This is a genomic window from Arthrobacter sp. NPDC057259 (assembly GCF_042668995.1).
Classification (GTDB): domain Bacteria; phylum Actinomycetota; class Actinomycetes; order Actinomycetales; family Micrococcaceae; genus Arthrobacter.
Genome location: NZ_JBHUYA010000004.1, coordinates 281,214 through 338,884, shown reverse-complemented (window position 1 = coordinate 338,884; position 57,671 = coordinate 281,214). Strand labels below are relative to the sequence as shown.

Annotated in this window: 42 protein-coding genes and 2 pseudogenes; 15 read left to right on the top strand and 29 right to left on the bottom strand. The window is 65.6% G+C overall.

What is annotated here, in order from left to right; all coding sequences use genetic code 11:
• Positions 1 to 386 precede the first annotated feature (386 nt).
• The 4 genes from rfbB to ACFUCU_RS09270 are packed head-to-tail and all read left to right on the top strand — an operon-like array spanning position 387 to position 3,950.
• Positions 387 to 1,385, top strand: a complete 999-nt coding sequence (gene rfbB / locus ACFUCU_RS09285; RefSeq protein WP_377972158.1) for a dTDP-glucose 4,6-dehydratase — start codon at positions 387 to 389, stop codon at positions 1,383 to 1,385.
• A 3-nt stretch (positions 1,386 to 1,388) separates the two neighbouring features.
• Positions 1,389 to 2,816: a sugar nucleotide-binding protein gene (locus ACFUCU_RS09280; RefSeq protein ID WP_377972156.1), complete on the top strand. Its 1,428-nt coding sequence runs from the start codon at positions 1,389 to 1,391 to the stop codon at positions 2,814 to 2,816.
• 45 nt (positions 2,817 to 2,861) lie between these two features.
• The gene (locus ACFUCU_RS09275) at positions 2,862 to 3,527 is read left to right on the top strand and encodes a glycosyltransferase family 2 protein (RefSeq protein ID WP_377972154.1); all 666 of its coding nucleotides are present in this window, start codon (positions 2,862 to 2,864) and stop codon (positions 3,525 to 3,527) included.
• Positions 3,528 to 3,539: 12 nt separating this feature from the next.
• The gene (locus ACFUCU_RS09270) at positions 3,540 to 3,950 is read left to right on the top strand and encodes a DUF2304 domain-containing protein (protein WP_377972153.1); all 411 of its coding nucleotides are present in this window, start codon (positions 3,540 to 3,542) and stop codon (positions 3,948 to 3,950) included.
• Positions 3,951 to 4,233: 283 nt separating this feature from the next.
• Here the strand turns inward: ACFUCU_RS09270 and galE are convergent, their stop codons facing one another.
• Complete coding sequence (gene galE, locus ACFUCU_RS09265) at positions 4,234 to 5,265, bottom strand: UDP-glucose 4-epimerase GalE (protein WP_377972151.1); 1,032 nt, start codon at positions 5,263 to 5,265, stop codon at positions 4,234 to 4,236.
• A 109-nt stretch (positions 5,266 to 5,374) separates the two neighbouring features.
• Here galE and ACFUCU_RS09260 point away from each other — a divergent pair, with 109 nt between their 5' ends.
• Positions 5,375 to 6,118, top strand: a complete 744-nt coding sequence (locus ACFUCU_RS09260) for a glycosyltransferase family 2 protein (RefSeq protein ID WP_377972150.1) — start codon at positions 5,375 to 5,377, stop codon at positions 6,116 to 6,118.
• A 170-nt stretch (positions 6,119 to 6,288) separates the two neighbouring features.
• Here ACFUCU_RS09260 and ACFUCU_RS09255 read toward each other — a convergent pair whose 3' ends face one another.
• Positions 6,289 to 7,173 carry a glycosyltransferase family 2 protein gene (locus ACFUCU_RS09255; protein ID WP_377972148.1) on the bottom strand — a complete coding sequence of 295 codons (885 nt, stop codon included), beginning with the start codon at positions 7,171 to 7,173 and terminating at the stop codon, positions 6,289 to 6,291.
• 128 nt (positions 7,174 to 7,301) lie between these two features.
• Between ACFUCU_RS09255 and ACFUCU_RS09250 the strand changes: the two genes are divergently transcribed.
• Entirely contained in the window at positions 7,302 to 8,222 is a 921-nt protein-coding gene (locus ACFUCU_RS09250) for a glycosyltransferase (RefSeq protein WP_377972147.1), read from the top strand.
• Between the two features lie 128 nt (positions 8,223 to 8,350).
• Here ACFUCU_RS09250 and ACFUCU_RS09245 read toward each other — a convergent pair whose 3' ends face one another.
• Positions 8,351 to 9,277, bottom strand: a complete 927-nt coding sequence (locus ACFUCU_RS09245; protein WP_377972146.1) for a glycosyltransferase family 2 protein — start codon at positions 9,275 to 9,277, stop codon at positions 8,351 to 8,353.
• A gap of 98 nt (positions 9,278 to 9,375) precedes the next feature.
• Here ACFUCU_RS09245 and ACFUCU_RS09240 point away from each other — a divergent pair, with 98 nt between their 5' ends.
• A complete protein-coding gene (locus ACFUCU_RS09240) occupies positions 9,376 to 10,626 on the top strand; it encodes a hypothetical protein (protein WP_377972144.1) in 1,251 nt (416 codons plus the stop codon).
• Positions 10,627 to 11,693: 1,067 nt separating this feature from the next.
• Positions 11,694 to 13,670, top strand: coding sequence for a DUF6541 family protein (locus ACFUCU_RS09235; RefSeq protein ID WP_377972143.1), 1,977 nt, complete (start codon positions 11,694 to 11,696; stop codon positions 13,668 to 13,670).
• Between the two features lie 654 nt (positions 13,671 to 14,324).
• On the opposite strand, the gene ACFUCU_RS09230 is transcribed toward ACFUCU_RS09235, so the two are convergent.
• The 6 genes and pseudogenes from ACFUCU_RS09230 to glf form a co-directional block, all read right to left on the bottom strand.
• On the bottom strand, positions 14,325 to 14,840 hold the full coding sequence (locus ACFUCU_RS09230; RefSeq protein ID WP_377972142.1) for a hypothetical protein: 516 nt from the start codon (positions 14,838 to 14,840) through the stop codon (positions 14,325 to 14,327).
• A gap of 616 nt (positions 14,841 to 15,456) precedes the next feature.
• Positions 15,457 to 16,152, bottom strand: a pseudogene (locus ACFUCU_RS09225) (IS21 family transposase); the annotation flags it as partial.
• Positions 16,153 to 16,400: 248 nt separating this feature from the next.
• The gene (locus ACFUCU_RS09220; protein ID WP_377972141.1) at positions 16,401 to 17,138 is read right to left on the bottom strand and encodes an ABC transporter ATP-binding protein; all 738 of its coding nucleotides are present in this window, start codon (positions 17,136 to 17,138) and stop codon (positions 16,401 to 16,403) included.
• Between the two features lies 1 nt (position 17,139).
• A complete protein-coding gene (locus ACFUCU_RS09215) occupies positions 17,140 to 18,033 on the bottom strand; it encodes an ABC transporter permease (RefSeq protein WP_377972139.1) in 894 nt (297 codons plus the stop codon).
• Entirely contained in the window at positions 18,030 to 20,015 is a 1,986-nt protein-coding gene (locus ACFUCU_RS09210) for a glycosyltransferase (protein ID WP_377972138.1), read from the bottom strand. Before ACFUCU_RS09210 ends, ACFUCU_RS09215 begins: the two co-directional genes overlap by 4 nt.
• Positions 20,016 to 20,056: 41 nt before the next feature.
• Positions 20,057 to 21,244, bottom strand: coding sequence for a UDP-galactopyranose mutase (glf, locus tag ACFUCU_RS09205; RefSeq protein ID WP_377972137.1), 1,188 nt, complete (start codon positions 21,242 to 21,244; stop codon positions 20,057 to 20,059).
• Here glf and ACFUCU_RS09200 point away from each other — a divergent pair.
• Both ACFUCU_RS09200 and ACFUCU_RS09195 read left to right on the top strand, forming a co-directional pair.
• Positions 21,132 to 21,980, top strand: a pseudogene (locus tag ACFUCU_RS09200) (FHA domain-containing protein); the annotation flags it as partial. The gene glf and the pseudogene ACFUCU_RS09200 overlap by 113 nt on opposite strands.
• A gap of 1,158 nt (positions 21,981 to 23,138) precedes the next feature.
• Complete coding sequence (locus ACFUCU_RS09195) at positions 23,139 to 25,727, top strand: FtsK/SpoIIIE domain-containing protein (protein ID WP_377972179.1); 2,589 nt, start codon at positions 23,139 to 23,141, stop codon at positions 25,725 to 25,727.
• 55 nt (positions 25,728 to 25,782) lie between these two features.
• On the opposite strand, the gene ACFUCU_RS09190 is transcribed toward ACFUCU_RS09195, so the two are convergent.
• The gene (locus ACFUCU_RS09190) at positions 25,783 to 26,163 is read right to left on the bottom strand and encodes a hypothetical protein (RefSeq protein WP_377972178.1); all 381 of its coding nucleotides are present in this window, start codon (positions 26,161 to 26,163) and stop codon (positions 25,783 to 25,785) included.
• Positions 26,164 to 26,504: 341 nt separating this feature from the next.
• On the opposite strand from ACFUCU_RS09190, the gene ACFUCU_RS09185 reads away from it, so the two are divergent.
• Positions 26,505 to 26,753 carry a WhiB family transcriptional regulator gene (locus ACFUCU_RS09185; protein ID WP_377972135.1) on the top strand — a complete coding sequence of 83 codons (249 nt, stop codon included), beginning with the start codon at positions 26,505 to 26,507 and terminating at the stop codon, positions 26,751 to 26,753.
• Positions 26,754 to 26,838: 85 nt separating this feature from the next.
• Here the strand turns inward: ACFUCU_RS09185 and ACFUCU_RS09180 are convergent, their stop codons facing one another.
• The 4 genes from ACFUCU_RS09180 to ACFUCU_RS09165 are packed head-to-tail and all read right to left on the bottom strand — an operon-like array spanning position 26,839 to position 35,224.
• A complete protein-coding gene (locus ACFUCU_RS09180; protein WP_290255677.1) occupies positions 26,839 to 28,308 on the bottom strand; it encodes a sensor histidine kinase in 1,470 nt (489 codons plus the stop codon).
• Between the two features lie 36 nt (positions 28,309 to 28,344).
• Positions 28,345 to 33,210, bottom strand: coding sequence for an NAD-glutamate dehydrogenase (locus tag ACFUCU_RS09175; RefSeq protein WP_377972133.1), 4,866 nt, complete (start codon positions 33,208 to 33,210; stop codon positions 28,345 to 28,347).
• A gap of 59 nt (positions 33,211 to 33,269) precedes the next feature.
• Complete coding sequence (locus ACFUCU_RS09170; RefSeq protein WP_377972131.1) at positions 33,270 to 34,586, bottom strand: CpaE family protein; 1,317 nt, start codon at positions 34,584 to 34,586, stop codon at positions 33,270 to 33,272.
• Positions 34,583 to 35,224 carry a hypothetical protein gene (locus ACFUCU_RS09165; RefSeq protein WP_377972130.1) on the bottom strand — a complete coding sequence of 214 codons (642 nt, stop codon included), beginning with the start codon at positions 35,222 to 35,224 and terminating at the stop codon, positions 34,583 to 34,585. Before ACFUCU_RS09165 ends, ACFUCU_RS09170 begins: the two co-directional genes overlap by 4 nt.
• Before the next feature lie 148 nt (positions 35,225 to 35,372).
• Here ACFUCU_RS09165 and ACFUCU_RS09160 point away from each other — a divergent pair, with 148 nt between their 5' ends.
• A complete protein-coding gene (locus ACFUCU_RS09160) occupies positions 35,373 to 35,588 on the top strand; it encodes a helix-turn-helix domain-containing protein (protein WP_290255681.1) in 216 nt (71 codons plus the stop codon).
• Between the two features lie 11 nt (positions 35,589 to 35,599).
• Here ACFUCU_RS09160 and ACFUCU_RS09155 read toward each other — a convergent pair whose 3' ends face one another.
• On the bottom strand, positions 35,600 to 36,163 hold the full coding sequence (locus ACFUCU_RS09155) for a hypothetical protein (RefSeq protein ID WP_377972129.1): 564 nt from the start codon (positions 36,161 to 36,163) through the stop codon (positions 35,600 to 35,602).
• Between the two features lie 212 nt (positions 36,164 to 36,375).
• Here ACFUCU_RS09155 and ACFUCU_RS09150 point away from each other — a divergent pair, with 212 nt between their 5' ends.
• Positions 36,376 to 37,188, top strand: a complete 813-nt coding sequence (locus tag ACFUCU_RS09150; protein WP_377972127.1) for a LysM peptidoglycan-binding domain-containing protein — start codon at positions 36,376 to 36,378, stop codon at positions 37,186 to 37,188.
• The gene (locus ACFUCU_RS09145) at positions 37,185 to 37,604 is read left to right on the top strand and encodes an Rv3235 family protein (protein ID WP_377972126.1); all 420 of its coding nucleotides are present in this window, start codon (positions 37,185 to 37,187) and stop codon (positions 37,602 to 37,604) included. Before ACFUCU_RS09150 ends, ACFUCU_RS09145 begins: the two co-directional genes overlap by 4 nt.
• Positions 37,605 to 37,693: 89 nt before the next feature.
• On the opposite strand, the gene secA is transcribed toward ACFUCU_RS09145, so the two are convergent.
• The 7 genes from secA to mtrA all read right to left on the bottom strand — a co-directional run bounded on the left by secA (position 37,694) and on the right by mtrA (position 48,244).
• Positions 37,694 to 40,432 (bottom strand): preprotein translocase subunit SecA, encoded by a 2,739-nt coding sequence (gene secA, locus ACFUCU_RS09140; RefSeq protein WP_377972124.1) that lies wholly within the window; start codon positions 40,430 to 40,432, stop codon positions 37,694 to 37,696.
• A gap of 84 nt (positions 40,433 to 40,516) precedes the next feature.
• Complete coding sequence (locus ACFUCU_RS09135; protein ID WP_377972122.1) at positions 40,517 to 41,836, bottom strand: winged helix-turn-helix domain-containing protein; 1,320 nt, start codon at positions 41,834 to 41,836, stop codon at positions 40,517 to 40,519.
• Between the two features lie 27 nt (positions 41,837 to 41,863).
• Positions 41,864 to 42,583, bottom strand: coding sequence for a ribosome hibernation-promoting factor, HPF/YfiA family (hpf, locus tag ACFUCU_RS09130; RefSeq protein WP_290255687.1), 720 nt, complete (start codon positions 42,581 to 42,583; stop codon positions 41,864 to 41,866).
• A 124-nt stretch (positions 42,584 to 42,707) separates the two neighbouring features.
• On the bottom strand, positions 42,708 to 43,721 hold the full coding sequence (locus ACFUCU_RS09125) for a ComF family protein (protein ID WP_377972120.1): 1,014 nt from the start codon (positions 43,719 to 43,721) through the stop codon (positions 42,708 to 42,710).
• An 83-nt stretch (positions 43,722 to 43,804) separates the two neighbouring features.
• Positions 43,805 to 45,547 (bottom strand): LpqB family beta-propeller domain-containing protein, encoded by a 1,743-nt coding sequence (locus ACFUCU_RS09120; RefSeq protein WP_377972118.1) that lies wholly within the window; start codon positions 45,545 to 45,547, stop codon positions 43,805 to 43,807.
• Positions 45,544 to 47,388 (bottom strand): MtrAB system histidine kinase MtrB, encoded by a 1,845-nt coding sequence (gene mtrB, locus ACFUCU_RS09115; protein ID WP_377972176.1) that lies wholly within the window; start codon positions 47,386 to 47,388, stop codon positions 45,544 to 45,546. The genes ACFUCU_RS09120 and mtrB overlap by 4 nt, the downstream gene beginning before the upstream one ends.
• A gap of 181 nt (positions 47,389 to 47,569) precedes the next feature.
• Positions 47,570 to 48,244 (bottom strand): MtrAB system response regulator MtrA, encoded by a 675-nt coding sequence (gene mtrA / locus ACFUCU_RS09110; protein ID WP_290255690.1) that lies wholly within the window; start codon positions 48,242 to 48,244, stop codon positions 47,570 to 47,572.
• 130 nt (positions 48,245 to 48,374) lie between these two features.
• Here mtrA and ACFUCU_RS09105 point away from each other — a divergent pair, with 130 nt between their 5' ends.
• Positions 48,375 to 49,085, top strand: a complete 711-nt coding sequence (locus ACFUCU_RS09105; protein ID WP_377972115.1) for a DUF4166 domain-containing protein — start codon at positions 48,375 to 48,377, stop codon at positions 49,083 to 49,085.
• An 18-nt stretch (positions 49,086 to 49,103) separates the two neighbouring features.
• Here the strand turns inward: ACFUCU_RS09105 and ACFUCU_RS09100 are convergent, their stop codons facing one another.
• The 7 genes from ACFUCU_RS09100 to mnmA all read right to left on the bottom strand — a co-directional run bounded on the left by ACFUCU_RS09100 (position 49,104) and on the right by mnmA (position 57,622).
• On the bottom strand, positions 49,104 to 50,144 hold the full coding sequence (locus tag ACFUCU_RS09100) for a hypothetical protein (protein ID WP_377972113.1): 1,041 nt from the start codon (positions 50,142 to 50,144) through the stop codon (positions 49,104 to 49,106).
• Complete coding sequence (locus tag ACFUCU_RS09095) at positions 50,141 to 50,563, bottom strand: chorismate mutase (protein ID WP_377972111.1); 423 nt, start codon at positions 50,561 to 50,563, stop codon at positions 50,141 to 50,143. Before ACFUCU_RS09095 ends, ACFUCU_RS09100 begins: the two co-directional genes overlap by 4 nt.
• A 110-nt stretch (positions 50,564 to 50,673) precedes the next feature.
• On the bottom strand, positions 50,674 to 52,386 hold the full coding sequence (locus ACFUCU_RS09090) for an ABC transporter ATP-binding protein (RefSeq protein WP_377972109.1): 1,713 nt from the start codon (positions 52,384 to 52,386) through the stop codon (positions 50,674 to 50,676).
• Entirely contained in the window at positions 52,383 to 53,423 is a 1,041-nt protein-coding gene (locus tag ACFUCU_RS09085; protein WP_377972108.1) for an ABC transporter permease, read from the bottom strand. The genes ACFUCU_RS09090 and ACFUCU_RS09085 overlap by 4 nt, the downstream gene beginning before the upstream one ends.
• 1 nt (position 53,424) lies before the next feature.
• On the bottom strand, positions 53,425 to 54,516 hold the full coding sequence (locus ACFUCU_RS09080) for an ABC transporter permease (RefSeq protein ID WP_290255696.1): 1,092 nt from the start codon (positions 54,514 to 54,516) through the stop codon (positions 53,425 to 53,427).
• 131 nt (positions 54,517 to 54,647) lie between these two features.
• Positions 54,648 to 56,282, bottom strand: coding sequence for an ABC transporter substrate-binding protein (locus ACFUCU_RS09075; RefSeq protein ID WP_290255697.1), 1,635 nt, complete (start codon positions 56,280 to 56,282; stop codon positions 54,648 to 54,650).
• A 215-nt stretch (positions 56,283 to 56,497) separates the two neighbouring features.
• A complete protein-coding gene (mnmA, locus tag ACFUCU_RS09070; protein ID WP_377972107.1) occupies positions 56,498 to 57,622 on the bottom strand; it encodes a tRNA 2-thiouridine(34) synthase MnmA in 1,125 nt (374 codons plus the stop codon).
• Between the last annotated feature and the right edge of the window lie 49 nt (positions 57,623 to 57,671).

Genomic DNA, 57,671 nt, shown 5'->3' with positions numbered 1-57,671 from the left:
AACCGATGCTACCGCGATCCCCAGGTATGCCCCCGCTAAACGGAGCGCGAAACCCTCTCGAAGTTAGTGAACTGTAGGGCAAGAACCACGATGAATAAGCCACGGTCCATCTGGTAGCGAAGGAAGAAGCCGTCCTCGGCCCTGGTCAAGCCGGGAAGTCTGATCCAAGCCACGAGTGTGAGGACTGAAGCACCAAGAACAGCCACAGCGAAGGCCGAAAACCTGTTCTTCCGAGTATGGAGAGTCCCGCGAAGCTTCCACAGCAGACGGGGCGGTCCGGGGTCAACGACAACTCGCGGTGGACGCAGTTGGCCAGCCGGCAAGTTCAAGTCGTGCATCCCTTCGTTCAAACAATGTTCACAGCCTTTCGGCTACGATCTTGAATCATGCAACGACTCCTCGTTACCGGCGGCGCCGGCTTCATTGGTTCCAATTTCGTCCACTACGTTCTGGAGAACACCGACCTGCAGGTCACTGTTCTAGACAAGTTGACTTACGCCGGCAACCTGGAATCGCTCAGAGGGCTGCCCGAGCAACGCTTCACTTTCGTTCAGGGCGATATCGGCGATGCTGCTCTGGTGGATCAGTTGGTGGCCGCGGCCGACGTCGTGGTGCACTACGCGGCCGAATCGCATAACGACAACTCCCTGCATGACCCGCGGCCATTCCTTGACACAAACATTATCGGGACCTACACGCTGATCGAGGCTGCCAGGAAGCACAACAAGCGGTTTCACCACATCTCCACGGACGAAGTCTACGGCGACCTCGAATTGGACGACCCAGAACGCTTCACCGAGAGCACGCCATATAACCCGTCCAGCCCGTACTCGTCCACCAAAGCGGGTTCGGACCTGCTGGTCCGCGCTTGGGTGCGCTCCTTTGGCCTGCAGGCAACCATCAGCAACTGTTCCAACAACTACGGCCCGTACCAGCACGTCGAGAAGTTCATTCCGCGTCAGATCACAAACGTGATCGACGGCATCCGGCCCAAGCTCTACGGGAAGGGCGAGAACGTCCGTGACTGGATCCACGCCAACGACCACTCTTCAGCTGTCCTGGCGATCATCGCCAAGGGTCGGATTGGCGAGACCTACCTGATCGGCGCCGACGGCGAGAAGAACAACAAGGACGTCGTCGAGCTCATTCTCAAGCACATGGGCCAGGCGCCGGATGCCTACGACCACGTCGTGGACCGGCCCGGCCACGACATGCGTTACGCGATCGACTCCACGAAGCTGCGCGAGGAACTCGGCTGGGAGCCGCAGTTCTCCAACTTCGAGGCCGGCCTCGAAGACACCATCGCCTGGTACCGGGACAACGAGGACTGGTGGCGCCCGCAGAAGGCCGCCACCGAAGCCAAGTACAAGGAACAGGGCCAGTAACCCATGTCGATCGAGTTCTCGAAAAAGCTCACCGCGCACGAAACTCCGATTCCCGGCGTCGTCCTCTACGACCTCCCGGTCCACGGAGACAATCGTGGCTGGTTCAAGGAGAACTGGCAGCGGGAAAAGATGGTGGCGCTCGGGCTGCCGGACTTCCGCCCCGTGCAGAACAACATCTCGTTCAACGAATCGGCCGGCACTACCCGCGGCATCCACGCCGAGCCATGGGACAAGTTCATCTCCGTGGCCACCGGCCGGATCTTCGGTGCCTGGGTGGATTTGCGTGAGGGGCCGACGTTCGGGGCCGTCTTCACTGCTGAAATGGATCCCAGCCAAGCCATCTTCATTCCCCGGGGGGTAGGCAACGCCTTCCAGACGCTGGAGGACAACACCGCCTACACCTACTTGGTCAACGACCACTGGTCCGCCGACGCTCAAGGCCAGTACACCTTCCTGAACCTCGCTGACGAAACCGTGTCCATTGCGTGGCCGGTGCCCCTCGGGCAGGCCGAACTCTCCGACAAAGATAAGGCGCATCCCCGGCTTCATGACGTTGCGCCGATGCAAGCCAAGAAGACCCTCGTGCTGGGCGCCAACGGTCAACTAGGCAGGGCACTCCGGGACGCCTACGACGGTGACCGGTCGGTAGATTTCGCAAGCCGAAACGAATTTGATCTGGCCTCGCCGGACGCCGGGAAGGGCCTGAATTGGAAAAATTACTCCACAATTATCAACGCTGCTGCTTTTACCGCGGTGGATATCGCGGAAACTGCCGAAGGCCGGGAAGCCGCCTGGAATGTGAACGTTAAGGGTGTGGCCAACCTGGCCCGCATCGCCATCGAAAACAACCTGACCCTGGTCCATGTCTCCTCGGACTACGTCTTCGACGGCACAAAGTCATCCGCGTACGTGGAGGATGACCCAGCCTGCCCCCTCGGGGTGTATGGCCAAACGAAGGCAGCCGGCGACGCTGCCGTGAGCCTGGTGCCCCGGCACTACATAATTCGCACCAGCTGGGTAATTGGAGACGGAAATAATTTCGTTCGGACAATGGCCGCACTTGCCGGAAAGGGCATCAAGCCGTCCGTCGTAAAGGATCAAATCGGCCGTCTGAGCTTCACCGCGGACATTGCTGCAGGCATTAAGCACCTTCTGGGCACCAGCGCGGAGTACGGCACCTATAACCTTTCCAACGACGGAGAGCCATTGTCCTGGGCGGCCGTCGCCGCTCAGGTGTACGAATCGTGCGGCGCTTCGCCGGATGCCATAACCGGAGTGAGCACCGAGGAGTACTTCGCGGGCAAAGCTGCGGCGCCGCGTCCGCTCAACAGCGTCCTCGACCTGGCAAAGATCAAGTCAACAGGATTCTCTCCCGTGGATCAGCTCCAGCGCCTCCGCGAGCTGCCGCTCAATTCATCGAGTATTCAGTGAGTGCTGCGCGTCGGGGTGTTTGTGGTTGTGTGAGAGGATAGTGCGGTGAGTAAGACGTGGGTTGTCATTCCGATGTACAACGAGGCAACCGTTGTTGGCAAGGTCATCGAAGGCCTGTTGGGGACCTTTCCAAACGTAGTGTGTGTTGACGACGGCAGCCGTGATGGTTCAGTAGTTGTAGCCCGCAATGCGGGCGCCGTGGTGGTCGAGCATCCTGTGAACCTTGGCCAGGGTGCGTCGTTGCAGACAGGGATCGAGTACGCGCTGCAGGACCCCGAGACCGACTCCATTGTTACCTTTGACGCCGATGGGCAGCACCGCGTGGAAGACGCCGTGGCCATGGTGGAGCGCTTGCGAACGGAATCGTTGGATGTGGTGCTCGGTTCGAGGTTCCTGGACTCCCGGACGAAACTGACGGCCATGAAGCGGCTAGTACTCAAGGTCGCTGCCCTGCAGATGAAATTGTCCACGGGACTGGACCTGACCGATGCCCACAACGGGCTGCGTGTTCTGGGCAGGGATATTGCCAGCCGCATTCAGCTTAGACAGAACCGCATGGCGCATGCGTCGGAACTGGTCCACCAGTTGGCAGCCTTCAAGGTGAGGTATGTGGAACACCCGGTGCACATCATCTATACGGACTATTCGAAGGCCAAAGGACAGTCCCTGCTCAATTCGGTGAACATCGTTGCCGACCTGTTCTTTAAATAGGAGGGCTAACCCTTGATCTTCATAGTCCAGCTTGTTCTGGTCATCGCGGTAATATTTGTGTCGCTGGCTCTGATGCGCGGTGGGTCAAATACGCGGCACTTGGCGATCCGGCGGTTGCTGCTGATGGTATTTGCCTTCGCCGCCGCAATCTCTATCTTCGTCCCCGACCTGCTGACTCGCGTGGCGCAGTTCCTGGGCATCGGGCGTGGCACAGACTTGGTCCTTTATGCCCTGATCTTCTGTTTCTTTGTCTTCATGTCAACGACGTATCAGCGTTTCCGGCAGTCAGAGTTCGCGCTGACGCTCCTGGCGAGGCGCATGGCCCTTGATGAGGCCCCCCGCCCGTGGCTGGAAGACGACCGCCCTCGCCTGCAGGCTCCAGTCAAACGGCAGCCCACCGCGGCATCCGGGTCTGAACGCTGACAGGAATTGCACCGGCCAGGGTGCGGCCACTGGCCCGTCCCGCCGTCGGAACATTCTTGCTAGGCTGACACGCGCCAACTGCAAGGCTAGGCGCCAAGGCCCTGGGTACGGTCTAGACCGTGCCCAGGGCCTTCGTCGTAATTGCGGTTCTTTTCGTCTTCCACCAATGGTGCGGCTCCAAGCACGGGTTTGGCGGCAGCCGCTAGGCCGGAGCATCCCGCAAATGTCGGCCGACCCGCAGGTCCTCGATATGGTTGACTTGGGGCCGAAGAGCTTACGCCCGTCAGATTGGCTGGGACGGCAGCGCCGTGTAGCCGGACGGATTGGATTCCTGCCACCTCCAATGGTCCGCGCACATGGTGTCGAACGATCGTTCAGCCTTCCACCCCAACTCCCGCAAGGCTTTGGACGGGTCGGCGAGGCTAACAGCGACATCACCGGGCCGGCGGTCCACGATTTCATACGGCACCGGGCGGCCCGTGACCTTGGCAAAAGCATCAATGACTTCCAGCACGGACGTCCCCCGCCCCGTGCCCAGATTCCATGTGAACAGGCCAAAATTGCTTTCTAGGTAATGCAGCGCGGCCAGGTGCCCGGCGGCAAGATCCACTACATGGATATAGTCCCTGACCCCAGTTCCATCCGGGGTGTCGTAGTCGTCGCCGAACACACGCACCACAGACCGCATACCTACCGCAACCTGCGCCACGAAAGGCAGCAAATTGTTCGGTGTGCCCACCGGATCTTCACCGATACGACCTGAATTGTGTGCGCCTGCAGGATTAAAGTAGCGCAGGACCGCGATCCGCAACGTGGGGTCCGCCGCCGCCACGTCCTCCAGAATCTCTTCGATCTGCTGCTTGGTGCGGCCATACGGGTTGGTGGCGTTGCGCCGCATCCCCTCGAGCAAGGGAAGCGGATTTTGGGGGTCGTAGACGGTGGCCGAAGAACTGAACACGAGGCGGGTGACGCCATGCTTTTTCAGGGCCGCAAGCAGGTTCAGTGTGCCCACTACATTGTTCATGTAGTACTCGTACGGGATTTGGGCCGACTCCCCCACGGCCTTCAGGCCAGCGAAATGGATCACCGCGTCCGGCTGGAATTCCTCCACTGCTGCTTCCAGCGCGTTTGTGTCCAGCAGGTCGGCCCAGCAAGCCTTCATGGGTGTGGCGGCCAGCTCTCCCACCCGTTCAAGCGACACCGGGCTGGCGTTGCGCAGGTTGTCGTACACCATGACCTCGTGGCCGTGCTCAAGTAGCTGCAAGACAGTATGGGAGCCAATAAAGCCAGCCCCGCCGGTAACCATAATCTTCATGCCTTCAGGCTATCGGCACACAGCCGCCCACGTTCAATCGGGCACGAACACGTAACTGCCCATTGATATGATGGGGGACGCCCTACACCCAACCCGCCGGAGAATATGCATGCCCACACGACCGGTCGTATCCGTCTGCATGGCGGCTTATAACGGCGCCCAGCACATCCACGAGCAGCTCGACTCCATCCTCGCGCAACTAACCGAGCCCGACGAAGTAATCATTGTCGACGATGGTTCCACAGACGGCACCCGCGAATGGCTCACAAACATGCGCGACCCAAGGGTGAAAGTCCACTTCAACCAATCCAATCTCGGATATGTTCGCAACTTCGAGAAGGCTCTCGGGCTCAGTACCGGAGAGATTGTCATGCTCTCGGACCAAGACGACCTCTGGCTGCCCGGTCGGGTGGACGCCCTGGTACGGGCACTTGATAACGCAGAAGCCGTCGCCTCAAATTTCAGCTACTTCGAAGGCACACCGCGGAAGCTCGAACAACTGCGCCTCAAACAGGGCACCGGTGGTCACAGAGTCCGGAACCTAACCCGGCTCTGGATCGGCATCATTCCCTATTACGGTTGCGCCATGGCCTTCCGCCGGAGCTTCATCCAAAGCAGCCTGCCCTTTCCCCCGTTTCTCTACGAAACTCACGACCAGTGGTTGGCTATGCTCGCAAACGTTCGAGGAACCATGGTCCACCTCGAAATTGAAACCCTAAGCCGACGGCTTCATGCTAACAACACAACGCCCAAAACCTTCAGAGGCATTCCAACCATTCTGAAATCACGCTGGATGCTCAGCAAGGCCTTCGTTGAGGCAGTGAAACGACGCAAAGGACAGATAAGCGCTTAGCTTCTGGCGCTGCTTGACGGATTCCCCGCGATCATCAGGATGGACGGACCGCGTCCGGATAACGCTCCAGCTGGAGTCCAGCGACCACCTGGCTGTGAGGTAGGAGCAAAGAACGTAGAGGGGCGGCGCCTCGTGGCGCTGCCCCTCTAAATTGCTGAGTTGCTGGAAGCTTAGGCCACTACGTGCTTGAGAAGCTTCTGCACCGCAGCCCTGTTGCCGGCCGCGAGGCCCTTGCCCACGAGGGAGGCAGCGTTCAGCCTGCTCATAAGGTGGGTGGTTGCGGCGCGTGCGGCCTTCGTCCAACCGCGGGCTCGGAACCGTTCCGCCTGGTCCTGGAAGAATCGTCGCTCCTCTTCAAATCTACGACCGTCAAGGGCGCGGACCGAGGAGTCGGATGCAGAATGTCGACGGTACAGGAAAGCGAGCTCGGGATCCACGACCAGAGCACCGCCTCGGTCCGCGACGTCGAGAAGCATGGCCAAGTCCTGCACGACATCCAGCCCCTCTGTGAACCCGATCCCCTGCACTACCTCCGCACGCCACGCAAGCGACGGAAAGTAAGTCCAGTTGGCACGCAGGAGACTAGCGGCCAGGTCCTCGTTGGCGAGCACCAGCGGCGCTGATGTCTGCGGTGCGCAAGCCTTCTTGACCCGATCCACGAGCGGATTGACCGCGATGCCGTTCTCGTCAATTACCTGGACTCCCGGCTGCACGATTGCAGCTTCCGGGTGGGCCTCAAAGGAGCGAACAACGACGTCGAGATAGTTGGGCAGCATTATGTCGTCGGCACCCATGATGACCACAATAGGAGCATCCGCCTGCGAGAGGGCTTTACGGTAGTTTCCGTTGGCCCCCAAATTCTCGGCATTCTTTTGGTAGGAAACCCGCGGATCATCAATGCCGGCAAAAAACTCTTCAGGCTCTTTGCTCGGGTAGCCATCATCGAAGACCCGCAGCCGCCAGTCATGGAAATGTTGAGCCATGACGCTGTTGGCAGCCTTCTTCATAAGTCCCACGTCCCCGTAATAGGGCAGCATGACGTCGACTACGGCCATAGAGAGATCCTCCCACCATCGTTGTTGCGCCAGACGGCGCCTGACCATGCTACCGGACCGAGCGCGTTCGCATCCGCCGATAGACTGTAACGAACAGCCCGAGATCCCGGCTCCTGGAAGGACCCCCATTGCCGCAGCAGGACTCCATCGTCGCCGTACTGTCACTTTTCAACCCTCCTGCTGAAGTCGTTGACCGGGTCCGGAGGCTACGGCGCCAAGTGGACAACGTGGTGGTTGTCGACGACGGCTCACCCTCACCCGATTCGTGCACCTTGGAGCAACTGGCGGATATTGCCCAGGTCATAAGGCTCGGCGAGAACAAGGGAATCGGGGCCGCGCTTAACGCTGGCATACAGCAGGCGCGGACCGCCTGGGATCCGGCATGGATTCTAACGCTCGATCAGGACTCCGAGATTGGCACGCATTTCGTCGAGCGCGCGCTCGAGACTGCGCAACGCGCCGCGCGTGCTGGGATCAGGGTGGGTGCGGTCACCCCGGAGACACACAACGGAACGCGTATCGATATGCTTCCAGGGAAGGATGAATTCGGTGAAGGCTTCGACCCAATGCAGTCTGGCACGCTTATTTCTGCCACCGCACTGGACCACGTGGGCCTCCTCGATGAGTCGCTCTTTATCGATGCTGTTGATTCGGAATACACCGCGCGGCTGCGACAGCACGGCTACCGCCTCATCACAGGCGATGGTTGCGACCTCTCCCACGCCCTGGGGCAAGCACGTCCGATGAAGTTCCTGGGTCTTCGCGTGAAGATCGCCGGACGCGGGCTGAACGTTTACTACCATGCCCCATTCCGCGTCTACTACATGGCGCGGAACAGCACCCAATTGACCCGCAAATACCTTCTTGGCCAACCTGCTTGGATTCTCAAGCGCGTGACCCTTGAAACCATCTTCCACCTGATACGCGTGACCTACGGACCAAACCGGATGGCGCTGCTCAAGGCTATCGTCCTCGGGACACGCGATGGGCTTCGGGGCCGTCAAGGACGAATCCCCCAGGCGGTCCAGGACAGGCTAACGACTCTCTAAGGCTGCGCACCGGAGGCGAAAACGTGTGGGCCTGCTGGCCCGGACGTGCGAAGCCGTTCGCATTGTGCGACACAGTCCGGGCTCAGCTGTCACTGATGCGCCACCGCTGGCAGCACCAGGGACGACAGCTACTTGAGAGCGTTAATTCCCAGAGCCTGGCGGTCCTCACGGGGAAGGGTCGAGACCAGGCCTCCGGGCGCAATACGCCGCGGCCGACGGGACACTCCGTGGAACCATCCGCGGGCGGCAGCTGAAACCCACCCCATCTTGTTCTCGGCCTTGACAGCCTGCTCCAGGGTCTGGATGGCCAGGCCGCCCAGGTTGATGATCTTTGAGTTCCGACCGGTGTCCTTTTCCCGCACGTACCACAGGGTGTTTCGAATGTGGTAGTAAAGGCGCGGCCCCATGTCGGCGGTCGTCCCCTTGGCAACGGGATGGTTGACCATGCTCGCCGGAACGGTCATTGCCAGCCCCCTACGGGACAGCCTATGCGTGTATTCAGAGTCGTCGATCCAGATAAAGAAGTCGACGAACGGTAGATGGGTCTCCCGCGCGAAGCCCAGGTTGACCAGCACGCCAACAAAGGTAGCGGTATCGATCGCCACACCGCCGGCGGCATTCGCATCCATGTGCCGCTTGGCATCTGTCGTAATGACCGGAGGATTGCGAGTGTTGAAAACGTCGCGCCCGTGGGTAACCAAGGAAGCGAGAACGGAGGGGCGGGGCTCCGTTGCTTGGAACGCTTCTTTCAGCGGGGCGAAGGCATCAAACTCCGGTTCGGCGTCGTCATCCATCAGCCAGGCAGCCTCATGGCCTTTAGCCATGGCAATGTCCAGTCCCCACGCGAAACCGCCGGCGCCGCCAAGGTTCTTGCCCGTCTCGAACAAGGTCACATTTGGATGGTTCTTTCGCACGTAGTCCGCGCTGCCGTCCGTCGAACCGTTCTCGACCACGATGATCTCGTCCAATGGTTCGGTCTGGGACTCCAGCGCGACAAGGCACTTTTCTAAAAGCTTTATTCGGTTGTACGAAACGACAACGGCCGCAAACGTCAATGCATCTCCTAAGTGCGGGACCAGTCCAAGCAGTCTATAGGACGGACTCCTTCGGCCCGTCGCCTAGAATCGTATGGTCCCCCCCGAACAGGAGTCCCGTGTCCATCAGAGCAGGATCTGCCCACATTCGCCGCCTGATTAGCTTCGCCGCTACGGTTGGGGCGTCGACGGTCGTGAGTCTGGTCACAGTTCCCCTGATCATCGGCCGGACAAGCGCTGCAGCTTGGGGCAGTCTGGCTGTAATCCAGACAGGAGCCATTCTCTTCGGCGTTCTCGTTGCCTTCGGGTGGGGAACGACCGGTGCGGCCACTGTGGCCAGCATCCCACGGGAGGCGCGGCCCGCACTGTACTTGGAGTCACTCGTGTCACGGGCCTATCTCTTCATCTTCACGCTTCCGATAATGATCGTGGTGATGCTTTTGATCTCTCCCGCAAGCGTCGGCGTGGTGATTGCTGGATCGGTTGCGTATCTGCTGCCTTTCCTTGGAGCGACATGGTATTTCATAGGGGAGGCCCGACCACTCCGGCTCTTCCTGCTCGATGCCCTCCCCCAGATGGTGGGGGTCGTGGTTGGCTTCCTTATCCTCAGCGTGACCGGGGAACTTACCCTTTTCCTTATCGCGCTGGCCGTTCTCACGGCTGTGGGGGTGTTCCTGTCCAGCGCGGTAATCCTCCGGGGCCTTCCTGCCAATACGAGAGTCGATATGGGGCTGAGGCCGGCGATTGCCCGCCTTGCTCCGCAACGCCATGGCGTAATTACGGCCGGGACCACGAGTCTGTACGTGACCTTGCCCCTCCTCGCGGTCTCCGCGCTTGCCCCGGCAGCCACCCCTCTATACGCCATGGGCGACAAACTCTTCAGGTTCGGCCTAGTGGCCTTCTCACCGGTACTGCAGGTCATTCAGGGCTGGGTGCCGGAGGGAGGACCCGTAACCGTCGCCCATCGTGCCCGGCGGGCAGCCATAATTGGCCCGTTGTTCGGCCTGCTGGGCGGGGCAGTCATAACATTCGCCACCCCCACCGTCGCGAGCATGCTCTCCCACGGCGAACTCAGGCTCACAATGGCCCAAGCGCTCCCTTTTGGCCTCATGTTCACCGTCGTTGCCTGCACGCAGATTATCGGCCTGGCCTGCCTGGTTGCGATGAATCAGTCAAAGGCCCTGGCCAGTTCGACAGTGCTGGGTGCAATAGCAGGAGTTCCCCTCATTCTCGGCGCCGCCTACTTCCTCGACGCTTGGATCGTGGCTTGGGCAGTCGTCGTATCTGAACTCGTTGTCCTCGCCTACCAGGCGTATGCGCTCCGCCGGCAGCTGAGCCGGCAGAAGGTCACGGCGCTACGCGTGGTGTGACCAGGGCGTGAATCCGACAGCGGGTCCAGAGTGGCTCTGCGTCGGAGACCGGCAGACCCCGAGACGCACGCAACACCGTCGGCCTGCCCCCGGGAACTCGGGATATCGAGCCAGCTTCCGTCAAAAAATATTTCTCCTCGCATATCGGTGACGAACCCACCTGAACTCCCTGTCTGCTTGAGTTCGGATATGGCACGCCGCCTCATAATAGCTGGCGCTTCTAGCTCTAGCGGCTGGCATCGACAGCAACGCATCTGCGATTTCCACCTGGGTCACTTCCACGGGCCACATCTTGGCAAGTAGTCCCTTATTCAGGTGATGGCGATCACGTGCTCCGGGTACATTGGGGTTACGGGTTTGCAAGCCGTCAACCTCGGGGCCAAAGGCGTTTGCGAAGTTCGCTGAAGAATCGATAGCGGTGACCAAGCTGCAGCTCTAGGAGATCAAATCCAGTATCCAAAACTAACGGCTCGCCCGCAAGAGTGGCCTCTCGCTGGCATGCTGACCCAAAAGCTTGAGGCGTTATCGCGCAGACCGCAACTTGAGGACACCGTGGAGTTTGATGAACAGCTGTTTACGCCAGGGGGCTCATAGCCAGAGTGACATTGCCATCCCGCCGGGATTCATCGACGACATTCTCAAGGCCCGCCTACCTTGCCCCGACACCCGCTACTTCCTGGCCAGCAATGCCGAGCTTATCGGAGTCGCAAGGGCTCTGTGGAACCCGCAAAACCTGGTCCAATAGTGCTCCCGGGCGATGCAGACGCCCCGGACCGTGGAGCCGCAATCTCTTAGGAGTGCGACTGGACCCACGGGACTTGTTCGCAGCAGCCTTCTTCCGGGCAGTAGCCTCCCGTTAGTCACCCGTCCCCGAAGCCTCCGCAAAGACCGAACGTTTACGCCGCAAAGCGATCGACGCCATGACAGTTCATCACTTGGGAAACATATACGACGGTTCGCTGCGACGGTGAGCATCCAGTTGCAAGTCTGGTGACGCCTGCACCTCCAGCTACTATGGTAGCTGGCTAATTTGATTGGCCGAGTATCCGCTTAAATTTGGAGGACCTGTGAGTTGGACCGCGGCGACCCTGCCCATTTTAGTCGCAATCGGACTCTTGGTTGCCCCGGGCCTAGCTATCGCTTGGTGTCTAGGAATGCGCAACTTTTCCGGGCTCGCACTGGCGCCGGTCTTCTCCACTTCCGTTGTCGGGGTGTTCGGTATCCTGGGTGGCTGGGCTGATATACCCTGGAGCGTCGGCCTTTACTTGGCCGGAACCTTATCCGTCGCCTTCGTCGCATTGGTAGTTGTCAGGTTCTTCCACATCTCCAGGCCTGCTCCAAAATCTGTCATAAAGGACAGAAGGTCTTGGGTCCCGCTCATTTTGGCCGTGTCCGCAGGAGCAATTATCATTGCCTGGCGGCTTATGCAGCTATTCCAAACTCCCGAGAACGTTTCCCAGCGTTTCGATAATGTCTTCCATTTGAATGCTATTCGCTTCATTCTAGATTCAGGAAATGCTTCGACTCTAAACCTGGGATCGATGAGCGGGGCCACCGGGCTCGCGGCACTATACCCGGCAGCCTGGCACAGCTTCGTGGCCCTGGTCAGCCAGCTCACGAACACTTCCATACCCGTTGCAGTGAACGCTTTTAACATCGCATTCTCCGCGATAGCATGGCCCTTGGGTTGCATAATGCTGGTCCGTCAGGTAGCTGGCACTCGCCCGGTTGCGGTGCTCGCCGCAGGGATACTCTCCGCTGCGCAATTGTCATTCCCAGCATTGCTGCTGGTCTGGGGCCCTCTATACCCCAACGCTCTATCCGTGGCCCTGTTACCAGCCGTAATCGCGGCCGTGGCGTCATTAGCAAGCGTAGACACGGTCGGCCGACACTCGGCGGCAACCTGGTGTATTGCAATCGCCCTAGCGCTGCCTGGGCTTGCCACTGCACACACAAGCAGCCTGAACGCGCTGATAGCGTTCACGCTTCCCATTCTTGTTTTATCTTTGATAGCCAAGTTCCGACGACTTCATCGCATCAGGTCTGATTGGCAGCCGTTTGCGCGCTTGGGTGTATTAGCGGCAGCCGTCACGACTCTTCTGGGACTAATCTGGATCAAAGTACGTCCGGATTTTTACGATAATTGGGGACCCCACCAAACTGAAGGAGGTGCCGTCGGTGAGGCCCTGACAAGTGCACCAATGGGTACATCCGTAGCATGGACAGTCACAGTCCTCATGGGCGTAGGATTCGTCTCTGCCTGGTCACGGCCTAAATGGCGGTGGGTACCACTGTCCTATTTGATCACCGTGACCCTATACGTCGTTGATGCTTCTATGCCCAGAGGCGCGGCTCGCGCCTTCCTGACGGGGGTGTGGTACCAGGACACATACCGCCTCGCCGCATTTTTGCCGCTATTTACAACGTTACTCGCGGCGTTTGGGGCAATTGTCATAGAACAGAGAATCCGTTCTTGGGCCTTAGCGGGACACGCAAACCCGACGTTCTACTGGCGAGTTCACTCTCCAATGGCAAGAATTGCACTTTACGTTGTCTTCATAGTGGCCCTCGCCGCAGCGACCCAGTACGGTGCGCTCCGCCAGTACGTGTCAGACAACAAGGTCTACTACAGTCTTGATGCCAGTTCGCCAATGCTGACAACGGATGAGAATAAGCTACTTAGGAGAATATCGACAAGTGTCCCTCCGGACGCAGTCATTGCAGATAACCCTTGGAACGGGAGTTCGTTGGCCTACGCCATCGCCGACCGTAAAGTCCTCATTCATCATCTGTTCTCAGCGCTTTCACCAGGCCAAGAGGTGATTGCTCGCGAACTCGGGACCAACGCTTCCGACGATGTGGTGTGTCCTGCGGTCAAAGCCAACAACGTGAAATTCGTTTTGGACTTCGGAGATAATTACTTGGCTGTGAATGGTTCGAGCAATAACTTCCCGGGGGTGACAAACGTCAAAGAATCGACTCGACTCCAACTCGTTGACTCCGAGGGTGCCGCCAAGCTATACCGGGTGGTTGGTTGCAACTAGCCATACAGACCAGTCATAGTTTCAAGACACGGCACGCTGATCGATTAGGAAACGCTGCTAGCACCGTCCCAACGTCGGCAAGGGGTTTGCTATCGGCTCGCTTCGTCTAGCAGCTGCCAAGTGCCTTACGGATCACGCTGCTCCTAGGTGAGGCTTTTTAGGCTGGCCAACAGGCGCCTTGCCCTTAGTGATGACGGAGATGGTCCACGGTTCCATACGGCTACATCTAGAGGTCGCGGACGACCAAGGAGGCGTAATAAAGTCTTTACGCGTCGAAGCCGGCACCGATAGGCCATACCAAGGATCAGTGCTGTTCCTTTCTTTCTCCCTCGGACTCTAATGCCAACCAGATACAGCTCACTCACCGAGCGCCTTACCCTTCTGGTCCCAGTGGCGACCCGCGTGATTGTGTCAAGTATTTTGGCCTCGGAAGGGTAACTGAAACTGGCCCCACCCGGCGTTGTTAGTCAAAGTGACCGAGGGCGCCTATCTGTAACTAGAGCCGGGGCTGCTGGACTACGGCGCCGCAATGGGCCCCAGCGTTTCCGGTACAACTGGTGCATGGCCGTCGAGTTCCCCCGGGAAGTTAGTCCGTGATCGGATCGGAGAGACCAAGACGAATATGGCGAATGCGGCGGCAACAAGCGCCTATATTCAAAGCACGGGACTGACGTCTGTTGCGAATGACATGACGCCCCCGCCGATACTGGCCGCGGGCATCACCCCCAGGGTGAAGAGCCGGTAGGTAGACATGACTCGTCCCACTAGGTGGCGGAACGAACCGGGGAATGATGCCAGCCCCGCCAGTCCAGACTGGATAACGAAGAAGGGCCTGCCAAATCCCGAGACGCCAGTCCACACCACCGGACCCAACCCCAGGAAAGGCGCCACCGGGAGCAGGATGACGAATCCGGCGCTGGCCAGGCTCGCGGCGATCTTCGATCTGCCGAGGCTGAGACGTCGTGTGATGCGAGTGGCCGTCGTGGAAGCGACCAGACCCCCTGCTGCTGATAGTGCGCCCAGCAATCGAATTAATCCAAAGGGATTCAGGATTTGCCGGGCGAAAATGACTTTGGCAGCGGCGCCGAACATACTCGCGGCATTGACCAGCGCAATGGAGACCATCGAGGAAAGAGGTGATCTTTTGCGGATCCAGTCCGCGGCGGCCAAGGTGTGGATGGTGGCCGGGTTGATGTTCGGATTCGCACCGAAGTCGAAATCCCCCAGCCACTCGTCCAGCGGGAAGCCTGCGGCTTTGATGCGACGGATAGAGGAGCGCCGGCTCTGGTCACGGCACTAGGCCAGCAACACCTCGGCCAAGAATGCCTAATAAGAAAGTTATTCCTTCCCGGCGACGGTGAGGGCTTCATCAAGCACCGCCCGCATAGGACGCAGGAGCAGCCGGCGGAAGGCCTGGTCTACGGCCGCGACCGCGGCCTGTTCGGTCAGGCCGCGCCGCCGGCGCAGGGTTGGGACTAATGGTCGTCGAGGGTACTGCAGGGCTCATGAGATGTTGTCCTTTGAAGCGGATGCTTGTGCGGGTTGCGTGCGCATGGTCAGCAGCTCGTCACAAAGCCCGATCAAAGGAAGCGGGCGCGTGTCCGCCGGGATCCATGAGCCGGCGCTGGGTGAGACTAACAACCCGTTGCACTTTCATTTCGTCGTGAGCACCGGGATGACGGTCCGGCCAGGACCCACCCGCGGGGATGGTTGAGGCGCGTCTGCGGGCTTCGACCGGGACGACGGACGACGTCGGCACTGACAGCGCCCAAGGCCGAGACGAGGGGTCGAGGCCGTAGTGGGAGCGGAAGAGCGCCCATCGGTCGTTCTCCTGCCACTGCCGTCCTTGACCGAAGACCACCGCGGTGACCGCGCTGGTGAGGTTGTCATACCTGATGTGCTTGGACGGGACACCGCCCGGGATCTGGAAGGCTTGGATGTGTACCACCAGGAAGGCACTCTGGGCCTACGTGGGATAGGTCCGGTGGATGACCTTGCCCTGGTGAGAGGGCCGGAGGATGAACGTGTGGCACTTGGTTTCCCCGCCGTTCAGTACGCTCCAGACTTCGCTGAAATCCACCTCGGCCTCCGCACCCGGGGCGTGTTCCTGCGGGACGAAAACCTCCACCCGGCGGCCGGCCTCCACGTCGATCTGGGCCCGACGGACACGCACGTAAGCACCACCGTGGAGTACGACTGTCCCTCCGCCCCGCGCTCCTCGATGAGACGGGCCATTATCCTGCGCGCGGCAGTGGCCCTGCTTCCGCGGCGCCGTCGTATGCACCGTCAGCATCCGCATCGATCGGCGCTTTGAACTGCTCCAAGCGCCACACGAGGCCGTGTCTTGGTTTGCGTGGCGGAGGGTGGCTGGTTCCAGAACCTGCCGCACCGTCCTCCGGTGGACTTTGTGTTTGGCCGCCAGCGCGCGGACCAATACGCCCTCGACCCGTTCATCCCTTCGAATCGGCGCGAACAACTCCATCAAGACAAGCCCTCCAACGTACCCGTCTAGTGATGAATCCAACGATGGAGGGGGCCACACATAACCGTCACAAGTTGCCCGGCGAGTCGCGAAGTGGGGCCAGAAATAACCGTCCTACCGGGGCCATCCAAACCTGTCATAGTCAGCCGCGAAAGGCAGGGGTATGGCTTTGGCGTTACTCAGACTCAAGCTGCCAGAATTGGCCACGATTCGCGCGAGGGATGGCGTCCTCGCTTACCTCGAAGCAATCAACGCGAGCTTTCCGTCCGAAGGCGGGCGACAGCCTCGTGAATCGGCCCGTCGAACACCACGTTGCCGTGCTGCAGCACCACTCCCCTGTCACAGATCCGGGAAACCAGTTCGAGGTCGTGGCTTACCACCACGAGGGTCTTCCCGGCAGCGGACAGTTCCTTGATTTTGTCCAGGCACTTGCGCTGGAAAGGCTCGTCGCCGACTGCGAGGATCTCGTCGACGAGGAACACCTCCGGGTCGGTGTGGACTGCCACCGAGAACGCCAGACGCAGGTACATACCGGATGAGTAGAACCGCACCTCGGTATCGATAAACTCGCCAATTTCAGCGAAGTCGACAATGGAATCGAACTGCTCGTCAATTTGCGCCTCGGTCATCCCGAGAATCGCGCCGTTCAGGTACACGTTGTCCCGTCCGGACAGATCATGGTGGAAGCCCGCCCCCACCTCGATGAGTCCCGCAACCTTGCCCCGGGTCCGGACCGACCCCGTGTCCGGCAACATCACGCCGGAGATGTGCTTGAGCAGCGTGGACTTTCCCGAGCCGTTGAGGCCCAGCAGAGCCACGGTTTCACCCTGCTGGACCTCAAGGTCGACGTCGAGCAGGGCGTGGAACTTCTTCGACAGATCGCCCTTGCGACCCGTGAAGAGCCAGACAATGGTCTCCTTGAGGGAACGGGTGTGACGCAGCACAAACTGCTTGTTGATCTTCTTTACTTCGATTGCCATCGGCATGCTAGAGCTCCTGCGCGAATCGGCCCTCAAGCCTACGGAACGTCCACTGGCCCACGAACAGCAGAGCAAAGGACACGACTAGTCCGACCGGAAGCCACAGCGAGAGCAGGTTCGGCGGGATAGGCGCCGACCCGTCAGTGGTCGGCAGCCAGAAGGCGTAGTGGAAAGCCTCGACCCCGATGGTGATGGGGTTCACCTGATAGACCGAGTACCAGCCCTCGCCGAGCTTGTCCCGCACCATCGTCCACGCGTACATGACCGGTGACGCCCACGTTGCGACCATCAGCAGCATGTCAACGATGTTTTCGAAGTCGCGGAAATAGACATTCGCCGACCCGAAAAGCAGGCCCAGGCCCGTAGCCAGCATGGCCACGATAATGAAGCCCGCGGCTGCGGCCAAGAGCTGGAGCAACGAGGGCTGCCAGCCGACCACGAGGCAGGCGGCGACCAGCACCGCCAGCTGGGGTACAAAGTGCACCGCCGAGACCCAGACGGAAGCCACCGGGAAAAGCTCCCGGGGCAGGTAGATCTTCTTGATCAGGCCGCCGTTGCTGACAATCGACCTCGCGGCATTGCTGAGCGCCTCGGTGAAGAAGTTAATTAGCACGATGCCGGAGAACAGGTAGATGGCATAGTTGGCGAGGCCGTTCGGATTCCTGGGGCTGCGCTCGAGGCCCAGGAAGACTCCCAGCGCGATGTAGAACACGAAGAACTGCACCCCGGGCTTGACGTAGGACCAAAGCAGACCCAGGACCGACCCGCGGTAGCGGATCTGCAGCTCCTTGCGAACCAGCAGCTTGAGCAGGAAGCGCTGTCTGAAAACTTCGGCGAGCCCGCCGCCCACGCCCGGGCGGACGAGGGCGTCGGGGCCGCCGTTGGAAACGGCTGAGGTCACTTCGACTCCGGGGTCTGCGCCGCGGGCTTCTCCGTCATGGCCTCGAAGGTCTGCTTCCAGGTGTTGGGGGAAGTGAACTCCGGCAAAGCCTCCGAATACATCGTGGACAGCTTGTCCCAGTCACGCAGGAGCTGCTGGTGCAGCTTCATGCTTCGGGCCATCATGGTCCGGAACTGTTCGGGCTGCCTCTTGTACCAGGAGGCACCTGAACCGTCGGCCGAGGAAACGATCGCCGAGTCCAGCTGCGACAGGCGCCACCAGCGGGCATCCATGGCCGGCACAAGTGCCTCCGGGTGCTCCAGGGCACCCGGACGCACGCCCTGGACCTGGCGGATGCCAGCCGTCGCTGCCGTTGCAAGCGCGTTGAAGATGGACTTGGGCGCCCTCGGCTTCTTGCCGTGCCGCGGCGGCTTGACCCGCTTGACCGCTGGGAACCCAAAGACCTCCTTGGTGATCCGCGCGTCGTCAAATTCGGCGCGGCGGGCCCGAATCTCGGGAAGCTTGGTCCTGATCGTTTCGTGCAGGTGCGAAGGTCCCTTCAGCAGGTCCTCCAAGGCGTCGAGGCGCAGGTCGACGGCCGAGTACTGCATCGACAGCAGATGCTTGACATCCACCATGAAACTCATCCGCGGCAGGATGCCGCCCTTCTTGTAAGGCGAGTAGACCAGGGCCGCAAGCCAGCGGTTGCGCTGGTGGAAGTAGGCCTGCCAGTCGATAGTGTCGTCTTTTTCGGTCCACGGCATGTGCCAGACAGCGGCACCCGGGAGGGTGACGGTCTGATAGCCGTGGCGCCGGGCGCGGATGCCGTATTCGGCGTCATCCCACTTGATGAAGACCGGAAGAGCCAGCCCGATCTCGCGGACAATGCTGGTTGGGATCAAGCACATCCACCAACCGTTAAAGTCGACATCGATCCGACGGTGCATCCACGGCGTGGTCCGCAGGTTGCTGGCCGAGAAATCATGCGCTTCGCGGGTGCTCTCCACCGCACCCCAGAAGAACTTGTATTCGTTCACTTCTTCGCCGAACGTGTGCATGACCGAGCGCTCGTAGAGGTTGAACATGTGGCCGCCGACGATGGTCGGCTTACGCGTGAAGTCAGCGAAATTGATGGCCCTGAGGACACCCTCGGTTTCGATGATGACGTCGTCATCAAGCAACAGGACGTACTTGCTGCGTCCGTCTTCAACCGTCTCGTGCATACCGCGGGCAAATCCTCCGGAGCCGCCAAGGTTTCCCTGTTCGATGATTCCGAACTTGTCGCCCAGCCGGGCCGCGGCCTCCTCGAAGCCCTCCTGGTCGCGCACCTTCTGCGTGCCCTGGTCGGTGATCAGCAGCCGGTCGAGAACCTCAAGAAGCTCCGGGGATTCCGCGAAGGTGGTCAGGTGCTTGACACAGTAGTCAGGCCGGTTGAAGGTCGTCACAGCAACCGTAGCGGTCCCGGGGACAAAGCCTTCCGGCTTACGCACCGACCACTCGGCGCCAACCAGTTTGACCTGTTCCGAACCGGCGACGAGGTCGAACCAGTACCAGCCGCCGTCGCCGAAGTTGGCGAGGGGAAGAACGACGTCGGCCGGCGAGTCTGCGTCTACGCTGATGCTCTCCACCCGGTTGGAGGTTCCCCGGGCGGTTGAGCGGGAGATAACCACCGTGGCGGGGGCGTCCACTTCAACGGTAAGCCGGACGCCGGAGACATCGGTGTGGGCCCGCCAATAACTGGCCGGGAAGGCGTTGAAGTAAGTGCCGAACGATACGCGGCGGAAGGCCGGTAGGTGGAGCTGGCGACGGTTTTCCAGGAAGTCCGTCCGGACCTTTGCGCCGGTCGAGGCCACAGCAGTGACACCCGCGCCGGACTTCGAATTCTGCGAGTCCTCGGACACCACGCGCTGGGCGGCGTTGAAGTCAAGGTAGAGCGGAAGGGTATCGGTGTCGCCATCCGTCGGGAAAACGACCCGGTGGACGGTCTGCCACTCTTCGTTCACGGGAGTGCGGGCTCCTTCCCTCAGAACTTCAGTCGCAACGCTCATGCGTCCACTCCCCCGCTTTCGATCTGGGCGCCGGCTTCGAAGTGCGGGCGGATCTTGTTCTCGAACATCGTCAGAGCCGAACCGATGGCCATGTGCATGTCCAGGTACTTGTAGGTGCCGAGGCGTCCGCCGAAGAGGACGTCTTTCTCGGCGGCAGCGAGGTCGCGGTACTTCAGCAGCCGTTCGCGGTCAGTCGGGGTGTTGATCGGGTAGTACGGCTCGTCACCCTTCTCGGCCGCGCGGGAGAATTCGCGCATGACGACGGTCTTTTCCGTCTGGTAGTCGCGTTCCGGGTGGAAGTGGCGCGGCTCAATGATGCGGGTGTAGGGGACGTCGTCGTCGTTGTAGTTGACCACAGAGGTGCCCTGGAAGTCGCCAACGTCGAGCACCTCTTCCTCGAAGTCAATGGTGCGCCATGAAAGGTCGCCCTCAGCGTAATCAAAGTAGCGGTCCACCGGACCGGTGTAGACGACCGGGACATTCCCGACAACCTTGTTCTTGGAGTATTCCTGCGACTCGTCGAAGAAGTCCGTGTTCAGCCGGACCTCGATGTTCGGGTGCTCCGCCATCTTTTCGATCCACGCGGTGTAACCCTTGGTCGGAAGGCCCTCATACTTGTCGTTGAAGTACCGGTTGTCGTAGTTGTAGCGCACCGGGAGCCGCGAGATGATGCCTGCGGGCAGATCCTTCGGGTCCGTCTGCCACTGCTTGCCGGTGTAGTGCTTGATGAAGGCCTCGTACAGTGGGCGGCCAATCAGCTGGATGCCCTTGTCGTTGAGGTTCTGCGGATCGGTGCCCGCGAGCTCGCCGGCCTGTTCCTTAATCAGATCCTGGGCTTGGCCCGGCGTCAGGTTAGCCCGAAAGAACTGGTTGATGGTCGCCAGGTTGATCGGCAGGGAGTAGACCTCACCCTTGTGGACGCCGTAGACCTTGTGGACGTAGTTGGTGAACGTCGTGAACCGGTTCACGTACTCCCACACACGGTCGTTGGAGGTGTGGAAAAGGTGCGCACCGTAGCGGTGGACTTCAATTCCGGTCTGCTCTTCCTTTTCGCTGTAAGCATTGCCGCCGATGTGGTGGCGTCGGTCGATGACGACGACCTTCAAGCCCAGCTCAGAGGCGGCCTGTTCTGCGATTGTCAGGCCGAAAAAGCCCGACCCTACGATGACGAGGTCAGCGGTCACAAAATCTCCTGGTTCGAATGCGGGCAGCACAGCGTTAGGCAATGTCTGCTGCTCTAGCGTACCCGAGTCGGGCGGTGAAACCGCGCCCCAGCACGTCGTCGGACACCCCCGCAGTGCCCCTGGGTTGTCCACATACCGCTTGTTCGCCCGCCCCGCGCCGTCGACAAACCCTACTCTGAATCGCGGAGGAAGGGGTGAAGGAAACCGCACAATGATCTTGCAGTGCACCTTGGCGGGCGGGCCGCGGTCGGCGATCCTTTCGCCGGTTGAACTGACCGTCGAACTGCCCGATGGCTGTGCGGGCAGCCGGCTCGAAGAGGCCCTCAGGAGGAAGTTCGCGACGTCGCTCCTGCGGGTGGCCGGGGTGCCCTTATCCGACTTGTCGGCGGGAACTCCCCCGCTGGTCAACGGCGCGGTGTTTGTCGACGGACTGATGCCTTCGGCTGAAACCGCGCTTCCCGACGGCGCCGAGCCGACGCTGACACTGGCCGTCATCGGCGGTCCAGCCGCGGGAACGCTCCTACCCCTACGACGCGGCACCTACCGGCTTGGCCGAAGCGGCGTCGACCTCGTCATTCCGGATCCGGGGCTCTCCCGCGAGCACGCGAAGCTTGAGATCACGCCTGCGTCCGCCACTCTTGAGGATCTTGGAAGCGCTAACGGTACGTGGGTAGACGGCCGGAGAATATCGAAAGTTCCGCTCATCACAGGCGCGGAGATCCGGTGCGGTAACTCGGTATTTAGTCTCCTTGGGGGCACTGGCAGCGGTCAACCTGCGGTTACCGACGACGCGGGGACCGACACCTCCGCACCCCTTCCGCTCTCGGCTCCGCCCTCCACGGGTCCCCGCCCCACGCTTCTCATAACGTCCTTGCTTCCGCTGCTCGCCGGAATCGTCCTGACCCTTGTCACCGGGACGTGGATGTTCCTTGCCTTCACCGCCTTCTCCGCCCTCCCGGTGCTGGTCTCGGGCTTCAGCGGACGACGGCGCCGTAGGCAGTGGCGCTCCGATGTCGCCGCTGCGGCACTCGCGGATGCAGATCGACGACGCTGGGCCGCTCCGTCGATTGCCGCCTTGGTGACCGCCTCCGCAGCTTGGCGGCGGGGAGTCTCTCAAGAACCGTCCAGCGGTGGCCTCCACGCAGCCGGAATTCATCACGATCGCCCCATGGCAGTAGCTCCTGTGTGGCTGCGGCTGGGCTTGGCCGAGCAACTGGCCAACGTGCGGCCGGCGTCGGACACCGGCAGTTTCCGTCCTCCGGTCAACGGAAGGTTGCCCGTAACCCTCGGTCCCGGTATCGAGGCACGACTCTCGGGGCCTACTCAAGCGATGGAGGGACTGCTGCGCTCCTTAGTCATTCAACTCGCTTCCTATCCCCGCGCCGCTCTGACCCCGCTACATCTCATCGGCCCACCCGGGAGGCTTCTCCTCAGCGCGCGGTTCCTGCCGAGGGTCTTGGCGACCGCCGTGGAAGGAGAGGCCGTTGCCGCACTGAGACGGGCGCTGCCGTCGGCGGCCGGTCCTCCCGGTGTCGTCATCTGCCTGCCCGGCTACGCCGCCTCGGAGGCGTTGCGGGTGGAGACGGCTCGGTTGGGCTGGCAACTCATCTCCTGCGAACAAGGGGGTCCTCCCGCGGCACGGTTGGGACAAGGGGTGAGCCTCACGACCACCGCTGGCCAGCTCACCACGGCCTCGGGGGTGACAGAGTTCGTGCCAGACCTAGTCTCGGAGGCCGTCTTCGATAGTTTCTGTCGTCGCCGGGGTGGCCAGCCAGCCGCGCCGCCAACGTTGGGCGGCATCCCCGCACGCTGCGAACTGCAGGGAGCGCTGCCGCTCAGCAAAGCTTCGGTGAGGCGCCGTTGGGCCGCCAGAGCGCTGCCTAGGCCGCCACGGATGGGGCTCTCCGTGCCGGTAGGCCAAGGTGCCGCCGGGCCGGTGTTCGTCGATCTGCAGCGTGATGGGCCACATCTGCTCGTTGCCGGGACTACCGGCTCCGGTAAATCGGAGTTCCTCCGGATGCTCGTGCTCGCTCTATCCGCCTCCCACGCCCCGAACGAGGTCAATTTCCTCCTCATCGATTTCAAGGGAGGGTCCGGATTGGGGCCGCTGGCTGCCCTGCCTCACTGTGTCGGTGTCCTGACGGACCTGGACGGCCACGAAATTGACCGCGCACTTGTCTCGCTCCGGACGGAAGTACGGCGCCGCGAACAGCTTCTCGCCCGTGCGGCTGTTCCTGATCTCGCCCGCTACAGGCTCAGCGAAGACGGGGCGCCGACGCTCCCGCATCTCATTCTTGTGGTCGACGAATTCCGAATGTTGATCGATGAGGCACCGGCCGCACTGACCGAACTCATGCGCATCGCCGCCATCGGCCGCTCACTGGGCATCCACCTCGTCATGGCTACCCAGCGTCCCCAGGGAGCAATTAACGTGGACATCCGCGCCAACGTCACGAGCTCCGTGATCCTACGGGTCCAGTCTGACGCCGAGTCGCTGGACGTCATGAATGCGAAGCTGGCCGCGACCATCCCCACCGATGTTCCCGGCCGCGCGTACCTCATTCGTGGCAATGCGGCGCCCGAAGAGTTCCAGACGGCCACCCTCGGCGGGACGGCGCACGACACCGAGGCGGGCCACGTCACCGTGATGACCGCCGAAGAATTCTTCATAGCTCCCCCGCTGCCGGAAAGCCATGGGGACGGAGCACCGGTTGATACGGCGGAGGCCGCTGCACCTTTTATCGAACTGGCGCGCACGTTGTGGCTGGACGACGGCGGCGAACCGCCGCACCGGCCCGTCGCACCGCCGCTCCCAACCGTCCTTTCTTTTCCGGGTCCGGCGCCAACCTCTCGGTCCCCCGATGACCCGGTCCCGGTTGGGCGGCTTGCCGTCCGTCTGGGAATCGTCGACCTGCCCGAGCTGCAGGGACAGGCCACCCTGACGTGGTCGCCGGCCGACCACGGCCATCTGGCGCTGATCGGCGGCAGTCCTCGAGGGCGCGGCACTACTTCGGCGGGCCTGCGGCTGCTTCTTGCCCAGTGGGCCACGGACGTTAGAGCATCCGCCTATCTGTTGGACGCCGACGGTACCTTGGCAAGCGCAGCCAGCCACCCGCTGGCGGGAGCAGTCGTGGGACCTAGAGAAACGCGGCGCGCCGCGCGGCTCCTGGCCAGGTTGAGCGAGGAGATGGCACGCCGGCTCGCTGCATCGTCCGCTCCGACCGCGGCGTTGTTGCTGGTCGTCCACGGCTGGGGAACCTGGGTTTCTGCGTTTCGTTCCGGCCCGTTTGCCTGGGCCGAGGACCTGTTTCAGGACCTGATCCGGGGCGGCCCCGGCGCAGAAATCACCGTCATCGTCACCGGGGAGCGGGAGCTGGTGACCGCCAGGTTCTTCGGGTCGCTGCCCAACCGGATCTACTTCCCCGCCACCGCGACCCCGGAGAGTCGCCTGCTCTGGCCGGCCCTACCGAAAGTTCCGGCTATCCCGGGCCGAGTCGTCGTCTCCGGGGCGTTCGCGGCCAGCTCTCGTCCCGACGCCGAACGTCCAGTGCCGGAGTTCACGGCACCTGAAGATGGAGACGACGGGGTTGGGACGGGACAGACGCGCTACCCGGGATCGACCGGAAGCAATTACGACGACGGTCCGGACAACAAAGCCTCAGACGCCGACACGTTCCGGGTGGCGCAACTCTTCGAGCCGCCGCCGTGGACCGGGCGGGCGATGAGCGGTGAGGCCATCGGCAGAGACGCCGGGCGGGCCCTTCCCTTCCGAGTGGAGGCACTCCCCGACCGTGTCACGGTGCGGGACGTGGCTTCCCTCCTTTTCACGAACGCGACGGAGGTGGGCCCGACGGAGAGAAACGGCAGGGACGATGGCCGATTCTGGATCGGCCTCGCAGGCGACGAACCGGCGCCCGTGGGCATCACGCTGCCTTCCTCCGGTGTCGCCGCCGTGTTGGGAGCTCCCGGGACGGGGAAGAGCACGCTCCTGGAAACCCTGGTATCCCTCAATCCATTGACGCGCTGGTTGCAGCCGGGAACCCAGGCGGCGCAGGATTACTGGACGGGCATCTGTCGAGGAGCCGACGCGGGAACGTTGGACCGGCAGGCGGTGGCGCTCGCCGACGACCTCGACCTCTCCACCTCGGAGGTCAACGCCGCGCTGCGGGACCTCAACGCCCGGGGTTGGCGGGTGATCTTCACCGCCGGCTTCGGCCCCCTACTTCAGCAACGGGTGCCGTTGGCGATGCAGGCCCGCGTCTTCGGCAAGGGCGTCCTGCTTCGGCCCCGCAGCCTGATGGACGGCGACCTCTTCGGGGTACGGTTCGACCCCGAGCCGCATCAGCCCGCCGGACGGGCTGTCCTCATCGGCGACGGTACGGCGACGTGGGTTCAGCTCGCCGTTCCGGAGCCATCAGCGCTGTCCAGGAAAGATGCCAAAGGAAATGCCCCGGAGGTAACGCCGGAGGAGAGGCAGGGATGAAGCCCGGATCAGGCGAACGGGGATGACGCCCCCGCGACGAACCCGGGAAGGGGGCCTACAGGGCCGGCGGGGACCCACCGACCCGTGAGGCGTAGGCGATGACGCGTTTGTCGAACAACAGCACGATCGCGACGGCGGCCGGCACCAGCATCGCAAGCCCGGCCAGCGGGTACCCGCCCGTCAGCGTGGGGAACCCGATCGTGAGCGCAAACAGCTGGGCCACCAGCGCGCCCGCGCGCGGCCAACGGTAGCCGCGGAACAGGAAGTGGCCCACCGCGAACAGCCAGGCCGAGAAGGCCAGCAACAAACCGAGGGTGAAGACCGCTCCCCAGAAGGAGAGCACCGGCGCTCCGGTCAGCAACTGCAGCGCATACCAGCCGGCCGCCACCAGGAGGGCCACTGCCTCGAGGGCAGCAACGGCCGAAATCACGGCGATGCCGGCGGGACGGGAGGGCCGGGCCGGGTCCGTTGCGCCGGCGGGCGAACCGCCAGTGTTGTCGGGCTCAACCGGCCCCTGGGGATTCTCTGCGGGTCTTGACACACTGGCACCATACCCGACATAGTCAAAACCACTTGGGGGACCGCCGATGCATGTGATGCATCGCTCACAAATCGGCGGCATATGGACCGCTAAAACCCCTTGTTTACGCAGCGTTAACATGACACGCTTAATCCAGATGACCGAGGGGGCCCACTGGGCCCCTTTCTTATGAAGCCTCTAGTGAATAATTTCACAAGACGCCGAACGAATTCCCAGGAATGGAGTTACTGATCAGCATGGATTGGCGTAACCGCGCAGCGTGCCTCGACAAGGACCCGGAGCTGTTCTTCCCGGTGGGAAACACCGGACCTGCCCTCCTGCAGATTGAGGAAGCCAAGAGCGTCTGCCGCCGCTGCCCCGTCGTGGACACCTGCCTCCAATGGGCCCTGGAGTCCGGCCAGGACGCCGGCGTCTGGGGCGGCATGAGCGAGGACGAGCGCCGGGCCCTCAAGCGCCGCGCGGCCCGCGCCCGCCGCGCCACCTAGCTCGGACGCCGGGCTCCCCCCAGCGCACAAGAAATAGAAGCCCCGGACCGAATGGTCCGGGGCTTCAGTTGTTGTCAGCTAAAAATCACCGCGAGGCCAGGCTCAGGACCACCTGCACGGCGGTGCCCCCGCCCTCCCGCGGTTTCCACTGGATGCTGCCGCCCAACTCGGACGTCACCAGAGTTCGGACAATCTGCAGCCCCAGCCCCTCGGTGTAGGACCCGGCAGGCAGCCCGACGCCGTCGTCCGCCACCGTCACGGTCAGCAGCTCATCGCCGTCCTCGCTCTCCGAGCGGTCCGCGAGCAGCCACACCGTGCCAGCCCGGCCCTCGAGCCCGTGCTCTACGGCGTTGGTGACCAGTTCGTTGATGACCAGGGCAAGCGGGGTCGCGAAGTCGCTCGGCAGCTCGCCGAACATGCCGGAGCGCTGGGTGCTCACCTGCTGGGACGGCGATGCGACCTCGGCCGATAGCCGGAACTGCCGGCCGATGAGCTCGTCGAAGTCCACGCTCTGGGTCAGGCCCTGCGACAGCGTCTCATGCACCAGGGCGATCGTGGCCACCCGTCGCATCGCCTGTTCCAGGCCCTGCTTGGCCTCGTCACTGACCATCCGGCGCGACTGCATCCGCAGCAGCGCCGCCACCGTCTGAAGGTTGTTCTTCACCCGGTGGTGGATCTCGCGGATGGTGGCGTCCTTGGTGACGAGCTCCATCTCCCGCCGGCGAAGCTCGGAGACGTCGCGGCAGAGCACCAGGGCGCCGAACCGCTGCTGCTCATCCCGCAGCGGGATCGCACGCAGGGACAGGCTGACACCCCGGGATTCGATCTCGCTCCGCCACGGCATCCGGCCGGTGACCACGAGCGGCAGCGTCTCGTCCACCATCCGACGATCTTTGAGCAGCCCGGCGGTGACCTCGGCCAGGGAACGTCCTTCCAGGGATTCCCCGTCGCCGAGCCGGCGGAACGCCGAGACCCCGTTGGGGCTGGCGTACTGCACGATCCCCTCGGCATCCAGCCGGATCAGGCCGTCGCCGACTCGCGGCGCACCGCGCCGGGATCCGGTTGGCGAGGCGAAGTCCGGCCAGAGGCCGAGCGTGCCCATCCGCAGCAGGTCGTAGGCGCACTGCCGGTAGGTCAACTCGAGCCGGGACGGCATCCGCGAGCTGGACAAGTCCATGTGCGAGGTGACCACCGCGAGCGTCCGGCCGTTGCGCACCATCGGCACGGCCTCCACCCGCATCGCCATGTCGCTGCTCCAGTTGGTCTCATTGGAGCGCTCAATGACGCGGCTTTCCCAGGCCTTGTCGACCAGACGTTTCAGGTCCGAGCGGATGCCCTCCCCCACGAAGTCGGTGTGGAACACCGTGTGCGAGGTGGAGGGCCGCACGTGCGCCAGCGCCACGTACCCCAGTTCGGGGTGTGGGAACCACAGCGCCAGGTCGGCGAAGGCCAGGTCGGCGACCATCTGCCAGTCCCCCACGAGCAGATGAAGCCACTCGGCGTCCCCCGGCCCGAAATCAGCGTGTTCCCTGATGGGGTCGGTAAAGATTGCCACAGCACCTCCATTTGCGACGCGGGGACCGGCAGGATCCTAGCGTCGAACGATTGACCTCAAGAGCCTCAATGCTACCGACAGCGACGCCATGTCATCGGCCTCGAGCGCGTTGACCTCGTCAAACATACTCTTGGCACGCTCGAGTTGCTCGACGTTCTTGCTCTCCCACGCCACCAGGCGTTCCTCGGCTGGCATCTCGGCCGGCGTCGCCTCTAGGACCGCGGTCGTCATGTCCGACACCGTCGAGTAGAGGTCGTCGCGGAGGGCCGCACGGGCCAGCGCCTGCCAGCGGTCCTTGCGCGGCAGCTTGGTGATCCGTTCGAGCAGGGAGTCGGCGTGGAACCGGTCGAAGACCGTGTAGTACACGTGCGCGATGTTCTCCACCGGTTCCGGGCTGGCGTGCACGATCTTGGCGATGTCCAGCAGCACGAAGCTCTCGAACAGCTCCGCCCAGCGGTGCGCCAGGTCCTCCGGAAGCTCCCAGCCGCGGGCCTTCTCCAGCCACTGCTGCACCCGCTCGCGGTCACCGCCGCGCAGGTACTCCAGCAGGCGGGCACGCATCGGGTCCAGCAGCGGCTTGAAGTCGGCGACGATCTCCTCGATCGGCCGCGCGGCATTGCCTTGGCTGAGGACCCAGCGCACGGCCCGGTCCAGGAGCCGGCGGATGTCCAGGTGAACGGTGCTCCAGTGTTCGGTCGGGAACGACGCCGGCAGTTCGTTGAGCTCGCCGACCATGACGTCGAGTTCGTAGACCTCCCGGAGGGCCACGAAGGCCTTGGCGACGGCGGCCTCCGTGGCGGAGGTTTCCTCCATGGCCCGGAACGCAAAGGTGATGCCGCCCATGTTGATCATGTCGTTGGCGACGACCGTCGCGATGATCTCCCGGCGGAGCGGGTGGGTGTCGAGCTCGGCGTCGAACCGTTCGCGCAGCTGCTTCGGGAAGTAGGAGCGCAGCGTCCGGCGGAACCACGGGTCTTCGGCGAGGTTGCTCTCCCGCAGCGCCGTGGCAAGCTCGATCTTGGCGTAGGCGGCCAGGACGGAAAGTTCCGGAGAGGTCAGGCCCTGGCCCTGGTCCAGGCGTTCGCGCAGCGTGGCGGTGGTGGGCAGAGCCTCCAGGTCACGCTTCAAGTCCGCCGATTTCTCCAGCCAGTCCATCAGCCGCTCGTAGCTGGGGCTCCATTCGGCCACGCGCATCCGGTCGTTGAGCAGCAGGATGTTCTGGTCGATGTTGTCCTCGAGCACCAGGCGGCCGACCTCGTCGGTCATCGAGCCGAGGAACTCGGCCCGCTCCTCCGGGTCGAGCTTGCCCGCGGCCACCATCCGGTCGACGAAGATCTTGATGTTGACCTCGTGGTCGGAGCAGTCAACGCCCGCGGAGTTGTCGATCGCATCGGTGTTCAGGATGACGCCCTGCAGGGCCGCCTCGATCCGGCCGCGCTGGGTCATGCCCAGGTTGCCGCCCTCGCCGACCACCTTCACGCGCAGCTCTCGGCCGTCGACCCGGATGGAGTCGTTGGCCTTGTCGCCGACTTCGGCGTTGGTTTCGGTGCTGGCCTTGACGTAGGTGCCGATGCCGCCGTTGTAGAGCAGGTCGGCGGGCGCCAGCAGGATGGCCCGGAGCAGTTCCGGCGGGCTGAGCCGGGTGGTGCCCTCCGGCAACCCCAGGGCCGCGCGGACCTGCGGGGAGACGGGGATGGACTTGGCCTGGCGCGGGTAGACCCCGCCGCCCTCGCTGATCAGCGACTTGTTGTAGTCGTCCCACGAGGAGCGGGGCAGGTCGAAGAGCCGCTGCCGTTCCTCGAAGGATGATGCCTCGTCGGGGTTCGGGTCGAGGAAGATGTGCCGGTGGTCGAACGCGGCGAGCAGCCGAATATGCTTCGAGAGCAGCATGCCGTTGCCGAAGACGTCGCCGGACATGTCGCCGACGCCGACGACGGTGAACGGCTCGGACTGGGTGTCGAGATCCAGCTCGCTGAAGTGGCGCTTGACCGACTCCCAGGCGCCGCGGGCTGTAATGCCCATGGCCTTGTGGTCATAGCCCACCGAGCCGCCGGAGGCGAAGGCGTCGCCGAGCCAGAAGCCATACTCGGCGGCGAGGCCGTTGGCGATGTCGGAGAAGGACGCGGTGCCCTTGTCCGCGGCGACGACAAGGTAGGAGTCGTCGCCGTCGTGCCGGACGACGTCGGCTGGCGGCACGAGGGCCTCTCCCTCGGGGGTGGTCACGACGTTGTCGGTGATGTCGAGCAGGCCCCGAATGAACGTCTTGTAACTCTCGATCCCTTCGGCCATCCAGGCGCCACGGTCGGCGGCCGGATCCGGGAGCTGCTTGGCGTAGAAGCCGCCCTTGGCGCCGGTGGGCACGATGACGGCGTTCTTGACCGTCTGCGCCTTGACCAGGCCCAGGATCTCGGTGCGGAAGTCCTCGCGGCGGTCGGACCAGCGCAGGCCGCCGCGGGCGACCTTGCCGAACCGCAGGTGGACGCCCTCGACGCGGGGTGAGTACACCCAGATCTCGAACATCGGGCGCGGGAACGGCAGTCCGTCGATCCCGGCCGGGTCGAGCTTGAAGCTGACGTGGGTCTTGTTTTGGTAGAAGTTGGTCCGCAGCGTGGCCTGGATCAGGTTGGTGAAGGTGCGGAGCACGCGGTCGGCGTCGAGGGTGGCGACCTGTTCGATCGCCGTGTCGAGCGCGGCGCGGGCCTCGGCCTGCCGGGCCTCACGGTCGCCGTCGTTTACGGCTGGATCGAACCTGGCGGCGAAGAGTGCGTTCAGGCCGCGGGCGACCTCCGGGTTGGCCAGGAGGGTGTCGGCCATGAACTCGAAGGAGTTGGTGTTGCCCATCTGGCGCATGTACTTGGCGTAGGCGCGCAGCACCACGACCTGGCGGGGGTGCATTCCCTCGCGGAGCACCAGCCGGTCGAAGCTGTCCGATTCGACGGCGCCGGAGACGGCGGCGCCGAAGGATTCCGCGAGCAGGGCACCGGTCGTGACGGGGTCGACGCCGGCCGGGTACTTCAGGCCCAGGTCGTAGAGGAAGAAGTCGCGGTGGTCCGCGGTTTCGATTTCGAAGGGACGCTCGTCCAGGACCTCAAGGCCGAGGTTGTGGAAGAACGGCAGGATCTGGCTGAGGCTCTTGGGCTCAAGCATGTAAAGCTTGACGCGGGCGTCCTCCTCCAGGATTGCTCCGGCGCCTTCGGGCAGATAGACGTGGACGCCGGGCGGCTCAGCGGCGTGGCCGCCCTCGCGTTCGGCGGCTGCTCCGTACTTCTCGAACCGGGCAATGTCCTCGAGCGCGTCCTCGACCTCGTAGTCAACCCGGTAACTGGCCGGGAAGGCCTCGGCCCAGACCGTGGCGAGTTCCTTGGAACCGTTGTCGCCGTCGGCCTCTGCCCGGGCGCGGAGGACCTCGGAGATACCTTCGCTCCAGGACCGTGCTGCGAGCACCAGCCGCTTCTCCAGTTCCTCGGTGTTCACGTTGGTGGTGTCGGCGTCCTTGGGGAGCCGGATCCGGAAGAACAACCGCGCCAGCGCGGATTCGGTCATCCGGGCCTCATAGTCGATGGAGACGGCGTCGAAGGTCTCGCGCAGTTCCTTCTCGATCCGCAGGCGGACGTTGGTGGTGTACCGGTCGCGGGGCAGGTAGACCAGCGCCGACATGAAGCGGCCGTACACGTCCGGGCGGAGGAACAACCGCGTCCGGCGGCGTTCCTGCAGCCGCTGGATGCCGGTGGCGATGGCGGCGAGGTCCGGGATCTCGATCTGGAAGAGCTCGTCGCGCGGGTAGGTCTCGAGGATGCCGAGCAGATCCTTGCCGGAGTGCGAGTCCGGCGGGAAGCCGGCGTCGCGCAGGACGGCGTCGACCTTTTCCCGCACCACCGGGATGTCGCGGACGGAACCCGCGTAGGCGGTGGTGGCGAACAGGCCGATGAAGCGGCGTTCGCCGTCGACGTTGCCGGCGGCGTCGAAGCTCTTGACGCCGATGTAGTCCAGGTAGGCCGACCGGTGCACGGTGGAGCGGGAGTTCGCCTTGGTGATGACCAGGGCGCTCTTCTCGCGGGCCTTTTTGCGGCCGGTTTCGGTCAGGTGCTGGATCTGGTGGCGGGTGTCGCTGCTGTCGCGCAGCAGCCCGAGGCCGCTCTCCTCGCGCAGTTCGAGGACGTCCTCGCCGGATTCGTTCCGCAGGTCGTATTCGCGGTAGCCCAGGAAGGTGAAGTTGCCGTCGTCGAGCCAGCGCAGGAGTTCCTGCGCCTGCCGCAAGCCGGCCACGTCGGCGGCGTTGGTGACCTTTTCGAGGCCGTCGGAGACCTCGTGGGCCTTGTTGCGCATCTTCGGCCAGTCCTCGACGGCGGCGCGCACGTCGCCGAGCACCCGGTTCAGGCCCTCAATCAGTTCCGCCCGGCGGGCGTCGTCGACGCGGTCGATTTCGACGGCGATCCAGGATTCCATGTGGGAGGCGTTGTCGCCCTGGGCGATGAGGTGCGAGAGGTTGGGCATCGCGGCCGTGTCGCCGCTGGAGATGCCGAGGTGGGAGGGGACCCGTGCCACCTTGACCAGCCGTCCGGTTTCCCGGTTGCGGGTGACGACGAAGAGCGGGTGCATCACCAGGTGGATCGGGGACTTCTGCCGGACCAGTTCGGCGTTGACCGAGTCGACGAGGAAGGGCATGTCGTCGGTGACGATGTAGACGACGCTGGCATCCGCCTCATCGACGATCTCGATGTTGGCGTGGCCGGGCTGCCGGGCGCCGGCGGTCCGCAGGTGGGCCTGCGCGCGGGCCGAGAGCGTTTCCTGGCCGTAGCCCTTGGCATCCTCCTCGGCGAGGTGCTCGTAGTAGTCCGCGAAGAACCTCTCATCGGCTCCGATCGAAACGGGTTGATCCTCCACGCTGGACCCTGACGACATCGACAAACGCCTCCATTAAGAAAGTTCGCGGCCGCACCGTTGCAGCCCTCATGAGGAGCCTAGTCTTTAGCCATCCGGCTTGCTGTGGAAGAAAAGACAGAGCTTTTCGATTTTCGCTGGGCAGGTGCACAAACCAGGTGCGCGATGGCCCTGCGGAGAGGCGAGTCGGGGGCCGCTTCGTGCAACAGCGAGCCGGCCAGCAGGGCGGCGTCGCACGCCGCGGCGTCGGAGGGCAGGAAGGCAGTTACGGGTGCCGCCGGTCCGTAGCGGGCCCATGCCTCCTTCAGTTGCCGCTCCGGCGCCCGCCCGACGGCGGCGGGGCGGACTTTGTTGAGGACGACCCGCGGCATCGCCTCGGGTACGGCGGCCGAGAGCTCCACCAGGCCGCGGACCAGCCTCGGAACACCGACGGGGTCTGCGGAGCCGACGGCGTAGACGGTGTCGGCCAATTGCAGGCTGCGCAGGGTGGCGGCGTTGCGGCGCGGCGCCATCGAGTCGAAGCTCAGCTCCTCGTCGGCCTCGAGGCAGAACCCGGTATCGATGACCGTGACATCGGCGATCTCGCGCACGCGGCTGTACACCAGGGCCAGGGCCGCGGCGCGGAGTTCGGCCCAGCGGTCCGCGCGGGTGATCCCAGTGAGGACCCGGAAGCTGCCCGCCTTCGTGGCCACCGGCAGGGCCAGACGGAGGAGGGCATCCGCATCGAGGGAACCCTGGTCCGCGAGACGGCACGCCTGGGCGAGGCCGGCCGCCTCGTCGAGCAGGCCCAGCGCCGCGGCGACGCTGGCCCCGTAGCTGTCGGCATCGACCAGCAGGACCGACCGGCCGTCCGCCGCCAGTTCGCCTGCCACGTTGACCGCGAGCGTAGTCCTCCCGGGTGCCCCCGCCGGGCCCCAGACCGCGATGATCTCTCCGGTGCCCGGCTGCGTCCCGGAGGGCTCCCCGCCGTTGGAACCTGCCGCGTGCCCCGGAGTACGCGGGGCGGCGGCGACGGTAAAGGCGTCACTGCCGGCCTCCGGCGCGGCCGCGGAGAGTCCGGCCACAGCGGCGGCAATGACCGCCGCGAGTTCTTCGGCCGCCACATCGATGGGGCGCGCCGTCACGCCGATGCCGCGCAGCCGCGCCGCCTCGTCCGGGCTGTCGGTCAGGGCGACGACGGCCACCCCGACGGCGGAGAGCCGGTCCACCAGCGAGGCTGTGAGCTCCCCCGCCTCCCCGGCGACGACGGCGGCCCGGGCCAGGCCGCTCTGGCAGGCGGCGAGGAGTTCGGCCAGTTCCTCGCAGCGCCGGACCACCGAGACGGGGCCGTGGAGCCGCTCCAGGCTGCCGACCAGGGGTTCGGTGCCCTGCCCGACCGTGACGACGGGAATGCTCATTGGCCGGATCCGCCCGGATTCCACACCACCGAGATCCTGGCCTTGTTGGCCTGGGCGCCCAGTAGCTTGGGCATCTGGCCGTCAGGGACGAGCACCATGACGACGGTGGAGCGCTGCGCCCCCAGGGCGTTGCTGCCCGGGGTCAGTTGCGCGATCTCGGCGCCACGCAGCAGCAGGGAGGGTTCGCTGAAGCCGTTGCGGTTGTCCGGCAGGGCGACCCACACGTCGACGCGGGAGCCGGCCACGGCCTGCGGCGGCAGGGCCTCGTCCACGGTGACGGCCACGGGTTTGCGGGCCAGCGCATCGGGCTGGCCGAAGCTCTCCCGCGGCAACAGCTGGTCCTTGCCGATCCGCTGGATGGCGACCAGGCCCTGGGAGAGTCCCGCCTCGGGGGTCAGGTAGTTCCCCTCGACGTCTCCGAGGCGGACGTTGACCCGGTGCAGCTTCTCGGGCGTCAGCTTCTCCCCGACGGCAATCGGCTCGCTCGCAGCGAAGGCCTCGATGGTCCGGTCCGCTGCGGCGACAAGCGATACCACCCCAGCCGTTGACGCCAACACGAGCAGGACGCCGACCAGCAGCCTCGGGTCGTTCCACGACGGTTTCTTCAGCCTGGCCCCGCCGCCCTCTGTCACCGCCATGCGCAGTCCCCCCATCTGTGCGTCCGCGCCGCCGGCGCCGGTTTCCCCATTGTCACGAATTGTGGGCCCTGCGAGAAGACCGGGAACCACAGAACTGCAAAGTGTGGATAACCGCATCAATGGCGACACCCGGTGGCAAAATGGAAGCATGCCCCGATTCCTCACCCTCGCGGATGTCGCCGAACAGCTGCAGATCAACTCCCCGGCCGCCTACGCGCTGGTGCGGAGCGGTCAGCTCAAGGCCATCCAGGTCGGCGGCCGCGGGCAGTGGCGGGTGGAGGAAGCCATGCTGGAGCAGTACATCCAGGAGCGGTACGCCGAGGCCAGCCGGATGATCGAGGAAGCCAAGGCCAAGGGCTCCTGATCTTATTGCGGTTAGGTCCCACCGCGCCCGGACCGGATGGCCGCGAGGGCCCCGAACGGCACCGTTGACACCGCCCGGACGTTGGCGGCGCGGCGTTCTTCGCCGGGTTCGGTCTCCGCCAAATCCAGAAAATCCCTTCCCACCCGATCGATATCCCCATGCAAGGCCGGGCAGCCCGCGGCTCCGATCAGCTGGACTGTGAGCCGGGTTCGATCCCTGGCGAGTTCCCGCAGTGCACTCGCCAGGCCAAGGCGGCCCGACGGCGGCCCCGCAGGAACTGCCTGGAGCGCCAGACCGGTGAAGCGGATGGCGGCAGCGTGCGGAATCAGCACCTGCTGCCGGCCCGTCGCCAGCACCAGCCATCCCCGGCCCACGTGGTCTAGCCGCCCTTCGCAGATGTCACCCGTTGTGAGGTGAACCGCGATCCCTTGTCCCACCGTGCCGCGAAGCCGGTCGGCCAGTTCCATGCCGGCCGCATCCACCCGGGCGCGTTCGTCCACCTCGGCGTCTAAATCGAGCCGTCGTTCGGCGGCGAGTTGCGCTTCGAGGTCCGAGAAGAGGGAGTCCCACCGCATGCGGGCCAGCGTAGGCGCGTCCGGCGGACTCGGTCAATGGGGTGTCCTTGCGTGCTTTCGCACGTCTCCGAGCGGCATCGGCGGGTTATGCACACCCGGTCCCCTGCCCTAGACACCCGCACGCACGTGGGTTCACACTAGGAAAAGTGCATTAAATGACATCAAAGTGCATCAAACGATAGGTAATTCATTTAGAACCCTAGGAGGCCGGGATGACGATTCGGCAGCATCCAACAGCCGGCATTTCCAGCACCCGCTCCGGCGATGCGGTGGTGGCGGCGCTCATCCTGCTCCTAGGCGGGCTGCTGACGGGGTCGGGAATGATCCTGGCCGCCAACCTGCGGACCGCCGCGGTGCGCAGGCAGGCCGTGGGTTTCGACACCAGCCTGGGCGTCACGGCCACCACGGCCGGGCTGATCGTGGTCGTCTGGTGGGTGCTCTCGTTTCTCATCGCCTTTAGCTCGGCGTTGCTGGAGCGCAGCGGCCGCGCCCGGGCTGCCGCCGCCACGGGGAAATTCAGCCCGGTGTTCATGCGCCGGCTGGCCTTGGCCGCCATCGGTCTTCAGCTGGTCACGGCTCCCCTGGCCCGGGCGGCCACCGTCCCCGACGTCGGGGGCACCGGCACTTCCCTGCCGGCCGCCGTCTCGCCCGCCTGGGCCCCGCAAGGAGTGACCGCAACGGTCGCGCCGCGCGCATCGTCGCCGCCCCGGCCGGACCCACGGTGGCTGCCCTCCCCCGTCCCGGCCCCGCCGGGCGCCTTGGTCCAGCCACAGCTGCGGCCGGAACTGCCGGACGCCGGCGGACGGCAGGTGACGGTCAGGTCCGGGGACTCGCTGTGGAGTCTCTGCGCCGCGGAGCTTGGGCCGCTAGCCTCCGACATCGACATCGCGACGGCATGGCCGGAGCTTTACCGGACCAACCGATCCGTCATCGGCCCTGACCCCGGGCTGCTTCGGCCGGGCCAGGTCCTGGTCATCCCGCCCGCCCTTTCATCCAGCTCCCCGTCCGACGAAGGAACCCAATGACCCCGCTCGCTGAACCCCGTCCCGGCTACGCCGCCCCGCAGTCGCCCGCCGCACTCCGCCCGGTCGACCCGGACCGCGACATCGAAGCGCTCTGCCGCTCCACGGTGCAGGCGGCCATCGAAGTCCTGGCCGGCACCCGGCCGGCGCAGCAACTCGCCCGGCGGTTGGACGAACGGTGCCTGACCGCCCTCCAGCACCGCGCCGCCCTGACCCGGCGGGTCGCTTCCGGCACGTCGCCGACAGCGGGTCGCCTGCACCGCAACCCGTGCGTGCGGTCGGTCCACGCCTGCCGGATCTCCGAGGACGTGTACGAGGCCAGCGCCGTGGTGTCCGACGAACTCCGGGTCCGGGCCGTGGCCCTGCGGCTGGAACGGAGCAGACTCGTCTGGCGGGTCACCGTACTCGAAATCGGCTGAACCCGGAGCCCAGGCTGACGGCACAAAAAACACCGCGGGTCCGGAACATTGCGTTCCGGACCCGCGGTGCAGGTGGCTGGACCCGTTGCCTAGCGGCGCTTCTTCTTGCTGGCGCGGCGCGGGGACTCCTGGGCCGCAGCCTTCGCCGGGTTGCCGGAGCGCCCGGAGGACTTGGCCTCGACGCGGGTCTGAGCCGTGCCGTCCTCGCTCGGAGCCGTGTACTGCAGCTGCGCCGGCTTCTCCGGAGCCTCCAGACCGGCGGCGTGGATGTGCGGTTCCTGGTGTTCGGTGTGCTGGCCCGACTCGTCGGCAACCACCACGTCCTGGGCCGGGGTGACCTCGACCTCGAGGTTGTAGAGGAAGCCGACGCTCTCCTCGCGGATGGCCTCCATCATGGCCTGGAACATGGTGAAGCCCTCGCGCTGATACTCCACGAGCGGGTCACGCTGGGCCATCGCCCGCAGGCCGATGCCCTCCTTGAGGTAGTCCATCTCGTAGAGGTGTTCCTGCCACTTGCGGCCGATCACCGAGAGGACCACGCGGCGCTCGAGTTCGCGCATGCTCTCGGAACCGATCTGCTCCTCGCGGGCCTGGTAGACCAGGCGCGCGTCGGAGAGGATCTCCTCCTTGAGGAATTCGACCGTGATCCGGGACTTCCCGCCGGCCTCGTCGATGACGTCGCGGGGCGTGAAACTGACCGGGTACAGGGTCTTGAGGTTGGACCAAAGCAGGTTGAAGTCCCAGTCGTCGCCCGTGCCCTCGGCCGTCGCGGCGTCGATGAACGCGTTGATCGTGTCCTCGATGAAGTACTGGACCTTCTCGTGCAGGTCGTCGCCCTCGAGGATGCGGCGGCGGTCGCCGTAGATGGCCTCGCGCTGGCGGTTCAGGACGTCGTCGTACTTGAGGACGTTCTTGCGCTGCTCGGCGTTGCGGCCTTCCACCTGGCCCTGGGCGGAGGCGATGGCGCGGGAGACGAGCTTCGATTCGAGGGCGACGTCGTCCGGAACGGAGCTGCTCATCAGGCGCTCGGCGGCGCCGGAGTTGAAGAGCCGCATCAGGTCATCGGTCAGCGACAGGTAGAAGCGGGACTCGCCCGGGTCGCCCTGGCGGCCGGAGCGGCCGCGGAGCTGGTTGTCGATGCGGCGGGATTCGTGCCGCTCGGTGCCCAGCACGTAGAGGCCGCCCAGGTTCAGGACCTCCTCGTGCTCGTCCTTGACGGACTGCTTGGCGGCCTCGAGGGCGGCGGGCCAGGCGGCCTCGTACTCCTCCGAGTTCTCCTGCGGGTCAAGCCCGCGCTTGGCGAGCTCGGCGACGGCGGTGAATTCGGCGTTGCCGCCGAGCATGATGTCGGTGCCGCGGCCGGCCATGTTGGTGGCCACGGTGACGGCGCCCTTGCGGCCGGCCTGCGCGACGATCGACGCCTCACGGGCGTGGTTCTTAGCGTTGAGGACCTCGTGCCGGACGCCCTCCTTGGCCAGGAGGCGGGAGAGGTACTCGCTCTTCTCGACGCTGGTGGTGCCGACCAGGACCGGCTGGCCCTTCTCGTGCCGCTCGGCGATGTCCTTGACGACGGCGTCGAACTTCACGGTCTCGTTCTTGTAGACGAGGTCCGGCTGGTCGATGCGCTGCATGTCCCGGTTGGTCGGGATGGCGACGACGCCGAGCTTGTAGGTGCTCATGAACTCGGCGGCTTCGGTCTCGGCGGTACCGGTCATGCCCGCGAGCTTGTCGTACATGCGGAAGTAGTTCTGCAGCGTGACCGTGGCGAGAGTCTGGTTCTCGGCCTTGATCTCGACGCCTTCCTTGGCCTCGATCGCCTGGTGCATGCCCTCGTTGTAGCGGCGGCCGGCGAGGATACGGCCGGTGTGCTCGTCGACGATGAGGACCTCGCCGTCGAGGATGACGTAGTCCTTGTCGCGCTTGAACAGTTCCTTGGCCTTGATGGCGTTGTTCAGGAAGCCGATCAGCGGGGTGTTGGCGGACTCGTAGAGGTTGTGGATGCCGAGATAGTCCTCGACCTTTTCGATGCCGGCCTCGAGGACACCGACGGTGCGCTTCTTCTCGTCGACCTCGTAGTCGGTGTCCGGCTGGAGGCGCAGGACAACCTTGGCGAACTCGCTGTACCAGCGGTTCGTGTCGCCCTGGGCGGGGCCGGAGATGATCAGCGGGGTACGGGCCTCGTCGATGAGGATGGAGTCCACCTCATCGACGATCGCGAAGTTGTGGCCGCGCTGGACCAGCTCGGACTTGTCCCAGGCCATGTTGTCGCGCAGGTAGTCGAAGCCGAATTCGTTGTTCGTGCCGTAGGTGATGTCCGCGGCGTACTGCTCGCGCCGGTGGGCGGGATCCTGGTTGGCCAGGATGCAGCCGCTGGTCAGGCCGAGGAAGCGGTACACGCGACCCATCAGGTCGGACTGGTACTCGGCGAGGTAGTCGTTGACCGTGACCACGTGGACGCCCTTGCCGGCGAGGGCGTTCAGGTAGGCCGGAGCGGTGGCCACCAGGGTCTTGCCTTCACCGGTCTTCATTTCGGCGATGTTGCCCAGGTGCAGGGCGGCGCCGCCCATAAGCTGGACATCGAAGTGGCGCATGCCGAGGGTGCGTGAGGAGGCCTCGCGGACGGCGGCGAAGGCCTCGGGCAGCAGATCGTCGAGCTTCTCGCCGTCGGCGTGCCGGGCACGGAGCCGGTCGGTCTCTTCGCGCAGCTCGGCGTCGGTGAAGGTCTGGAAGGAGCTTTCCAGGGCATTGATGGAGTCGGCGTAGTTCCGAAGTTGCCGCAGGGTCTTTTTGTCACCCGTGCGGAGAAGTTTTTCGATCAGTGATGCCACGTGAAATTGCTCCCAGTCTCAAGCTGCCGAATTCCGGCGTGTTTAGTCTACGGGAGGGACACAGCGCGGACCGCGCCTGTTCCCTCAAAGCGGATGCAGGCCAGCCACCGCCTGTGCGAGCGCCGGCGCCAGATCGCCCACGGGGGCCACGATAATCCGGTCCAGCTCCAACCACTCTGCCATGAGCTGCAGTTCTGCCGCGAGTTCGACGGCGGTGTCCCCCGGCGCGTCCGGTTCCGCGAAACTGCCGCGGACCAGCAGGCTGCCGGCGGCACGGTCCGCTTTGAGGTCGACACGGGCGACGATGCCGTCGCGGAGCAGGAACGGCAGGACGTAGTAGCCGAAACGGCGCTTGGGCTCCGGCGTGTAGATCTCCAGCCGGTATTGGAAGCCGAAGAGTTCCTCGAGCCGCCGCCGTTCGAAGACCAGGGAGTCGAACGGGCTCAGGAGGGCCCGGCCGGTGGCGGTGCGGGGCAGCCGCGCCTCGACGTGCCGGTACACGGGCCGGTCCCAGCCGGCGACGGTCACCGGTTCCAGCCGTCCGGCGTCGACGAGTTCGGCGAGCGCCTCCGCGGCGGCCCGCTGCGGGGTGCGGAAGTAGTCGGCGAAGCAGCGCAGGGTGCCGATCCCGTGGGCCTTCGCCGCGGCGTCGATCAGGCGGAGCATGGCCGCACCGGCGTCGGGCCGGCCGCCGCCCTGCTCCCCGCTTTCCGGTCCCTTGCTGCCGGGTTGCGTGCTGACCGGTTTCCCGCTTTCCGGTCCCGTGCTTTCCGGTTTCCCGGAGGCGGCCGCGGCCACTGCGGTGGACGGCAGGACCCTGGAGGTGAGGGTGTAGCGGCGTTCGAAGCTGCCCGTCCGCGAGGCCGCCGTCACCGTCCCCTCCTCAAAGAGGTGCTCGAGGACCCGTTTGACGGTGTTCCAGTTCCAGCCCCAGTTGTCCGTGCTTCGGGTTTCCACGTGACCCAGCCGGGCGGTGAGTTCGGCGGCGGTCAGCGGCGGCCCCGCAGCCAGCTCGGACAGGATCCGGCCGGCAACGTCGCCGCGTTCCTCCGGGTCCATGGCATGGGCGCCGACCCACTTCCGGTTCTGCCACAGCCTCAGGTCCTCGAAGTGCTCTGGGCGGATGAAGCTGGCCTCGTGCGCCCAGTACTCCATCATCCGGCGCGGGTGCACCCCGGAGAGGCGTTCCAGGATGCTCCGGTCGTAGTTCCCGAGCCGGGAGAAGAACGGCAGGTAGTGGCTGCGTGCCAGCACGTTGACCGAATCGATCTGGACCAGCTGCAGGCGGGCAAAGGTCCGGCCCACCGCCCGTGAACTTACCGGGGCGGCGGGCCGGACCTTGTCCAATCCCTGGGCTGCCAGTGCGATCCGCCGTGCCTGCTTCAGGCTCAGCGTCGCGGGCACATCTTTCCCTTCGTCGGTTGTCCCCGCCTATGCGGTGGCGGGCTCTCCTTCAGAACGATAGGCGATGATCTTTTCCTCCAGGGGAGCCTCGCCCGGGGCGCAGGTCTGGTCGAGGCTGATCACGCCGTAGGTCCAGCCTTCGCGGCGGTACACGACGGAGGGAGCCTTCGTTTCCTTGTCAACGAACAGGTAGAAATCGTGGCCGACCAGTTCCATGTTGTCGACGGCTTCGTCGAGCGTGAGGGAGGCCGCGGGGAAGACCTTGCGGCGGATGAGGACCGGCGAGTCCCCGGCGGGGAGATCGTTCTCCACCTCGTAGGGTGATTTCTCCTCCGGCTTGGCCTCGGACCAGTGCGCCGCCTCCTCGTAGATCGGTTCGCGGGTGCTCGCCGGTTCCAGGGAGGCCGTCGCCTCGGTCACGGATTTGGGGGTGTGCCGGCCGTGGTGGACCTTCTTGCGGTCCTTGGCCCGGCGCAGCCGCTCCAGAAGCTTGTTATAGGCCAGATCGAAGGCGGCGAATTTGTCCGCCGCGCTGGCTTCGGCACGGATCACCGGGCCGCGGCCCAGGACTGTCAGCTCAACCGTGAGCAGCTCTGCAATCTGCCGGACTTTGGTTTCCTTGGTGACCTTTGCATCCACCCTCTGGACCTTGTCGCCGAGGGAATTGATCTTCGAGATCTTCTCCTCGGCGTACTCGCGGAACCGGTCGGAGACCGTCAAATTGCGACCGCTGATCATGAACTCCATGGTGCCCTCCAAATGACTTCGGTGACACGACGGCGGCACTTCGGGGGCTCATCTGACGGACAGTCGAGCCCCTTTCCGAGCCGCTATCGACAGGTACATCTGTTCTTGGTACCCATGTTCGACGTTAGTTCATCGCCACCTGTTCTTCACCCTTTTGCGGTTTATTTTTTTCCATTGCGACCCCGTCCGGCGCCCTGCCGCGGGTCTTGGGTTCCGACATGTGGGAGGCGGGCGGGCGTGTCGCGGCGAGCACGACCGCTCCCCTGACGTCGGCTCCCGCGGAGCGGAGAACCCGGGCCGCTTCCGCCAGTGTTGCGCCGGTGGTGAGGACGTCATCGATGAGGATGCAGGGGCGTCCGGCCAGCGCCGGCCTGGTCATCCCGCGGCGGATCCGCATCGACCCGCGCAGCCTCCGGGTGCGCCCGGCGCGGCCCAAACCCTTCTGAGAAGTCCCGCCCTTCCGAGACATCCCGCCTTCCTGAGCAGTCCCGCCCTTCCGGGTGGCCCCGTTCCACACCGCCGCCAGGCTTCGGGTCTTGCGCAGGATGTCGGCGGTTTCCGTCCCGGGCGGCAGGCGCCCGCGGGCCCGGGCACGGGAGAGAACCAGGTGCACCGGGCTGAATCCCCGACGTCGGAAGGCGGCGGACGTCGTGGGCACCGGGACGAGCAGGGTTCCCGGGGGCGGTCCGGCGGCCACGAGCGTGGCGCCCAGACACCGGGCGAGGTCCTCGGCCACCGCCCGTTGGCCGTGTTTCTTGAACGACAGCAGGGCCTGGGCGAGCTCGGCGCGGTAGACCCCGGCCGCCACCACCGGCAGCAGGACCGAACCGTCCATGTCCATCAGGGCGGGGGCGCGTGCCTCGGCCCGGAACGGCCTGCGGGTCAGCTGCCGGAGCCTGCGGCCGCAGGCCGGGCATAGGACCCGGTCCTCCGCCCCGCAGCAGGCGCATTCCGCGGGGAGAACGAGCGTCAGCAGTTCGGCAGCTGCTGCTGCCACGGTGTCGGCCAGGCGGGCCAGCCACGATCGGTAGCCGCCACGGTGCCGGGCAGCCTCGGGCGGCGGGAGTAGGTCCGGGTCCGTGCCCCGCGCCGGGCGGCGGCGCGGCGGCTGCGGCTGCACGGTGGGAGGCTGGGTCATGGCTCCAGCCTGCACCGTCTCCGTGGCCGCGCCCGGGTCAGGATGCGGCTATGTGGACAACCGGCCGGGACTGCCCACAGGCCCTACCCCGGGAAGGCCGGGTCGATGGCGCCCTTGAGCTGCAGGGACCAGCCGTTGCCGAGCCGCTGGAAGATGCCGTCCGCCGACTGGCCGTAGATCTCCGCCGTGCCGTTGCCGGCGCTGAGCCCGGTGAGGCCGGCCCACGGGGCCAGTTCCTGCGGGGCGGTGCCGGTCATCGACAGCAGCTCCGGGGTGACATTTTCCGTCGCGGCCCCCTTCATCACGGCCACCGTCAGGTCGTTGACCCACACCCCCTGGTCCGGGTCATGAGCGCTCAGCAGCGTCACCGGGGCGGTGAGGTCCTTGGGCGTGCCGTCCGCATTGCGGATGATGCCGGTGAGCTGCACGCGGGTCTTGCCGTTCAGCGACGAAATCACCATCGCGCGCGTCCCGTCGCGGGCCACCCGGAATTCCTTGACCACGGCTCCGGCGAGCCAGGCGCCGGTGAGCGTCACCGTCGGCACGGTGGCGCCTTCGGCCACCCCGGTGGGACGATAGGCGGCGACTTCGGTGGCACCGTTCGCCCCGGGACCGGCGCTCCAGACCCAGTCGAAACGGTCGAACGAGGGCCGGGACAGCGTGCCCCGGGTCGCCAGGGCCCGGGCGGGCTGCCCGGGAATGATCGAGTACAGCGTGGTGCGGCCGGCGTTCAGGAACGCGGCGGCCTGGCTGGCCGGCGACTCGGCGGGGAACCGCGGTCCCAGGGCGCTGACCGACGCGATATCCGGGAGGGGTCCGATCTTGTTGTTCTCCACCCGGACCAGGTCGTTGTTGCTGACGGCGATCTGCCGCGCCGGCACGTCCTTGTCGCGAATCGGGGGCAGGACGGAGCCGTTGTCGTCCACCCGGACCAGGTCCTGGTTGGCGCGCAGCTCGACGTTGATCACGTCGGGCTGGCTGCGGAAGGTCAGGGCCAGCTGGGTCTGCATCCTGAGCCGGTCCTCGTTGGAGGCGTCGGTGAGGTCCTTGGCCGTCAGGTCCACCTGGGCGGCGCCGGAGACCACGGGCACGGATTCGCGGGCCAGTTTGATGCCGGCCGGGAAGGCACTGACCGCCGCGCCCTTCAGGTAGGGGGCGGGGCCGCCCAGCAGGGCGCTCGTCATGGCCTTGACGGTCTTCTTCTTGATGAACCAGCGCACGTCCGGGACCGCATACGTGAATGTCGGGTCGTAGAAGTAGATCGGGTACGCGCCGTAGATGACCTTGAAGGTCTCCTCCGGAATGGCGGTGCCGTCGGGGATGTCCGCGATCCGCCACTCGCCGTCGACCTTGGTCAGCGTCGCGGGGACGTTCTCGGTGGTGCCCTCCGGCAACTGGGTGGCGATCCCGTCGGCGTCGACCGTGTACGCCAAATCCAGCCGGTAGTTGTAGACGTTCTCGACGGCGGTGGGCACCACCTGAGCCGAACGGTAGACGAGGACCCGCTGATCCGGTTTCCACTTCACCGAGGACGCCTGGGTGAGGTACTGACGCGCCACCGCGTAGTCGTCCTCGTAGCCGCTGCCGGCCAGGTAGAAGTCCTCGATCACGGATTCGGGTCCGGCGCCGGGGCGTGGGGCGACCGGGAAGAACACCGGGGCGTTGTTCGGCTTGCCGGCGCTCTCGTCGCTGCTCTTGCCCACCGGCCCGGAGCGCGGAATCTGCGCGCAGGCGCCCAGCAGCAGCACCATCGCCAACAGCGCCGCGGCGAAGCGGACCAGCCTCCCGCCGCGCTTTCCGGCCGTGCGTCCCGTAGTGGTCCTCATGCTTGGTCCTCCCCTGCGGCCGGGCTGTTCGCCGGGCCGCCTGATGACGCGTCCGCGCCCGTGCCGGGGCCCGCACCGCTGCCCGTGCCCGGGACAGGGACCGGGCCGGGTACCGTGCCGGGGACGGCGCCCGGGGCGGCGTGGTTCAGCAGCACCATCTGGTTGCCCGCGCCGCCGTCGAGTCCGACGTCGGCCGGTTCGAGCTGCAGCGGCGACCGCCCGATGTTCTCGCCCTGGCGCAGCGGGAGGGTGAGCCGGAAGTTGGAGCCGCTGCCCTTCTTGCCCCAGGCCTGCAGCCAGCCGTTGTGCAGCTTGGTGTCCTCGGTGGCGATCGACAGTCCCAGGCCGCTGCCGCCGGTGGTGCGGGCCCGGGCGGGGTCGGCACGCCAGAACCGGTCGAAGACGCGGGCTGCCTCTGCCTGGGTCATGCCGATGCCGTGGTCCCGGACGGCGACGGCGACGGCGGTGTCGTTCGCGGCGACGGAGACGTTGACGGGCCGGCCTTCGCCGTGTTCGAGCGCGTTTAGGATGAGGTTGCGCAGGATCCGGTCGATCCGCCGGTCGTCCATCTCGACGATGATGCTGCCCTCGGGCGCGTGCAGGGTCACCTCGGAGCCGTATTCGGCGGCCACCGGGGCGACGCCCTCGAGGACGTGGTCCACCAGCTGCAGGATGTCCGTGGGCTCGGCGTCGAGCATGGCCACGCCGGCGTCAAAGCGGGAGATCTCCAGCAGGTCCGCCAGCAGCGACTGAAACCGTTCCACCTGGTGGTAGAGCAGCTCGGCGGACCGCTTGTTGATCGGGTCAAAGTCCTCGCGGGCGTCGTAGAGGACCTCGGCGGCCATCCGGACGGTGGTCAGCGGGGTCCGGAGCTCGTGCGAGACGTCCGAGACGAAGCGCTGCTGCATCTGGGACAGGGTGGCCAGCTGGGTGATCTGTTCCTGCAGGCTGGCGGCCATGTGGTTGAAGGAGGCGCCCAGGCGGGCCACCTCGTCCTCGCCCTTGACCACCATGCGTTCCTGCAGCTGGCCGGCGGCGAGCTTTTCGGAGACGACGGCGGCGTGGCTGACCGGGCTGACGACGTTGCGCGTGACGTACCAGGCGACGGCGCCGATCAGCAGCACCAGCACGGCCGCGCCGACCAGCAGGACGTTCTGGATCTCATCCAGGGTCTTCTGCGCCGTATTCAGGTCGTAGATGAGGTAGAGCTCGTACACGGTGCCGTTGAAGGTCACCTTGTTGCCGACGGCGATGCCTGGCCGGTCCTCGGTGCCCACCGGGAACTCGGTGGAGGCCCAGAACTGGTCCTTGCCCGACTGCTGCACGGCCTTGCGCAGGTCCGGCGGGATCACGGCAATGGTGAGCTGGTCCGAGGCGCGGGATTCCACCCAGCGGTTGCGCGGCTTGGTCTGCTCCGGCATCGCCTCGAAGACGTACCGGCGCTGGATGACCGAGCCGCGGCCCTCGACGGCGTTCAGGGTGTCATAGACCAGGGTGATGACGCTGGACTGGTCCGTGACCTGGGCGCCGTCGAAGGTGTCCTGGACCTGCTTGACGTTGTAGCGGGTCTCCGATTCGGCCTGAGCCAGCCGCTCCTGGAAGAGGTTATTGGCGATCTGGTTGGAGAGGTAGGCGCCCACGACCGCGAAGGACCCGATGGCCAGCAGCAGCGTGGTCAGCACGGTCCGGAACTGCAGCGATCGGCGCCAGCGGCGCTGCAGTGCGCGCAGCAGGTAGCGGGTGGCGGGCAGGGTGCGGGAGGCGCCGATGAGCACCAGGCGAAGCACGCGGACGGCGACGATCCGGGCGCGGCGGGCCCAGATCCCTGCGCGGAACAGCACGGACCGGCCGTGGCGGGTGGTCAGGGCTTCATTCTCCGGCCGCTCCGAAGCGGGCTCGGAGGACACCGGCGACGGGGTCACCGGCCCGGAAGTCACCGGCGACGGAGCCTCCGGTCCGGAAGACTCCGGCCCGGGAGTGGCCGGTGCGGGATCGGCCGGTGCGGGGGTGCCGCTGCCGGGCTCAGGACCCTGCTTTGTAGCCGACACCACGGACCGTCAAGACAACTTCGGGGGCTTCGGGGTCGCGTTCGATCTTCGAGCGCAGCCGCTGGACGTGGACGTTCACCAGGCGGGTGTCCGCCGCGTGGCGGTAACCCCAGACCTGCTCCAGCAGCAGTTCCCGGGTGAAGACCTGCCACGGCTTGCGGGCCAGGGCCACCAGCAGGTCGAATTCCAGCGGAGTCAGCGAGATCCGCTCGCTGTTGCGGCTGACCACGTGGCCGGCGACGTCGATCGTGACGTCGGCGATGCGGAGGGTCTCGGGTGCCTTCTGGTCGCCCGGGCGGAGGCGGGCGCGGACGCGGGCCACGAGCTCGGCGGGCTTGAACGGCTTGGGGACGTAGTCGTCGGCGCCGGATTCCAAGCCCCGGACCACGTCCGAGGTGTCCGCCTTCGCGGTGAGCATCACGATCGGCACGTCGGATTCGGCGCGGATCTGGCGGCAGACCTCGATCCCGTCGATCCCCGGCAGCATCAGGTCCAGCAGGACCAGATCCGGCTTGGCGGAGCGGAAGACCTCGAGGGCCTGCCCGCCGTCCGCGCAGAAGACGGGGTCGAAGCCGTCGTTGCGCAGCACAATGCCGATCATCTCGGCCAGGGCCTCGTCGTCGTCCACTACCAAAATCCGTGCCTTCATACGTTATATATTCCCTTATTGAAATGGCTTTGTCGTATTCGTGCGGCTCCCGGCATGGCGCGGACCGCCGGCCGGGGCAGGTAGATTCGTCCCAGGGCCGGCGGGCGGCCCGCAGTCCGAGGAGGATGCCTTGAACCGTGTGGACCCCATCTACCGGCTGGGCCTGGGCGGGGACTTCGCCCGGCTGCAGCCCGAACTCCAGGACTACTTCTCCCTCGTCCAGGGCTCCGGCCACTACGGGGTGGGCGAGGGCGTGTTCGACGTCGTGGGCTGCCGGCAGCGCTGGCTGCGCCCCTTCATGCGGGCCGTCACCGGGGAGCAGGCGTTCTTCCCCGAGTACGGCGAGGGCATCCGGTTCCGGATCGAAAACCACGCCCACCTGGACCCCTTCGGCCGGCCCAGCCTGACGGCACGGCGCGAGATCTTCTTCCCCGGCGTCACCCGGGTCTTCTCCGACACCACGAGCTGGGACACGACCGGCGGCCGGCACCGGCTGGTGGACTACGTGGGCCGGTACCGCAGGCTGGCCACGGACCTGAACCTCAGCGTCACCCCGGAAGGCCGGCTCCGCGGCGTCTCGGAAGCCTCCCGGTTGCTGCTGGGTCCCCTGCGGCTGCCGCTCCCGGGCCCGCTGGACGCCAAGGCCTACGCCGAACAGTGGTGGGACGCCGCGGAGGGCAAGCACCGGATCCAGGTCAAGGCCATCCAGCCGCAGGTCGGCCTGGTGCTGGTGTACGCCGGCCGCTTCGACTACCGGCTGGAACCGTACCCGGACGGCACAGGGGCCCCCGGATACCTGCCCGCGTATGCCCGGCCGGACCGTTGGGAGTCCCGGGTCTGAGGCGAGGGCGCCGGGCCGCTAGCCCAGGGCGATCTGGTTCAGCGCGTCGGCCGCGTGCGTCAGCCGTGCCAGCACCCTGGTGGCCGACGCCGGCGAGTGGCCGGCCAGTCCCCCGGCGGGGGTGAGCCGGACCGCGCCGAGCGAGGAGCCCGGCAACCCGAGCTGGCGCCAGGGCCGCCACAGCGCCTCGGCCAGGGTCCGGGCGGACGGCGGTTCCGCCGCGGGGTCCTCCACCGGCAGCACCCCGGCCCAGATCTTTCGCCCGGACTCCACCGCGCCCGCGAGGTGTTCCCACTGGCGGGAGGTCAGGGCACGCAGCGGCACGGCGATGCCATCGGCGCCGGCGCCGAGGATCCTCTCGATGGGTGCTTCCACCTCGGGGACCGCGATGACGACCTCCTCCGCGCCGGCGGCGTGCAGGGCGTCCACCACCAGGCGCCAGGATTCGGTGACCTCGGAGCCGGCCACGGCCCGCAGGGTCCGGTAGCCGCTGGCGGTGGGAATCGTCCCGGCCAGGACGGCGGCGGCGTCGGGTTCCTCCAGCTGGACAACCAGCCGGGCGCCCGGCACCGCGGCGGCCACGGCCCGCAGGTGGGCGCCGACGCCGGCGGCGAGGGACTCGGCCAGGTCCCGCCGCGCCCCGTGGTCCAGCAGCGACCGTTCCCCGCTGTGCAGGTGCAGGCCGGCGGCGAGGCTGAGCGGGCCGCAGAGCTGGATCTTCAGGGCGTCGGCGGACACCGACTCCGCGCCGGCGACGTCGGCGAGGACGTTAATGTCGGTGGCCAGTGCGGACCGGGCGCGGCGGGCGTCCCGGCCGGGGCGGTCCACCAGGCGCCAGCCGTGCGGCTGCACGTCGACGTTGAGGCCCTCCAGGAGCGCGGCGGTCCGGCCCAGGGCGTCCGAGCCGACGCCGCGGGCGGGCAGTTCGGCCAGGAAGGGCAGGTGCGGGGCGCCGAGTTCACCGCGGATGATGCGGGCGGCTTCCAGCGGGTCCGTCCCCGGCCAGGGCCCGTGGGCGGTGGCGGTGACCTGGGCGGCCCCGGTGTCGGCGCCGCTCACGCCTGGGCGGAGACGGCGGTCCCGGCGGCGTCCGCCCGGCCCGCGGCCTGGTGGTCCTCGGCGATGGCCTCGTGGTGGCGGATGACCTCGCCAATGATGAAGTTCAGGAACTTTTCCGCGAAGGCCGGATCCAGGTGCGCCTCGGCGGCGAGCCGCCGGAGCCGGGCGATCTGGGCGGTTTCGCGGCCCGGATCCCCCGCCGGCAACTGGTGCTTGGCCTTGAGGTGGCCCACCTTCTGCGTGGCCTTGAACCGTTCGGCCAGAAGGTAGACCAGGGTCGCGTCGATGTTGTCGATGCTGGAACGGATGGAGAGCAGCTCCGCCATCACCGCGGGATCGACCTGGCCGGCCAGGGAACTGGCGGCGGGGTCGTAGTCGTCATCGGCGTCGTGGTGGAGGCTGTGGCTCTGCTCGGTCATTGCTCCAGTCTAGGGGCTGGGCGCCCGATGAACCGGGTGTTAAGCGGCGCTGCCCGCCGTCCGGTGCGGACGGCGGGCAGCGCTGCGGTGGCGGGTGCCGGCGTTGGGCGTCAGCTGCCCAGGACGGCGCGGAACTGCTCCCGGCGCCGGGCCTGCTCCTCCGGGTCGGGGACCGGGAGGGAGGCGATGAGCTTCTTCGTGTAGTCGTGCTGCGGGTTGCCCATGACCTGGCTGCCCAGCCCCTGCTCGACCATCCGGCCCTTGTAGAGGACGCCCACCCAGTGCGAGAGGATGTCCACCACAGCGAGGTCGTGGCTAATGAACAGGCAGGCGAAGCCGAACTCGGCCTGGATGTCCTTGAACAGCTCCAGGACCTTGGCCTGCACCGACACGTCCAGCGCCGACGTCGGTTCGTCGGCGATCAGCAGCTTCGGGTTCAGGATCAGGGCCCGGGCCAGGGAGGCGCGCTGCCGCTGGCCGCCGGAGAGTTCGTGCGGGTACCGGTCGGCGTAGGCCGCGGGCAGCTGCACGGACTCCAGCAGCTCGCGGGTCCGCTGCCGGGCCTGCGCCGGTGTCGGCTTGCCGTGGATGACCAGGGGTTCGGCGATGCACTCCCCGATGGTCAGCTGCGGGTTGAACGACGCCGCCGGGTCCTGGAACACGAAGCCGATCTGCTTGCGCAGCGGCTTGAAGCTGCGCTCCTTGAGGTTGAGCATCTCGTAGTCGAGAACTTTCAGGCTGCCGCCGGTGGTCTTGTTCAGGCCCGCGATGGCCCGGCCGATGGTCGTCTTGCCGGAGCCGGACTCGCCCACCAGGCCAAAGACCTCGCCCTCCGAGAGGGTGAACTTCACCCGGTCGACTGCCTTGAATGCCGGGCTGCCGAGGCGTCCCGGGTACTCGATGGTGAGGTCCCTGGCCTCGACCAGCACCTTCCCGCCCTGGTGGGCGCGTTCGGTCATCCCCGCCGAGGCGGAGTTGCGGCCCAGGTGCGGGACGGCGGCGAGGAGCTTCTTCGTGTAGTCCTGCTTCGGCTCGGCGAAGAGCACCCGGGAGGTGGCCTCCTCGACGACGTCGCCCTGGTACATCACGACGACGCGGTCCGCGAGGTCGGCGACGACGCCCATGTTGTGGGTGATGAGCACGATCGAGGTGCCGTACTGGTCCCGGAGGTCGCGGAGCAGCTCGAGGATCTCGGCCTGCACGGTCACGTCCAGGGCGGTGGTCGGCTCGTCCGCGACGATCAGTCCCGGGTTCAGGGCCAGCGCGGCGGCGATGACGACGCGCTGCTTCTGGCCGCCGGAGAACTGGTGCGGGTAGTAGTTGACCCGCGTCTCAGGGTCCGGGATGCCCACCTTGCGGAGGGCTTCGACGGCGCGGGCCTTGGCGTCCTTGGCGCTGACCTTGCCGCCGTTGCGTCCGGCGTGCGCGCGGATGCCTTCGGCGATCTGCCAGCCCACCGTGAACACCGGGTTCAGGGCCGTGGAGGGTTCCTGGAAGACCATCGCGACGTCGCGGCCGCGGATTTCCCGCAGCTTGGAGGCGCTGACGCTAATGACGTTGTTGCCGTTGATCAGCACCGCCCCGGAGCTGATGGCCGTCTCCGGCAGCAGGCCCAGGATGGTCTTGGCGGTGACGGTCTTGCCGGAGCCGGATTCGCCGACGATCGCGACAACCTCCCCCGGGTTGACCTCCAGGCTGACGTCCTTCACAGCGTAGACGTCCCCGGCGTCCGTGGCGAAGGTGACCTTGAGGTGGTCGATGTCCAGCACGGGGCCGGCGCCGCGGCCGTGCTGGTCGGCTGCGTGGCCGATATTGGTGGTCATGACGTGCTCACTTCTGCTGTTGGTGCTGCCGAGGCCGGGCCGGGGCCGGCGGCGTTGGATCCGGCAATATTGGTTCCGGCCTTGCCGGAAGCCTTCTTGCGGCCGCGCAGCCGGGGGTCGTTGAGGTCGTTGATGCTCTCGCCCACCAGGGTCAGGCCGACGACGGTCAGGACGATGGCCAGGCCGGGGAAGACGCCGGTCCACCAGATCCCGGAGGTGGTGTCGGAGAGGGCCTTGTTCAGGTCGAAGCCCCACTCGGCGGCCGACGTCGGTTCGATGCCGAAGCCCAGGAAGCCCAGGCCCGCGAGGGTCAGGATGGCCTCCGAGGCGTTCAGCGTGAAGATCAGCGGCAGGGTCCGGGTGGCGTTGCGGTAGATGTGCCGGGTCATGATGCGCACGTTGGAGGCGCCCACCACCTTGGCCGACTCGACGAACGGTTCGGCCTTGAGCCGGATGGTCTCGGCGCGGATGACCCGGAAGTACTGCGGAATGAAGACCACGGTGATGGAGATCGCCGCGGCGAGGATGCCGCCCCAGAGGCTGGAACGGCCGCCGCTAATCACGATCGCCATGACGATGGCCACCAGCAGGGACGGGAAGGCATAGACGGCGTCGGCGATGACCACCAGGATCCGGTCCAGCCAGCCGCCGATGTAGCCGCTGACCAGGCCGAGGATCACGCCGATGAAGATCGACATGATGACGGCGACGACGATCACCATGGCGGCGGTCTGGGCGCCCCAGACGACGCGGGAGAACACGTCATAGCCGCCCACGGTGGTGCCGAGCAGGTGCTTGCCGCCCGGCGCCTGCTGGGCGGGGAACCCGCCGTCGGCGTCGGAGATCTGGGCGAAGCCGTAGGGCGCGATCAGCGGGGCGAAAACGGCGGTGAGGAGGAAGATGGCGGTCAGGATGAGGCCCGTGACCAGCATGCCGCGCTGCAGGCCGACGCTCTTGTTGAAGTGGGACACGACCGGCAGGCGCCGGAACCACGGTTCCCTGCGGTTTTCCGCGGCGATAGTGGATTCAGTGCTCATGTCAGTACCTCACGCGGGGGTCGATCAGCGCGGCGACGATGTCCACGATGAAGTTGGTTACGGCCACGATTACGGCCAGCAGCACCACGATGCCCTGGACGGCCACAAAGTCGCGGGCCGTCAGGTAGGTAGCGAGCTGGAAGCCCAGGCCTTTCCATTCGAAGGTGGTCTCGGTCAGCACGGCACCGCCGAGCATGACGGCGATCTGCAGGCCCATGACCGTGATGATCGGGATCAGCGCGGGCTTGTAGGCGTGCTTGGTCACCAGGCGGTATTCGCTGACGCCGCGGGAACGCCCGGCCTCGACGTAGTCCTTGCCGAGGGTGCCGATGACGTTGGTGCGCACCAGGCGCAGGAAGATGCCGGCGGTGAGCAGGCCGAGGGCGACGGCGGGCAGCACCGCGTGCGCGGTGACGTCGCCGAGCGCGGCCATGTTGCCGCTGCGCAGCGAGTCCAGCCAGTAGATCCCGGTCGGCGCGGACAGCGCGGTGAGGGCCAGTTCGGTGGAGGTCTTCGCCCGTCCGGCGACCGGCAGCCAGCCCAGCCACACGGAGAAGGTCAGCTTCAGCAGCATGCCGGCGAAGAACACCGGGGTGGCGTAGCAGAGGATCGCGAAGATGCGCAGCACGGCGTCGGGGGCCTTGTCGCGGCGGTGCGCGGCCACCATGCCCAGCGGGATGCCTACCACCAGGGCCACGAGAAGGGCGTTGATGGACAGCTCGAGGGTCGCGGCGCCGTAGGTGGTGAGCATCTCGGAGACCTGGCGGTTGTCCGAGAGCGTGGTGCCGAAGTTGCCGGTGATGAGCTGGCCCAGGTACTCGAAGTACTGGACGAAGATGGGCCGGTCATAGCCGGCGGAGTGGATCCGCTCGGCGAGCTGCTCGGGAGGGAGCCGGCCGCCGAGGGCCGCAGTGATCGGATCGCCCGTAATCCGCATCAGGAAGAACACGAGCGTCACGAGGATCAGGATGGTCGGAAAGATCAGCAGGAACCTGATCAGGATGTATTGGCCCAGTCCCCCGCCGGACGACTTCTTCTTGGTCGGCATCAGGCCGTCGGCATCGCTGGGCGGTGCCTCGATAAGTGTTGTCATTGGTACCTAAATGTGTGTTTCCGTCGGCTTCGTGGGCCTTGGGAATCGGTTGTCCTGCCCTCAGCACGGAGGCGGGACGCCGCGCGGGCGCCCCGCCTCTGTGGCTGGTCAGGACCGGATGGGGATGGGACCTACTTGGAAATTACGCCAAGCCGGGTCTTGAAGGATGCGTCGAGGGTCTTGTCGACGCCCTGGACGTCCTTGCCGGCAACCATGAGCTGGGCGCCCTGGAGCAGCGGCAGGGAGGGCAGGTCCTTGGCGACGGCCGTCTGGGCGTCACCAAGGACCTTTTCGCGCTCACCCTTGTCAACGGTGGTGAGCTGCTTCTTGATCAGGTCCGTCACGGCCGGGTTCTCGTAGTGGTTCTTGAGGAAGTTGCCCGGGATGAAGAACGGGGTCAGGTAGTTGTCGGCGTCGGAGTAGTCCGGGAACCAGCCGAGCTGGTAGACGGGGTAGACGTCCTTGGTGCGGTCCTTGGAGTAGGTGACCCACTCGGTGGACTGCAGGTCGACCTTGAAGAGGCCGGACTTCTCCAGCTGCTCCTTGATCATGGCGTACTCGTCGCCGGAGGACTTGCCGTAGTGGTCCGGGTTGTACTGCAGCTTCAGCGTGACCGGGCCGGTGACGCCGGCGTCGCTGAAGGCCTGCTTGGCCTTGTCCAGGCTGGGCTTGCCGCTGCCGTCGCCGTACATGTCCTTCATCGGCTTGATGGCGCCGACGAAGCCGTCCGGAACGACGGAGTATGCGGGCAGGTAGGTGCCCTTGTAGACCTGGGTGGCGATCGCGTCGCGGTCGACAATGTCGGCCATGGCCTGACGGACGGCCAGGGCCTTCTTCGGGTCGGCCTCGGGGGTCTTGGCGCCGAAGGGCATGGTGTCGAAGTTGAAGACGATGTAGCGCAGCTCGCCGCCCGGGCCCTTGTGGACCTTGACCTTGGAGTCCTTCTCGAGGTCGGCGGCGTCGGTCGCGGTCAGGCTGCGGCCGGCGACGTCGATGTTGCCCTGCTGGACATCGAGCTTGAGGTTGTTGGAGTCGGCGTAGTACTTGATGGTGGCGCTGTCGTTCGCCGGCTTGCCCAGGAGGCCCTTGTAGTCGGGGTTGGCCTTGAGGCTGATCAGTTCGTTCTTCTTGTAGCTCTCGATCGTGTACTGGCCGGCGAAGGGCTTGGCCTTGACGATGTCGTCGTCGCTCATCAGTTTGTCGGCCGGGAAGACTTCTTCGTCCACGATCGGGCCGGCGTTGGCGGCGAGCACGCCTGGGAAGACCTGGTCGTTGCCTTCCTTGAGCTTGAAGACGACGGTGGTGTCGTCCTTGGCGGTGACCGAGTCCAGGTTGCCCAGCAGCGATGCGGGGCCGTTGTCATCGTTGATCTTCACGACGCGGTCGATCGAGAACTTCACGTCCGAGGAGGTCAGGGCGTGGCCGTTGGCGAACTTGAGCCCGGACTTGAGCTTGACGGTGTACTCGGTGGGGGTGGTGAAGGAGGCAGACTCGGCAATGTCCGGGCTGGAGTCGGCCGTGCCCGGCTTGGAGTTGAGCAGGAACGGGTAGATCTGGTTCATCACCATGAACGAACCGGCGTCATAGGAGCCTGCCGGGTCGAGCGTGACCACCTTGTCGGTGGTGCCGTACGTAATGGCGCCACCGGAGGCCGAGCCACCGGAGGACGTTCCGCCGCCGGAGGGGCCGGTGCAGGCCGTCAATGCAAAGGCGGAAACCCCGGCCAGCGCGATGGCGCTCTGCAGGGCCTTTTTGTTCATTGCCATCTGTGAACTTTCTGTTCGATGAGTGCTCGTGGGCCGCCGAAAAGCTCGACTCGGGGCGACGCACGGTCCTGATTTTCTGATTCAACCAGAACACCGCAGGGTGTACCGCTAAATCTTGTGAGTTGAGACACAAAATTTACACCACGCGGGGCTTCTCATCGTTTCCTTCAGGTTTCGGGCCGGTTTCCGGCCCTCCGGAAGGAAGGCAGCAGCGGCTAGAGGGCCGCCCTCTGCAGGGAGCGGGCGGCGTCGATCGTCGCCTGCCCGAGGACCCGGCTGCCCTGGTAGAGCACCACGGTCTGGCCCGGGGCAACCCCGCGCAGCGGCTCGGCGAGGGTGACCACCAGCTCGCCGGAACCGGCGACGTGCTCCATCCGGGCCGACGCGGGCACGGGGTCGCCGTGGGCGCGGACCTGGGCGTGGCAGTCGAAGTCGGCGCCGGTGGCGATCTCGGCGATCGGCAGACCGGCCCAGGAAACCTTGATGCCGCGGATCTCGTCGATGGCCAGGAGCGCCTCGGGGCCCACCACCACCTTGTTCTCCTTCGGGCGGATCTCCAGGACGAAGCGGGGCTTGCCGTCGGCGGCGGGCGTGCCGAGCTTGAGGCCCCGCCGCTGGCCGACCGTGAATGCGTTCGCACCGGGATGTTCGCCCACCTTGGCGCCGGTCTCGTCCACGATGTCGCCGCCGGTCATCTCGATCTTCTCGGCGAGCCATCCGGCGGTGTCGCCGTCGGGGATGAAGCAGATGTCGTGGCTGTCGGGCTTGTTCGCCACGGACAGGCCGCGGCGTTCGGCCTCGGCGCGGACCTCGGCCTTGGAGGGGGTGTCCGCGAGCGGGAACATCGAGTGCTTGAGCTGTTCGTGGGTGAGCACGCCCAGGACGTAGCTCTGGTCCTTGGCCCAGTCCGCGGCACGGTGCAGCTCGGGGTTGCCATCGGCGTCGGTGATGACCTTGGCGTAGTGGCCGGTGCAGACGGCGTCGAAGCCCAGAGCGATCGCCTTCTCCAGCAGCGCCGCGAACTTGATCCGCTCGTTGCAGCGCATGCACGGGTTGGGCGTGCGGCCGGCGGCGTATTCGTCGATGAAGTCCTGGACCACGTCCTCCTTGAACCGCTCGGAGAAGTCCCAGACGTAGTACGGGATGCCCAGCACGTCGCAGGCCCGCCACGCGTCCCGGGAGTCCTCGATGGTGCAGCAGCCGCGGCTGCCGGTGCGCAGCGTTCCCGGCATGCGGGAGAGCGCCAGGTGGACCCCGACGACGTCGTGCCCGGCTTCGACGGCGCGGGCTGCTGCGACGGCCGAATCGACGCCGCCGCTCATGGCTGCAAGAACTCGCATACTGGCTTTCTCTGGGGAGTGGGAGGAGGGCGCCGGAATAACACAACGC

Bases quoted from the DNA above. Each gene is read 5' to 3' on its own strand.
- ACFUCU_RS09165 (WP_377972130.1), bottom strand. From the start codon at position 35,224: ATGGCGGTGACAGAGGGCGGCGGGGCCAGGCTGAAGAAACCGTCGTGG.
- ACFUCU_RS09255 (WP_377972148.1), bottom strand. From the start codon at position 7,173: ATGGCCGTAGTCGACGTCATGCTGCCCTATTACGGGGACGTGGGACTT.
- mtrA (WP_290255690.1), bottom strand. From the start codon at position 48,244: ATGAAGGCACGGATTTTGGTAGTGGACGACGACGAGGCCCTGGCCGAG.
- ACFUCU_RS09125 (WP_377972120.1), bottom strand. From the start codon at position 43,721: ATGACCCAGCCTCCCACCGTGCAGCCGCAGCCGCCGCGCCGCCGCCCG.
- galE (WP_377972151.1), bottom strand. From the start codon at position 5,265: ATGAAGATTATGGTTACCGGCGGGGCTGGCTTTATTGGCTCCCATACT.
- ACFUCU_RS09080 (WP_290255696.1), bottom strand. From the start codon at position 54,516: ATGACAACACTTATCGAGGCACCGCCCAGCGATGCCGACGGCCTGATG.
- ACFUCU_RS09155 (WP_377972129.1), bottom strand. From the start codon at position 36,163: ATGCGGTGGGACTCCCTCTTCTCGGACCTCGAAGCGCAACTCGCCGCC.
- ACFUCU_RS09085 (WP_377972108.1), bottom strand. From the start codon at position 53,423: ATGAGCACTGAATCCACTATCGCCGCGGAAAACCGCAGGGAACCGTGG.
- rfbB (WP_377972158.1), top strand. From the start codon at position 387: ATGCAACGACTCCTCGTTACCGGCGGCGCCGGCTTCATTGGTTCCAAT.
- ACFUCU_RS09280 (WP_377972156.1), top strand. From the start codon at position 1,389: ATGTCGATCGAGTTCTCGAAAAAGCTCACCGCGCACGAAACTCCGATT.
- ACFUCU_RS09120 (WP_377972118.1), bottom strand. From the start codon at position 45,547: ATGAGGACCACTACGGGACGCACGGCCGGAAAGCGCGGCGGGAGGCTG.
- mnmA (WP_377972107.1), bottom strand. From the start codon at position 57,622: ATGCGAGTTCTTGCAGCCATGAGCGGCGGCGTCGATTCGGCCGTCGCA.
- ACFUCU_RS09185 (WP_377972135.1), top strand. From the start codon at position 26,505: ATGGATTGGCGTAACCGCGCAGCGTGCCTCGACAAGGACCCGGAGCTG.
- ACFUCU_RS09170 (WP_377972131.1), bottom strand. From the start codon at position 34,586: ATGAGCATTCCCGTCGTCACGGTCGGGCAGGGCACCGAACCCCTGGTC.
- ACFUCU_RS09075 (WP_290255697.1), bottom strand. From the start codon at position 56,282: ATGGCAATGAACAAAAAGGCCCTGCAGAGCGCCATCGCGCTGGCCGGG.
- ACFUCU_RS09090 (WP_377972109.1), bottom strand. From the start codon at position 52,386: ATGACCACCAATATCGGCCACGCAGCCGACCAGCACGGCCGCGGCGCC.
- ACFUCU_RS09260 (WP_377972150.1), top strand. From the start codon at position 5,375: ATGCCCACACGACCGGTCGTATCCGTCTGCATGGCGGCTTATAACGGC.
- ACFUCU_RS09160 (WP_290255681.1), top strand. From the start codon at position 35,373: ATGCCCCGATTCCTCACCCTCGCGGATGTCGCCGAACAGCTGCAGATC.
- ACFUCU_RS09145 (WP_377972126.1), top strand. From the start codon at position 37,185: ATGACCCCGCTCGCTGAACCCCGTCCCGGCTACGCCGCCCCGCAGTCG.
- ACFUCU_RS09175 (WP_377972133.1), bottom strand. From the start codon at position 33,210: ATGTCGTCAGGGTCCAGCGTGGAGGATCAACCCGTTTCGATCGGAGCC.
- ACFUCU_RS09150 (WP_377972127.1), top strand. From the start codon at position 36,376: ATGACGATTCGGCAGCATCCAACAGCCGGCATTTCCAGCACCCGCTCC.
- ACFUCU_RS09095 (WP_377972111.1), bottom strand. From the start codon at position 50,563: ATGACCGAGCAGAGCCACAGCCTCCACCACGACGCCGATGACGACTAC.
- ACFUCU_RS09195 (WP_377972179.1), top strand. From the start codon at position 23,139: ATGGGGCTCTCCGTGCCGGTAGGCCAAGGTGCCGCCGGGCCGGTGTTC.
- ACFUCU_RS09220 (WP_377972141.1), bottom strand. From the start codon at position 17,138: ATGCCGATGGCAATCGAAGTAAAGAAGATCAACAAGCAGTTTGTGCTG.
- hpf (WP_290255687.1), bottom strand. From the start codon at position 42,583: ATGGAGTTCATGATCAGCGGTCGCAATTTGACGGTCTCCGACCGGTTC.